Origin of the sequence: Pseudolactococcus piscium, from assembly GCF_002441695.1 — a bacterium.
Taxonomy (GTDB): Bacteria; Bacillota; Bacilli; order Lactobacillales; family Streptococcaceae; genus Pseudolactococcus; species Pseudolactococcus piscium.
This window is the reverse complement of record NZ_JXJW01000017.1, coordinates 1-57671: the sequence shown is the minus strand read 5'-3', so window position 1 is coordinate 57671 and position 57671 is coordinate 1. Positions and strand designations below refer to the sequence as shown.

Genomic DNA, 57671 nt, shown 5'->3' with positions numbered 1-57671 from the left:
GTACGAATATTTAAATGGCACGTTAAGCAAAATTACACCAACCTATGTCGTCGTTGACGTATCAGGTCTTGGTTATCTACTCCATGTGGCGAACCCCTACGCGTTTTCAAATCTGTTCAATGCAGAGATTAAAATCTATGTGCATCAAGTCATTCGTGACGACGCGCATACCTTGTATGGCTTTACAGATGAAACCGAGAAACGCTTGTTTTTACAATTGATTTCAGTTTCTGGTATCGGCCCAAAATCAGCACTCGCGATTATCGCGGCAGATGATAATGTCGGCCTTGTGACTGCTATTGATAGTGGAGATATCAAGTATCTGACAAAATTCCCTGGTGTTGGTAAGAAAACTGCCAGCCAAATGGTGTTAGATTTAGAAGGTAAGTTTGACAATGTCGCAGCACCTACACAGGCTGCTAAGGCACCTACTAACGCATCACTCGATGATGCCTTGGCAGCACTGAGCGCTTTAGGGTATAAAGCATCGGAACTTAAGAAGGTTGAGACCTATCTAGACGGTACCACAGACACGACCGAAGGCTTTATTAAAAAAGCATTGAAATTGATGATGAAATAGTTGCGATCTGATAACTTGTAAAGTAGGTGAGATACCTAGGCAAGTTAGCAGCGCAACTTTTTTTATAGGCAACTTACTCGTGTGATAGTCTTAGAATTAGACGAGATCAGCATGAGTAAAGTCAAAGGAGTTGAAGCAAATCATAGTCAGATAATATGACAGAGATAACCCTATATAATAAAATAGTTTGATGATATAATAGAGATATGGAAAATGACAAAATGACATCAGGCGAGTTGCAAGACTTTGACCTTGAAATAGAAGGAAATCTAGCCGAGAGGACGCTCAGACCCCAATATCTAGCCCAATATATCGGTCAGGATAAAATCAAGGAACAACTAGATATTTTTATCAAGGCAGCCAAATTACGTGAGGAGTCACTGGATCATGTGCTGCTGTTTGGTCCTCCAGGACTAGGTAAGACAACCATGGCCTTTGTGATTGCAAATGAACTCGGTGTTAATATCAAACAGACATCTGGTCCAGCAATCGAAAAGGCTGGCGATTTAGTCGCGATTCTGAATGAATTAGAGGCTGGCGACGTCCTGTTTATAGATGAAATTCATCGATTACCGATGGCAGTTGAGGAGGTGCTATATAGCGCCATGGAAGACTTCTATATTGATATTATGATTGGTGGTGGAGATGCTAGTCGCAGTGTTCATCTGGAACTACCGCCATTTACCTTAATCGGGGCAACCACCCGAGCTGGTATGCTATCCAATCCACTACGCGCGCGTTTTGGTATCAATGCGCACATGGCTTACTATGATATTAACGACCTGACAGAAATTGTCACACGAACAGCCGATATTTTTGATGTTGAGATTACGGGAGATGGGGCACATGAAATTGCGCGCAGGAGTCGTGGGACACCGCGTATTGCCAACAGATTACTCAAGCGAGTCCGAGATTTTGCACAGATTAAAGGGACAGGTCTCGTCGATGATGAGGTAACACGAAAAGCGTTATTGATGCTAGATGTGGATGCTTCTGGTCTAGATTATGTCGACCAAAAGATTATCAAAACAATGATAGAGATGTACCGTGGTGGGCCTGTTGGCTTAGGGACACTCGCGGTTAATATCTCGGAAGAACGTGAAACTTTAGAGGATATGTATGAACCGTACTTAATTCAATCAGGTTTCTTGATTCGCACACGTCAAGGACGTTGTGCAACGGCCAAAGCCTATGCACATTTTGGATATGAGTACACCGGAGATTAACTAGAGGACGCTACTTAAGTAGATGTTATTTTATCTAACATTAGCCGTTGACTTTTCTTAAAAGGCACTATATAATGAGAAGAGAGATGATGTGACATCTAGGAGGAGTATTCTAGTGAAAGAACGTGAACTAAGGCGCTCGATGGCTGTCTTTCCCATTGGTGCTGTTATGAAATTAACCGATTTGACAGCACGCCAAATTCGTTATTATGAGGATCAAGATCTGATTTTTCCAGCAAGAAATGATGGGAATCGCCGGATGTATTCGCTTAACGATATGGATGTTTTGTTAGAAATTCGAGATTATCTGAATGATGGCTTAAACATCGCAGGGATCAAGAAAGTTTATGAAAAAAGTAAAGCTGAACTTGCAGAAGTTCAAAATAAATCGATAACTGATGCAGAGGTACGCAAGATACTAGAGCAAGAAATCTTGCAGCAGTCTAGATTTAATAAACCCAGATCGACCTTAAGGTAAGTTTTGGCAGATGAGAGAAACTAAAAGAGATGTTTGTCATGATAGACACTCTTTTTATATGCAGCTAATAAGCTGTAAATGGAATAAAGGAGATACCAGATGGTAACGACTACGACAGATATTTTAAGAGAAGTTAAAGAAAAGAATGTCACATTCTTACGCTTGATGTTCACGGATATTTTAGGGACATTAAAAAATGTTGAAGTGCCTGCAACACAAGAGCAGTTAGCAAAAATCTTAAATAATAAAATGATGTTTGATGGGTCCTCTATCGAAGGGTTTGTACGAATTAATGAGTCGGACATGTACCTCTATCCAGATCTAGACACTTGGATTATTTTTCCATGGGGAGATGAAAATGGGAAAGTAGCGGGCTTGATCTGTGATGTTTATAATCCCGATGGGACCCCTTTTGCTGGAGATCCACGAGGTAACTTGAAACGTGCGCTTAGGCATATGGAAGAGACAGGATTTAAATCTTTTAATCTTGGACCAGAACCCGAGTTCTTCTTATTCAAATTAGATACACAAGGGAATCCAACACTTGAAGTGAATGATCAAGGTGGTTACTTTGATTTGGCACCAACAGACTCAGCTGATAATACGCGCCGTGAGATTGTTAACGTCTTGACAGATTTAGGGTTTGAAGTAGAGGCTAGCCACCATGAGGTTGCGGTGGGGCAACATGAGATTGATTTTAAGTATACAAATGTTTTAGCAGCATGTGATAATATCCAGATTTTTAAACTCGTTGTTAAGACAGTTGCACGTGCGCATGGGCTACACGCGACCTTCATGGCAAAACCTAAGTTTGGGATAAATGGTAGCGGCATGCACTGTAACATGTCCTTGTTTAATCAAGCAGGTGATAATGTCTTTTATGATCCTAAAGGAGAACTAGAACTATCTGAGACGGCTTATCATTTCCTTGGTGGTGTTTTAGATCATGCCTATAACTTCACAGCGATTACAAATCCGACAGTGAATTCTTACAAGCGATTAGTCCCTGGTTATGAAGCACCTGTTTATATTGCTTGGGCAGGACGTAATCGTTCGCCACTTGTTCGTGTCCCAGCATCACGTGGTATGGGCACACGCTTGGAACTCCGTTCAGTTGATCCGACAGCTAATCCTTATTTAGCGATGGCTGTCTTACTTGAATGTGGATTAGATGGTATTGACCGCAAGCTTGAAGCACCTGCACCAGTCGAAAATAATATTTACATGATGACAGGTGATGAGCGCAAAGCAGTTGGTATTAGTGATCTACCATCAACCCTACATAATGCCGTCAAAGCATTGCGTGAGGATGAGGTTGTCAAGTCAGCCCTCGGTGAGCATATCTATACGAACTTTGTCGAAACGAAAAAAGTAGAATGGGCATCCTATGCACAGTTCGTTTCCCAGTGGGAAGTGGATAACTACCTCGATTTATATTAAAACTAAGCAATTCGATCAAATACAAGACAGCGCATTTAGATGCGCATCTTGTATTTTTTTATAGAAAAAATAGCATAAAAAAAGAAAATTCTAAAAATTACAACTATTGTTGCATTCGCATCGAAAAAAATGTATAATGATTAGTGTTAGAACTTATCACATATAGAATGTCAGGAGAATTTAATGATGGACAAAGTCAATATTCCAGAAATCTTTGCTGAGGATGTTTTCACGGATGCAGTCATGCAAGAGCGTTTACCTAAAAGTGTTTACAAACAATTTAAAAAATCAATTGATGAAGGACGAGACCTTGATCTTGCAACAGCCGATGTGATTGCAAATGAAATCCGTACTTGGGCGATTGCTAAAGGTGCAACACATTTCGCGCATCTCTTTCAACCACTTACTGGTGTTACAGCTGAAAAGCAAGACTCATTTATCACAGCACCAAAAGCTGATGGCAGTGTCGTAACTGCTTTTTCAGGTAAAGAGTTGATCAAAGGCGAACCTGATGGCTCTTCATTTCCTTCTGGTGGTTTACGTGTGACTTTTGAAGCACGTGGCTATACTGTATGGGATACAACCTCTTCAGTATTTGTTCGTCATGATGCCGCAGGAACAACACTCTTAATTCCAACTGCTTTCTATTCATATAATGGCGAAGCATTGGACCAAAAAGCACCGTTGTTACGTTCTATGCAAGTTATTTCTGATTCATCTATTAAATTACTCCGTCTTTTCGGTAATACAAGTGCTAAAAAAGTGGCGCCTTCTGTCGGTGCTGAACAAGAATATTTCTTAGTAGATGCTGCCAAATTTGAACAACGTAAAGACTTGATCTACACTGGTCGTACCTTATTTGGTGCACCAGCACCTAAAGGTCAAGAGCTAGATGATCACTACTTCGGTACGATTCGTCAACGTGTAGCCGGCTTCATGAAAAATATCAATGAAGAGCTTTGGAAAGTTGGCGTAACCTCTAAGACACAGCATAATGAAGTTGCGCCAGCGCAACATGAAATTGCACCGATCTATGCCAATGCAAACGTTGCTGTCGATCAAAACCAAGTTGTTATGCAAACTTTAAAACGGATTGCTTGCCAACATGATATGAAATGTTTACTCCATGAAAAACCATTTGCTGGGGTAAATGGCTCTGGTAAGCATAATAACTGGTCACTTGTGACAGATACTGGTGAAAACTTGCTTGAACCAGGTGACACACCACATGAAAATAAACAGTTCATACTTGTACTTGCAGCGATCATTAAGGCAGTGGATAAATATGCTGGCTTGCTACGTGAATCTGCAGCAGATCCAGGTAATGACCACCGTTTAGGTGCAAACGAAGCCCCACCAGCAATCATCTCAGTCTTTTTGGGATCACAGTTAGAAGATATTATTAACCAATATATTGAAACTGGTTCAGCTTCAACATCTATTGAGGGTGGCTTCTTAACAACTGGTTCTTCTGCTTTGAAAGATATCACTAAAGATGCAACTGACCGTAACAGAACATCTCCATTTGCCTTTACAGGTAATAAATTTGAATTCCGTATGGTTGGGTCACGTGATTCGATCGCCTCACCAAATATTGTCTTGAACACGATTGTGGCAGAAGCCTTTGATGATGCATCAGAACGTCTGGCAAAAGCGACTGATTTCGATGCAGAAGTAGATGCATTAATTTCTGAATATGCGAAAGCACATAGCCGAATCATCTTTAATGGCGATGGCTACTCTGACGAGTGGGTTGTCGAAGCTGAAAAACGTGGTCTGCCAAATCTTAAATCGATTGTTGATGCGACAGAAGTTTTGGAATCTGAAGACGTGATCAACTTGTTTGACAATTATGGCGTCTTGACACCAACTGAGTTAAAAGCGCGTGAAGAAGTTAAGTATGAAAATTATGCTAAAGTTATCAATATCGAAGCCTTAACCATGATCGATATGGCAACTAAACAAATTATTCCTGCTGTCATCAAATATACTAAGTCATTAGCTGATACTGTGATTGCAGTCAAGGCAGCTGGTAGCGATGCTAGTGTTCAGGCTGATATTTTAGGAGAAGTATCTGACTTACTTAAAGTAACTAAGTCAGCACTTACTGAGCTTAAGGCAGTGACAGATCAAGCAACTCAAAAAGAAGAAGGCAAAGTACAAGCTCGCTTCTATAACGAAGTTGTCTTCAAGGCAATGGATGCCCTTCGTGCACCTGTTGATAAGCTTGAAATGATCGTCGACAAAGAAGCATGGCCAATGCCATCATATGGCGATTTGATGTTTGAAGTTTAAGCAACAAGTTATGATTATAAAAGACCTACTATACTAAGTTTAGTTAATATAGTAGGTCTTTTTGTATGACTAGATAATATGCTTGCCATGCAAAAACCAGCCCACATTAGTGATCTGGTTTCTGGATTTGTCGTATTTTCTGTGTTGTATAGATGGAGTGATTAAAATTTAAGGCATAACTGACTGAGATTGTGATAAACAAATAGGGCAGGAGTGAAAAACCAAAGACTTCACATCCGATCAGGAGTGGTGCAAAAAATGTGTTAGTGGCTGCAGCAAAAACTGCAGCATAGCCCAATGCGGCTACAAATATCAAGGGCAGGCCCATTAGAGTACCTAATACCATACCAAGTGTGGCCCCGATGGCAAAGAGTGGGGTGACTTCACCACCTTGAAAGCCGATAGACAAGGTCAGTATCGTAAGCAATAGTTTGATGATAAAGTCCCAAGCAAAAATCGGCCCCCCACTAAAAGTAGTGGAGATTAAATTCGTCCCCAAACCAGAATAGCGCCCGTGATCAAAAACGACAAATAAGACGGATAGTATCACACTACCTACAGCGATTTTAAGATAAGGATTAGGCAGTAAAGTGCTTAATCTAGCTTTCGTCTTGCCTAATAGCCAAGAAAAGATAAATCCTGTTAGCCCAAAAGCAATCCCAATCACAACTAGTTTTATGATAATGAGCAAATTGAGTGTTGGCAGTTTGCTGACAGCAATCGAAAATTTTTCTAGGCCAAGAAAATGCGAAGTTTGGGCTGCAACAAGACTTGCAATCAGTGCGGGTAAAATAGCCTGATAGTAAATACTACCTGCAACGATGACTTCAGCTGCAAATAAAGTGGCTGCTAAAGGTGTTTGAAATAAGCCAGAGAAACCCGCCGCCATGCCTACCATGACCATGATATGCCGATTTTTAACCTTGGCTAAGTCACCTAAATAGTTAGCAACACTTGCCCCAATCTGAATCGCGACACCCTCACGACCAGCAGACCCACCAAACAGGTGGGTCAACCAGGTTGTCAGCATGGCAATCGGAATCAAGCGTCTAGGGATAGTCTCATCTGACTGGTTAGCAATACTGAAGACAAGTCCCATGCCTTTGTTAGCTCGCTTACCGAATCGTTGATAGATATAGACAGTGGCAAGACCGGCAAGGGCTAAAAATGGGATGAGATAGTAGAAGTGATCGCTACGAAAGCTAGATACGGCTAATAATATACGCCCAAATACTGCATCAAGAACACCTGTAATCAGACCAATAAGCACAGCCAGTAATGCCCAAATCGCAGTATCGCGATAATCAAGTCTCATGATGTGCATCCGTTCTAATCTTTTAAAGCAGTTTCCTGATAATACCGTGAATTCTTAAGGATATCTTTAAAGGTATTGACGATAGTTTCTGTAAAGATAGGGTCTTGAACATGATTGGCGACTTTTTCTAAAATAATGAGCTCTCGTGTGTTATCAAGGACACGACCACCGGTCATTTTCTTGAAAGTGGCAACTTGTGAGACGAGGTGCATCCGTTTTTCTAAAAGGTCAATCAGTTGATTATCTAATGCATCTATATCGACGCGAATTTCATCAAGGTTCATTTTTATCTCCAAAATTTGATATAATAATAGACGAGAGACTTTAATCTACCAGGTATGGGAACATGTACTGGTTTAGCGTGGTCTATAACAACTATTATATCAGAAAAGTCAGGTGAAAAAGATGTCGAGACAAGAAAAATATGAGCTAGCCCTGTTGCAACTTGATGCACTGCTTGATGAAACGGGAAATGCCCTATCCAATTTAGCAAATGCATGTGCCCTCTTATCACAAGTCCTGACTGATCAAGTATTTGTAGGCTTCTACTTATTTGATGGTGAAAAACTTGTTTTAGGGCCTTTTCAAGGCGGTATCTCGTGTGTCAATATTACCCTTGGTAAAGGTGTTTGTGGTCAAGCTGCCAGTGAAAATAAGACAATCATCGTGGATGATGTCAGCTTGCATCAAAACTATATCGCTTGTGATGCAGCAGCCCGTTCTGAGATTGTCGTTCCCATGGTTAAACATGGGAAGTTACTCGGTGTCCTTGATCTAGATGCCACTATCATCAAGGGGTATGACCAAATCGATCGTGAGTTTCTTGAGCAATTTTGCCAGCTATTAATTGATAAAACGACTTGGCATTTTAATCAATTTTCAATTGAAGCAAAGGATGAAAAATGAGCTATCAAGCCCTATATCGTAAGTACCGAAGCCAGCGCTTTGATGACATGGTCGGCCAAGAAGTCGTGTCGAAAACATTAAAGAATGCCATCGTCACAAATCAAATCTCGCATGCCTATCTCTTCTCTGGTCCTAGGGGAACAGGTAAAACATCAGCTGCAAAAATTTTTGCAAAAGCGATTAACTGTCCAAATCAAGTAGCCGGTGAGCCTTGCAATCACTGTGAAATCTGTCAAGGTGTTACCAATGGCTCCCTTGAGGATGTGATTGAGCTGGATGCTGCGTCGAATAATGGTGTAGATGAAATCCGTGAAATCCGAGACAAATCGACCTATGCACCATCTCGTGCTACCTATAAAGTTTATATTATAGATGAGGTGCACATGCTGACGACAGGGGCCTTTAATGCCCTACTCAAAACGCTTGAAGAACCAACTGAAAATGTCGTTTTTGTATTGGCAACAACTGAAATTCAGAAAATACCAGCTACCATTCTATCACGCGTCCAACGGTTCGCCTTTAGAGCAATCACATCAGTCGATATTAGTCAGCATTTAGCCGATATATTGACACAAGAAGCAGTCACATTTGAAACAGATGCCATAGACTTGATTGCGACTGCAGCTGATGGCGGCATGCGTGATGCCCTATCAACACTTGACCAAGCCTTAAGCTTTAGCGAAAATGGTTTGACCCTGGATGTTGCTTTATTAGTGACAGGTGCCATTTCAAAGCAGGCTTTAGCGGCCTACATTATGGCGATCTCAGAAGAGAAAGTCGAGGAGGCCCTTGCTCAGTTAGATCAAATTTTTGGTGACGGAAAAAATATGATCCGCTTTACCGAGGATTTGATGGGGCATTTTCGGGATATGCTTTTAGCAGATCAAGCGACACTCCCTGTAGCCAAAGCACAAGTTTTTAACTGGATTGATATCGCGACACAAACCTTGCAAACCTTGAAGCAAACAACACAAGAAAAAATTGCTGCTGACGTCATGACCATGAGGTTGTCTGAGTCTCTAAAAACAGCTGATTATACGACTGCTATTACTGACTTGCAAGCACAAGTTGCTGATTTAAGTCGTAAGCTTGCTTCGGGCGAGTTCACGACGATGCCTAGGACTGAACAAGCTGTGACTGAAAAGAAAGTCACAGCAAAGTCTAGTGCTAGCTACTTCAGTAAAGACTTCGTCTTTAAGGCACTATCCCAAGCAACAAACGAAGCTAGAACAGCGATTCAAGGTGCATGGGAAGAGGTCATTAACTCCTTTGATAGTGGATTTGGCAAGTCAATGTTGCAAAGTACCTCAGCAGTTGCCGCCTCAAGAGAATTTGTTGTTGTGACCTTTGAAAGTGAGTTTATTGCCCAAAAAGCAGTTCAAAATGAAGAACTAAAAGTGCAATTTGGCAATTATATGTCAAATATCGTCGGCTTTGCCCCTGAAATCATCGCCTTAACGAGTGATGATTGGCTAGCAATCCGAACTGAGTATGCGGCCTTGCAAAAGACGAAAAAAACTGATTCGGATGCACCTTCGGCTACAGATCAGGAACAAGATGTGACAAAAAAAGAATCAGATAACCCAATCATTGACCAAGCACAAGCTTTATTTGGAGATGTTGTTGAAATTATAGCGGATTAGCAACTGGTGATGGACAAGTGTGGTTTTAACTCGTGAGTGGCTAAGTGATTTGATAAGCATAGGATAGGGTATATAAAAGGACCAATGATGAAAGATTCGACAGAAATTTTAAGGACATATAAAGCTGGTCAGAAAGTCAACTATGATAAGGTATTACAAGAAGTGATGGCAGACTGGCAGTTACAGCAGGTTCGGCCAAGCATCTTACTGCATAGTTGTTGTGCCCCTTGTAGTACGTATAGTCTAGAGTACTTATCCAGCTATGCGGATGTGACGATTCTATTTGCCAACTCTAATATCCATCCAGCAAGTGAGTATAGCCGAAGAGAGCAAGTCCAAAAAGACTTTGTCGAGACCTTTAATCAAAGAACGGGCGCAAAGGTCGGCTTTATGTCGAGTCCCTATGAACCAGCTGTTTTTAACCAGATGGTCATGGCTAAGGGACTTGAATCTGAACTTGAGGGTGGCAAACGCTGTACAGCTTGTTTTCAAATGCGTCTGGACATCGTTGCTGAAAAAGCGCAAGCACTCGGTTTTGACTACTTTGGCAGTGCCCTGACTGTTTCGCCTCATAAAAATAGCCAAGTGATTAATGAAGTTGGCTTGGATATGCAAAAAATTTATGCTGTGAATTATCTACCGAGTGACTTCAAGAAAAATAATGGCTACCGTCGTTCAGTAGACATGTGTGGGGAATATGATATTTATCGTCAGTGTTACTGCGGCTGTGTATTTGCCGCCAAGCAGCAAGGAGTTGATCTGAAAGCAGTGAATGCAGCAGCCAAAGCTTACCTGACAGAATAAGATAAGAATCTATGAATAGATTTAGTTAAAAGACATGAGCGATAAGCCGATTTAGTATAAAAAGATAAGATACTTCATTACTTGTATCTTATCTTTTTTTCGTTATTTAAACAAAACGGATGACAGTCTTTTCTTTTTCACATAAACGAAGTCTAATATTAAAAAATAAAAATAATCTCATTTAAGTATTGACAATTAGATGGCAGCCTTATATAATGATATTATACTACAACTTAATAGAATAAAGGAGATAGAAAATTTCATGGAATTAAGAATGTTATTAAAAAGAACGCTTATTTTAACAAGTATTGTGACTGGGGGTGTCCTCATGAATGCAACAGTTATTAATGCGGATGACACATATCCCGATGCGTTGCATGCCAAAACAAAATCTGATCTTACATTTATAAAATCAGATACCCCGACACCACCAACACCACCAGGACCAAAACCTGATCCAGATAAAATACCAACTCCAACTCTAAATCCAGAGGGTGCGGAATTAATGATTTCTTATGCACCTAATTTAAAATTTGGTACTCAGTTGAAGTCAGATGCAGCTTTTTTTGCTAAAGCGGATATAGATAGTAAAGGCATTGAATTTTTACCTTTTATCTCAGTATCAGATAATAGAGGGTCTGAACGAAAAGGCTGGAAATTAACAGTTAAGCAAGATACACCTTTTCAGTCAACACGAGATAACAAAAAAGAATTGGCTGGTGCTACGATTACATTCTCTAATCTATTTTATGATGCTGAAGCCGGTGCCCCTAAAGCTGCTTCTGGTGATATTACCTTATCATCCGGAGCACAAGACCTTGCGACTGCAGAGTTGACAACAGGTATTGGATCATGGAGTCTTGGTTTTGGTAGCGAATTAGAAGAGGGAATCGTAGATTACAAAGTAGATACAGAGGGTAAGGCGACACCTATCAAAGGTCAAATTACCAAAGGTGTAAAATTATTTATTCCAAATACTTCTGTTAAAGAATCAGATACTTATACCACGACGATCACTTACGAATTAATCGCGGATCCAGCAGCAGCTTAGTCAAGTGCTAGCTTAATCATTAAAATGAAAAGGAGGGAGCTAGACTTGTTATACATCATGTGAATGTACAAGCTAGCGCCCTTTTTCTAAGGAGAATACAGATTGAAGAACAAATTTTATATAGTATTGGCTAGTTTCATTGTCCTATTAACTGCAGTAAGCGTATCAGCAGATACCAGTAAAAGCTTTTCAGTAACACCACTTGATCCTGAAACAAAGCAAACACAAAGTAGCTATTATGATCTAAAAGTAGCACCAAATGAACATAAAGTGCTACCAATTCGCATCTTTAATGGGGCAGACCAAGCAGTCAAACTCAAGCTCAAACTTAATAATGGTGCTACAAATGATAATGGGATAACCGACTACTCTGGTAATAGTAATAAGAACACAACTTTAAAAGTCGGTTTTTCAGATATTGCGACAGTTGAGAGTGAAGACGTGACGATTCCAGCAAAAAGTGCAATCGATGTCCCTGTAACGGTTATCATGCCTGAAAAACAATACGATGGACAGATTCTAGGAGGCATACGTGTCACATCAGCAGAAACAAAAGCAAAACCAAAAACAAGTGGGGTAGAAAGTAACATTGCCTATACTGTGGGGGTCGTATTGCGCGAAACAGAAGCTGAGATAGTACCTGATATGTCACTTCTAGATGCTAAAATAGAACAACGTAATTCACAAAATGTCATCAGTGCAACACTTCAAAATGGGGCGCCTGTGATAATTAAGAAACTGGAAGCAAAAGCATCCGTAACCAAAGCAGGGTCAAAAAAAGTCTTATATGAAGCTGAAAACTCTAATATGAGAATGGCACCTAATTCTCAATTTAATTATGGCATTAATTTAGTAAACAATAGTTTTAAATCTGGTAAGTATATCATGACTGTAACTGGTAAAGCTGATGGTAAGGCATTTTCATTTACTAAAAAGTTTACAATAAAAGCAAAAGAAGCGAAAGAGTTCAATAAAAATTCAGTCTACGTGACCGATAAATCTACAAATAATACTTATTTATTCCTGATTATCGCTGCTTTAGTCTTAATTATCTTCGCCTTTATCATCTGGTATATCAAAAAAAATAAAAAACCGATGGTTGTTAAGTAAAGAGGTAAAAAGAACGATATGAAAATGATAAAAATAAGCTTGATCACCAGCTTGATTGGGATGATATGTTTAGGGACTATCTGTAAAGTTTATGGTGATACGATGCCACAAGTCAAAACAGACGTCGGTATTACATTTATAGACGGGTCACCTACACCTGTTGCACCTTCTAGTAATCGTTTATTGCCACTCGGAGAACAGATGATACTACCTGTTCTCTGTGCCGGATTGGCACTACTGGCTTTAGGCGGATTGATCGTCTATATCAGGAAAAAAGGGATATTAAAACATGAAAAAAAATAAATTAGTCACTTTGTTTTCTCTGACACTTTTGTCAATAATGATACCAGTAACGAGTATCGCACAGGCAGGTGGCGCTAAGCAAGATACCATCACTACCTCCGACGGATCAAGTAACGATACCAAAAACGCTAAAGAACAAGGGATCGCACCAACTACTAGTGATCAGCAAAAGTCGGATAATCAAGAAACCGATCCATCAACAACTGATGAGCATAATTCGGATAGTCAAGAAACTAATTCCTCGGCTACTGATGATCAGAACATGAATGAACAAGGGACGTCTCCGTTCTCGACTACCGATGAGCAGACGATGGATAAACAAGAAACTGAGCCTTCAACCTCAACGACCGAAGAACAAAAAAGTGAGGCGACAGCCTCACCCACTAAACCAGAGCACTCAGAAATAGGGAGAGCTAGAGGGGTGGGTGCTGATGATACACTTACTTGGGGAAATGCATCATGGACATTTGATAGTGACTCAGGTATCTTGACAATCAACTCAGGAGAGCTTGATAGCTACGAGACCTCACCATGGCGTCGAGAAACTGATGGAATCGATGGGAACCAGATTAAAAAGATTATCTTTACAGGTCCTACGACAGCACCGGAATATTCAGGCTCCCTATTTGCTAACCTAACAAACTTGACAGAAATTGTTAACTTGCCTAACCTAGATACTTCAAAAACGACAAATATGGACCGGATGTTCCTTGGTTGTCAGTCTCTTAATGCATTAGATCTATCTAACTTTAATACGTCAAATGTAACAAGTACTGAATGGATGTTCCAAGACTGTGCTTCACTTACAGAACTAAATCTTGAGACCTTTGACACCTCAAAGGTTACAAAAATATGGATGATGTTTAGTGGCTGTGCAAAACTGACAAGTTTAGATTTGTCTATGTTTAACACCAAGAATGTTGGCACGATGGGCAAACTATTTTATGGCTGCTCAAGTTTAACAAGCCTCAATCTATCAGGCTTTGATACCTCAAGTGCTAAAAATATGGGACATGTGTTTGAAGGATGTACTTCTCTTAAAAATCTTGACTTGTCGAGCTTTAATACCAAGAATGTCACCACGATGATGAAGATGTTTACAAATACGCAGTTTTCTAGCTTAACACTAGGCGACAAATTTAAGAATTTGGGTAGTGATTGTGGTCTAACTGCTCCCAGTGCACTAAACGCTGGAGATCAATTAACTGGAAAATGGATTAGAAAAGACGGGAATTCTAAAGCCTACGACTCGGTCGACTTTATGAAAAAGATTGGCGAGGAATTAAAAGCAGGTACCTACGTGGCTGAACTGAAGAATGATACTGCTATCTTAGAAACCGACATCTCGTTTAGTATTGACTCAGGCAAAACAATTGCGACTAATGCTGTGATTGGTGATCAACTACAAGGGGAGATCACAGTCAAGCATACTGCTGAATCGCCGACTGGTTCGACCGCAGTCGCCGTTAAATTAACAAATATCAAACTTTTGACAGATGCATGGGTATTATCCACTAGTGTAACAATCGCAACGTTTGATCAAAATGGTAACCAAACGGCTACTGAAGTACAGACTATTTCAAATAATGAAGTTAGCCTACCCACCTTGCCTTATGGATCATATTTAAAGATTAGCTTAACTGGGACCGTCTGGGAAAAAACAGATGCATCCCCTAGTTATAACTGTCACTATACGCTCTATCATAAAAATAAGTCAGGTGTTCAAAAAGTTGATAAATCAGATAATTTTGTCAGTAATAGTGGTTTACTAAGTTTTAAATCAGTACCTAATATTTCCTTTAAGGAAAGCTTCTTACCGACCGAATTCAACCAGATTATTGATCGTAAAGACGCTGATTATGCGATCACAGTAGCAGACTATCGTAGCGCTCAGCTACCATCTGATGGCACGACGGCAAAGCCAGATCGGCTCAATTGGGATATAATAGCAACAGCTAGTCCATTTAAGGATGCTGCTGGTAAAACGATTAAGTTATCTACTTTGGCAATCAGCTTTACGAATAAATCAGGCCAAACAAAAGAACTCGGTTCCGATGCAGTGCTAATTGCGTCTCACGATGTGACAGGTGAGACTGCTAGAAACAATCATCTTACTAAGTTATCTTGGGCTAAAGACAACGGGTTTAAAGCAATCGTCCACAATAGAGCTGACTTAGATACTACAAACTATACTGCCGATGTATCATTTGATCTACGGACTGCACCTTAACCACAATTATTTATAATTAATGCTTTAGATTGATTATCATTAAAAATTTAGTGGTAATGCTTGATGTGAACCCTAAAATATAAATTTTTGAAATCAAGTATTGTGATGTGACCCCCAAAATATAAACTTTTGAAATCAAGCATTTTGATGTGACCCCCAAAATATAAACTTTTGAAATCAAGCATTTACTGCTTGATTTTTTTGTTAGTTTGATAATGCCATCCGATATTGGGTTGGCGACATCCAGTTTAATTTCTTCTTAATTCGTTTTGTGTTGCAGTATTGAATTCAATTATAATGTGAGTAAACTAAAATAATTTCCCTGACTTGTCTTGCCATTCCTAGTCTCCTCAGTCCTTTTTAAATAGTTGTTTTGATGAACACTGTTATAACAAACTAAAAAAAGTACCGAATCCCTTGCTTATGGTCTTTGGATATTTCCCACACGATTTGACAAAGAGCAAAAAAAACCGGACTAGGGGGTCCCCTCAGTCCGGTTTTTTAAAATTTGTAGCCCTTATAACTTATTACTGCTTAGCTAGTTAATTGATGTGTGATGGCTTAAGGTGCTGTTCTTAAATCAAAGTCTACATCTGCAGTATATTTTGTAGTATCTAAGTCAGTCCTGTTATGGACGACTACTTTAAAGCCGAGCTCTTTAGCCCAAGATAACTTAGTGAGATTATGCTGCTTAGCAGTCTCACCTGTCACATCGTGAGATGAAATGAGTATCGCATCAGCACCGAGTTCTGTCGTCTGCCCGATTGCCTTTGTAAAACTGATAGCCATAGTGGATAGCTTAATCGTTTTACCAGCAGCATCCTTAAATGGACTAGCTGTGGCAGTGATCTCCCAGTTAAGGCGATCAGGTTTTGCTGTTACCCCATCAGGTAAACGCGTCCCTCGATAGTCTGTTACCGAAATCGCATAGTCAGGGTCTTTTCGATCAATAATCTGGTTAGATTTTGTCGGTAAGATGTTGTCTTTAAAGGAAATATTAGGGACTGATTTGAAACCGAAAGCACCACTATTAATGATAAAGTTATCCGATGTTTCAACTTTTTGCATTCCTGATTGACTTTGATGACTCAGCGTATAGCGATAATTACCACCAGAGATGGCGTACGCTTTTTCCCAGGCAGTCCCTGTTAAGGTAATCTCGACATACGAACCGAAAGGTAATGATGGTAAACTGAGTTCATTATCTTTAATGGTTTGCGCTTTACTTGCTGTTTGCTTACCAGTTTGATCAAAGGTTGTGACTGTGACAGTAGGCGATAATGCCCATGCATCTGTCAACAGGCTGATCGTTGATAACTTAACGGTGTTAGCAGTCGCGTCTGTCGGTGATTTATCAGAATGCTTGACTGTGAGTGTCGCTTGCAGTTGGTCACCAATCACAGCAGTAGTCGCAACTGTTTTGCCTGAATCAGTACTAAAGGAGACGTTAGTTTCTAAGATAGCACCACTAGAAATCAGCTCACCAACATAAGTTCCTGCTGTTAAATCCCCTTTACCATAGTTAGCCATGAAGTTTGCTGGACTATAGGCTTTAGACTTACCATCTTTTCTAATCCAGTTTCCGGTTAGTTGCTCCCCTTCATTTATTGCGGTAGGTATAGGCAAGTCAGCATCATCGCCCATCGATGTAAACTTAACGCCTAGTGTTAAACTAGAAAGAGGCGTGTTTTTAAATAGTTTTTGCATGGTTGTGACGTTACCTGTATCAAAGCTCGATAAATCGAGACTTGTAAGGGAAGTACAATCTTGGAACATCTGTCCCATATGTGTGACTTGTGACGTGTCAAAGTTTGATAGGTTAACACTTGTTAAGCTTGAACAGTCATAAAATAGTTTACCCATGGTGACAACATGTTTTGTATCAAAATTTGACAGATCTAAACTTGTCAGGCTAGCACACCCACTAAACATCATCCACATCTTGGTCAACTTCGAGGTATCAAATGATTTGAGGTTTAGTTCTGTCAGTGATGCACAGTCTTGGAACATCCACTCAGTCTTGGTTACATTTGACGTATTAAAGTTAGATAAATCTAAGGTTTTGAGCGAGTTACATCCGATGAACATGTGAGACATGTCTGTCACTTTTGAGGTATCCAAGTTAGTCAGGTTCACAATCTCTGTCAGGTTGGAAAGACCCGAAAATAGAGAGTCTGAATTTTCAGGTGCTTGGGTGTTCCCAGTGAATATGATCTTTCTGATGCGGCTCGCATCTATTTCTTGACCATCAGTACGTTTCCAGGGAGAAGTAGTTGGTCCTGCTTCCAGTGTTCCAGAGTTTACTGTTAAGCTACCAGTCTTAGCATCAAATGTCCATAGCGCATCTCCCCACTTAGTCGGGATAACTTCAGCGATATAAGTTCCTGCTGTTAAGTCGCCTTTCCCATAGTTAGCCATGAAATCGTTAGGACTATAGGCTTTAGAGTTGCCATCTTCTCGAATCCACTTACCGGTTGATTTCTCCCAGCTGTTTAGGGCTATAGGGTTAGGTAGAAAAGGATCTGAATTGGGAGAGTTGATAAAAGGAGAGAATAAAAAATTATCCCCTAAAGTGATGCTAGACAGCGAGCTACACCCCTTAAACATATTAGTTAACGGAGGATATGAGGTCTGTAAGCGCGTCGTATCAAAGCTTGATAGATTTAGACTTTTAAGGGAACTACAACCAGAAAACATATTACTAAAGTTAGTTAAAGCTGAGACATCTAGATTCTCTAAACCGATGATTTCTGTCAGCTGACTTAGACCAGGGAATACGCCAGCATCTGGCATGTTTAACCACGTTATTTTGTTTTTACCTGTGAATACAATTTTTTTAACTTCGTTTGTAACACCTAAAGTAGACCAAGGTTGCTTACCATAAAGATCACCAGAGTTAACCGTTAGGGTACGAGAATTCGAATCATAGGAGCAACGTGCATCTCCCCATTTAATAGGTTTAGTCTCGAACATATAGGTCCCGGATTTTATTGGGTTCCACCGACTGCTAGCAATGAAGTCCTTTACGGTGGAGAAAGGGGCAGATTTACCATTTTTTTCGACCACAAGACCAGTAGAGTAGAGTCCTTCTTCCAGTAGTTTGTTTCTAGGAGGAGGTGATAAGGAAAAATTAGTGACATTTGGCGAAGTCATTGTTGATGGAAATTGGAAGTCATTACCAAATGTTACGCTATAAGGTGATGCACCGGCAAACATATCTATCATGGTTGTCTGCTTATATGAATCATAAACTCTCGTATTAAAACCTGAGATATCTAAGGTCTCAAGTGATTTACAATTAGCAAACATCTTGTTCATATTTGTCACTTTTGATGTTCTAAAACTTGACAGATCTAGGTTTAGAAGTGACTGACAGCCTGAAAACATATCTTCCATATTGGTTAGTTTAGTGGTATCAAATTTTGATAGATCCAAACTTTTTAATGACGAACATTTATAAAATATGTTATCCATATTTGTGACATTAGGGGTATTGAAACTTAATAGATCTAAGTTTATAAGTGACCCACATTGATAGAACATGTAGGTCATGTTTGTCACCTTAGCTGTATCAAAATTTGAAACATTTAGACTTTTTAGTTTTCTACACTGGGCAAACATATTATCCATTCGTGTCACATTAGCTGTACTAAAACTTGATAAATCTAGAGCTTCTAGTGCGTTACAGTCCCTAAACATACTATCCATTCGTGTCACATTAGCTGTATTGAAACTTGATAGATTTAGATTTTTAAGCGACTTACATTGGGAGAACATGATTTGGAGCGTTGTTACGTTAGAAGTATCAAAATTTGATAGATCTAAACTTGTGAGTGCTGTACAGTTTCTAAACATACCGTTCATATTATTCGCCGTTGAGGTGCTAAATTTTGACATATCCAAGTTTGTTAGTGACGTACAGTTCCTAAACATGCCAGCCATATTATTCACCTCGGAGGTATCGAAATTAGTTAATCCGACGATTTCCTTTAGAGAAGTTAGGTTAGCAAATAAGTCTAAACAACTTTTAGGTGCTTTAGTTTTACCAGTAAAGATAATCTTTTTGATTTGATCAACATTAATTTTGAAGTTATCAGAACGGTTCCAAGGTGCGTTTTCACGATTGTCTAGGGTTCCTGAGTTGATCGTTAAGATACCTGTATTTGGGTCAAAGGCCCAGGGTGCATCTCCCCAGGTAAGTCCGTCATTTTTTAAGTTTCCAGAATTTCCTGCTCTCGGTTTTTTGTCGGATGGCGTGCTCGTTTCATTTTTGGGTTCTTCAGTAGCTTCTGGCTCAGTTTCTTGTTTCTCTGAGTTCTCCTGATCAGCAATCACTGAATCAGCTTCATCTTGACCAGTCTTATCTTCGTCAGTAGGCACTGGCTCAGTTTCTTGATTGGGTGTGTTTTCAGTTTTGTCGTTTACTGCAGTGGTGATAGCAGTAGTATCTTGGCTGATGACAACTGCCTGTGCAATACTTGTGAGTGGTGTTCCCAACGACAAAAGTGTCAGAGAAAACAAAGTGAATAATTTATTTTTTTTCATACTTTAATGTCTCTTTTTTCTGATGTATAGAATCAGTGCTACTAAAACCAGTAGGATCAGTCCGGCACAGATAAGACTCGGTATCGTCTCTTCTCCAAGGGGCAATAGATGATTACTAGCAGGTGAATTAGGTGTAGCTGTCCCGTCAATAAATGCAATGCTGGCATCTGTTTTGACTTGGTCTTTAGTGTCCCCATAGACTTTAGAGATAGGTCCTAAAAGTATCATCCCTATCAATATGGGGGGCAAAGTTAATTTTATCGTTTTCATATCGTCCTTTTGACCTCTTTACTTAATGATCATTTTTAAATGTTTTGTGATAGACCAGATTTAAAAGCACGCTCAACTAAATTAATACCGTAATTTAATCGAGCACTAGGTATCACCTTGTTTTTTTATCTCGGTCAGTATGACATCCAGAGTGTATATACTGTTATGTTTAAATCAGAATAGCTAGCTTATACTTATTTTGCTTCATGATCAAGTCGTGTTGTTAAAAAGCTTTTACTGGTATCTGCAAATTTCGTAGTCAACAAAGCAATATAAAAAGAGACTTAGCCTCTATATACAACAACTGTATACCAAGTCTAACTCCCTACTTTTGATTTTAATGTTTAACCTAGTTTGATTAAGCAGTTGGATCTGCGATTAATTCATAGGTGATCGTCGTGGTATACGTATCAGACTCTTTAACAGAAGTATTTGGTATAGAGAGTTTTACACCCTTAGTAACTAGTCCCTTTACAGGTGTCATCTTGCCATCTTTATCTGCTGTGTAGCTTACGATTCCCTCTTCTAATTTACCTAACCCAAGGCTCCATCTGCCAATACCAGTTGTCGTATCAGCAGTCGCAAGATCTTTTGCATCAGAGGTTAGGACAACATCACCAGCAGCTGCTTTAGGGGCACCTGCTTCATCGTTGTAAAATAGATTAGAGAATGTGATAGTAGCACCATCCAACTGTTTTTTGTTATCTTTTGTAGAGTTGAAAGGCGTATCTTGCTTAGCAGTTAGTTTCCAACCTTTTCGTTCAGACCCTCTATTATCTTCTATTCCGATAAATGGTAAGAATTCAGTGCCATTACTTCCTTTGTCTGCTTTAGCAAAAAAGTTCGTATCTGATTTTAGCTGAGTACCAAAGTTTAGGTTAGAGGCATAAGATAGCATTAATTCGCCACCTTGTGGATTTGGTTGTGGGTTTGGATCAGGTTTTGGATCTTGACCTGGTTCTGGTTTTGGTTTTGGTCCTGGAGGTGTCGGAGGTGTTGGTGTATCTGATTTAATAAAAGTAAGATCAGATGTTGTTTTGGCTTTCTTGGCACCATCATATGTGGTATCAGCATTGGCAATAGCTGTATTTGCGAATATCGCCCCAGTCGTTACAATACTTGTCAAAACAAGCGTGCTTTTTAAAAAGGTTTTAAGTTCCATGAAATTTTCTGTCTCCTTTAATATATTAAGTTGTGTTACAATATCATTATAACAAGGGGCTATATAAATGTCAATGAAAAAATGGAAATATTTATATTTTTTCATTTTTGGGCTTCGCTTATTTTATAGCGAAATATCTTTTGGTTGATTTAAAGGAAAAAAAGATAAGATACAGGTGGTTAAGTATCTTATCTTTTTTAAAATTAATTTAGCATGCGTATGTTAATCTTTTAAGAAACGCGTCAAGAATGCTTTAGTTCTAGCTTCTTTTGGATGAACAAAAATTTGATCGGGTGTACCAGATTCGGCAACAACGCCTTGGTCCATAAAGATAACACGATCGGATACTTCACGAGCAAAGTCCATCTCATGTGTTACGATAACCATCGTGAGCCCACTATCAGCAAGTTCTTTCATCGTTTTAAGCACTTCGCCGACCATCTCGGGGTCGAGCGCACTTGTCGGTTCATCAAACAATAAAAGATCAGGGTTCATCGATAAAGCACGCGCGATGGCAACACGTTGTTTTTGACCACCAGATAATTGACTAGGTTTTGCATTGATAAAACTATCCATGCCAACAGCCTTTAGGTTATCTAAGGCTGTCGTAGTCGCTAAATCCCGACTACGTTTTAAGACAGTCGTTTGGGCGACGATAACATTTTCTAATACATTTAAGTTATTAAACAGATTGAATGACTGGAATACCATCCCTAGATGGGTGCGGTACTTGTTCAGGTCATAGCCTTTTGTGAGGACGTTTTCGCCTTTATAGAGAATTTCGCCAGATGTTGGCGTCTCTAGTAAGTTGATAGAACGTAGCAGTGTTGATTTACCGCTACCAGAGCTGCCGATGATCGAAATGACTTCACCAGATGTAACGGTCATATGGATATCTTTAAGGACTTCATTTTGGCCAAAAGATTTTTTTAGATTTTTAATCTCTAGAATTACTTCGCTCATTTTTCACCCCCTATTTCTACAACTTTTTTCTCTAAAGGCAATTGCATTTGGTTAGCACCTGTAGTGTAATTTTCAGAATCTAATTTTTTCTCTACTAATCTCAGGATACGTGTCACAGTAAATGTTAAGACGAAGTAAATCGCTGCAATGATTGTAAAGGTTTGGAAATATTGATAGTTTTGTTGGGCAACAGTATTCCCTTGGAAGAAAAGCTCCGTAATCGAGATAACATTTAAGACTGATGTATCCTTGATGTTGATCACGAATTCGTTACCAGTTGCAGGGAGGATATTTCGGATAACCTGAGGTAAGACGATCTTGCGCATGGTTTGACCATGGCTCATACCAAGTGCACTGGCCGCTTCAAACTGTCCTTTATCAACAGCGAAGATACCACCACGAACAATCTCACTCATGTAGGCACCTGTATTGATCGAGACGATAAGCAGGGCAGCAAGTGTTTTGTCTAAAGAAATATCTAGAAACTGTGCAGACCCATAGTAGATGACCATGGCCTGAACGATCATCGGTGTGCCACGGAATATCTCAACATAGATGTTAATCAACCAGCCTACCACAGTTTGTAGCAGTGACATAGCAAGATTAGCAGATTTCTTTGATGTTCGGAAGACACCGATCATGAGGCCGATAAATGTCCCGATGAATGTCCCGATAATCGAGATGAAGAGAGTCATCCCAGCAGCTTGTACAAAGTCACCACCATTATTTTTGAGGATTTCTTTTACTTGCCCCCAAAAGCCGACCTTTTGAGTTGTTTGCGTTTGGAGTGCGACCATCTGATCCATCGTTTTTGTTTGTTCAGCTTGGCTCATACCAGCTAAAACTGTATTGATGTCCTCAAGGTTTTTATCGCCTTTTTTGAGGCCAACAGCAGTTTGTGTATCATCTGGATTTGTCTTGAAGCCCTTGCCATCAGCAAACGTAATCATCTTGAACTTAGGATTCTTAGATACTGCTGTGATCCCTTCAGGACGTTCCCCGACATAGCCATCTATCGTGCCAGACTCGAGTGCGACACGCATAGCTGAGAAATCTCCCATGGCTGGTTCTTTTGTCGCACCAGTCATTTGTGGAATTAGGTCATAGTGGAAGACACCTTGTTGACCCGTAATTTTAGCCCCTTTAAAGTCATTAATCGACTTGGCATTGGCATATTTACCATCTTTTTTGACCATGACGACCAGTTGACTGGTGTAATAGTTTTGTGAGAAATCAATGGCTTGTTTACGTTCAGCAGTTGGGCTCATACCAGCGATGATCGCATCGATTTTGCCAGAGGTTAGGGCTGGTAGCAAGCCATCCCATTTTGTCTTGATGATGACTAATTTTTTATCCAGTTTAGCTGCAATTTTTTTGGAGATTTGGACATCATAGCCATTGGCATACTGATTGGTGCCGTCGATTTTAACCGCACCATCAGCATTTGTTTTTTGCGTCCAGTTAAATGGCGGGTAACCTGCTTCCATACCGACACGGAACTCGTTATCGTCACTAGCTGCCTTTACAGGAGTAGTTGGCGCTAGGCTTAGGACGAGCAGTGTCGCAAAGATAAGCGAAAATATTTTTTTCATAAGTCTCTTTCTAAGTGTATATATTATCTTCCCTATTGTACTAAAAATAGACTGAATTTTCAATATCTATCTGCGTGTCATTTGGCTAGGCGAGTACATCTGAAGGAATTGATAAATTATGCGCATAACTTGCACCTGTTTTGATATAATGTATACAGAAGCTAGAAAAATTAAAATAGGAAAGCAGATATCATGGAATTTATTAAAGCGATTATTTTAGGGATTATAGAAGGTATAACGGAATGGCTACCGATCAGTTCGACAGCTCACTTGATTCTGGCCGATGAGTTTATCAAACTCAAGCAACCAACTGAGTTTATGAACATGTTTAATGTCGTGATTCAACTGGGTGCGATTTTAGCAGTTGTTGTCATTTACTTTAAAAAATTGAACCCATTTGACAAAAACAAGACAGCACGTGAGACACAACTAACCTGGCAACTATGGTTGAAAGTGATCATTGCTTGTATCCCGGCTGCAGTCATTGGCCTGCCACTGGATAAATGGTTGGATGCGCATTTTCATAAGTTTGTACCGATTGCCTTCATGCTGATTATCTATGGCGTTGCCTTCATCTATATCGAGAAGTGGGCGAAAACACGACCAGATAAGCTAGTTAAACTCGATAGTATGCCTTATCAGTTCGCCTTTTATATCGGCCTGATTCAAGTTTTATCGCTTATGCCTGGTACATCACGATCTGGTGTGACGATCTTAGGTGCGATTATACTAGGTGCATCTCGTTTCGTTGCTGCGGAATTCACTTTCTTTCTTGGTATTCCCGTCATGTTTGGTGCGAGTTTGATGAAAATTGTTAAGTTTATGTTTTCGGGATCAGGCTTTAGTTTTTATCAGTTTAGCATCTTGTTCATCGCTAGTCTGACTGCCTTTCTAGTCTCCATCGTTGTGATTAAATTCTTGATGGATTATATCAAAAAACACGATTTTACTTTCTTTGGTAAATATAGGATCGTACTAGGTGTCATCATACTTGTTTATGCAGGTATTTCAGCAGTATTTGGTTAAGACAAAAAAACTGGCTCGTCCAGTTTTTTTATCTGCGCTTATAAGCACTATCCTAGTGAACGGTAATCTCAGTGTGTTTAACTTGTATTGCTTACTGATTCACCTCTGTAAGAGTAGGGACGCACAAGACATAAAGGATGAACTAATCTAATGTTCCTACTATAAGTAAGCAATTATTCAGAGCATTAAGATAACTTTACATCATACAAAAAAACTGATTAGCTATCTGGCTAATCAGTTTTTTAAGAATAAATCATAAGCAGACGAGCTGCTTAACTTATCGAAATAGATCTAAAGCTTTATTTAATGGCGGCAGGCGCATTATTGCCTTTGCGACGTGAAATCATATAAAGTACAAGACATACGATCGGTAGCACAGCTGCAATCAAGTAAACTTCTTGGAAAGAGAATAAACTTCTTAATTCACCTAGGACGAATGGGCCAACACCCAAACCGAGGTCTAACCCGATGAAGTAAGTTGAAAGGGCAACACCAATACGGTGATTAGAGACAACTTGTTTCAAGGCAACGGCTTGACCATTTGACATGAAGGTACCGTAACCAAGACCGATTAACCCACCTGAAAGTAATAACATCCAGCTGCTATCAGTGATACTTAATAGGATTAACCCAGCTGTTAAGAACAAGTAACTAGGATACATGACAAATTTTTCGCCAAATGAGTCGAATATTTTACCAGAAAGTGGTCGTGTTACCGTTATCACTAGGGCATAAACGACGAAGAATAGGGAACTAATCTCAACCAAATGAATCACCTTAACATAAGAAGACAGGAAGGCAAGAACACTTGAATATGAGAGACCCATTAAGAAAGCGACGAAAGCGATGAAGATAACTTTTTTCTCGATGAAGCTATCGAACGTCCATTTGTTAATTGCTGCTCTATTTTCTTTTGTAAGTACGATATTTTTCACTGGGAAAGCAAAACAAGCGATCGTTGTGAGTAAGACAAGCACGATAGAGAAAATGACGATAAATCTAAAGTTAGTCAGGTTTAAAAGTAATAAACCAATTAATGGTCCGATAGCTGCAGCAAGACTTGTACTTAGACCATAATAGTTAATCCCTTCACCATAACGTGATTTAGGAATATAGGCGGTTACAATGGCATTAGTGGCCGTTGATAAGGCCCCATATGCAAATCCATTTAATAGACGAACCAGATAAAGCATTGGGATGATGGGCATATAGAGGTAGGCGATTGTCGTAGCTAAGTAGAATAAGGCACCGTATCTTAGTACGGCTTTTCTACCCATCACTTCTAATTTTTTACCAATGAACAGACGGGCCAATAGAGTACCAATAATATAAATGCCGGAAGCTAAGCCTGCCTGTCCTAGTGTTGCGTGTAATTCACTTTGTGCAATAACCGCAATGATGACGATTAATAAGTAATAAACGAGATAGACAACAAAGTTGATGAGTGTGATTGAAATAAACCCTTTATTAAATAGTTTTTCCTGTTCCAATGTCTTGTAAACTCCTTTTATTTTATGAGACGATCCGTGTTAGCTGTGCTTGCTTATTTGCTGATACTTAGCACTTGATCATTCATTTGATGTAACACAGCGATTTTAGCTTCGATATTGTGATAGTTTGATGGATAACGATCCACTAATTCACCGATAAATAAATCTCTTACTTCCATGAAGTAGGCAATGAACTGGTTAAGTTGTTCATTGTCATCTAATTGGGCTTTGAGCTCGAGTATTAATAGATTTTGATAGGCATCATTTAAGAAAATCAATGATTCATCTTTATCAAAACGTACGCGGTAAGCTGCATCTAATCTATCAACGATTGCATTTGTCCAAGTTTTCATTTTTACTACACTTTCTATTGTTTCCCTAATTATTGTATATTCAGTTATCTAACATTGATTCCTCGCATCAGGATGTCAATGTTGACCCTTTATTAAACAATTTATGTGTACGCATTTGTACATCCTCCAATTAAAATTATGCTGCATAACTGCTCTACGGTATATAGTGTAACCCTTGTAAAAGATTATAGTCAACTCCGCTAGATATGATAAATTTTACTTATAACAAATAGAGAATAATATGATAAAATAATAAAAAAGGAGCATTTTATCATGAATTTACGGGATTTTGAATATTTTAATGCTTTAGGCGAGTTATTATCATTCACCCAAGTAGCAACCCAGTTCAATGTCAGTCAGCCGACGATTAGCTATGCCATGAAACGTCTCGAACAACGTTATGGATGCGACCTGATCCAAAAAGACCCCTCACATCGGTTTGTCGTCTTAACGCGGGAGGGTGAGATACTAAAAGCCCATGTTACCAGTATACTGGACGAATTGTTGGTTGTTGATAGAGCGATCGAACATGCCAAGCAAAATAAAATACATATCGGCTTTCCACCCCTTATCCGCGCCAGGATTTTTTCTAAATTACTGAGGGAGGAGGGCACTGTTAATCTCATTTCAAATTTTAACTTGATTTCGGCAAGATCAAAGGATTTATTAGAAAATTTATTATCTGGTCAGCTAGATTTTAGTTTAATGGGGAGTGTCACGCCTCTGACACACCCTAGTCTAACTGTGGAGCTACTTTATAAGCGCGAATTCTTTATTTTTGTGTCAAAAGATAATCCGCTTTCTCAAAAATCGGAAGTGTCATTTGCTGATACCTTAGACTATCCTTTTATCCTGCTGGAAAGAGGCTTGGCACATACAGGTGCCTTTCAAAGTCTGAACGATAAATATAAAAATAAGGCCAAAGTGCTCCTCCATTTTTCTGATGTCCATACGATCGGTCAACTTGTCAAATCAAATATCGGTATTACCCTAATGACAGACTTCCTCCCCTTTCAAGACATGGATGGGTTGGTAAAAATTCCCTTAGTTGCTGAGGATAAAGTCCCATTTTATGTGCAATATGCCTATTTGAGAAATGCCGTATTGGATGAAAAGTTACAAGAACTGATTGCCATGCTAGATAGACTCTCTAAAGAAGATGAATTAGTCTGATACCAGTCATTTCGGCCAGTCATGAACAGCTATGTTATCCGTTGCTTTCACCTAGCCTAAGTGCTATAATGAAAAAAAATAAGGGCAGGATGATTGCATCAGTGTTTTTAACTGACAAGCAGCTTATCGCAGAAGTCCTTTAGTTTATTAGAGAGCAGGAGTTGTTTATATGTTTACCAGTCGTAAGAAGATGACCTTAATTGAGGATGGTCTGCTGGATCAAGTTTTTGATTATTGTCTAAACCCAAATTTAACTGAGCGCGAGCGTAAAATCGGCCTGATGGCCAAACAAGATTTGGAAAAGAAACGCTATGCTGTCGCTGTCGTTAACAAATTTATGTCTAGTCTACAATTAGAGGCCATCAATACAGGATTAACAAAAGATGCATCTGACTTCTATAAACACTTAAGTCAAGTGATAAATCAAATCATGCCAATCGGTACAAATAGAGGATCTGCCTTTTTGAACAGCTCTTATTTAGATTAAGCCGTAGTATCATAAAAGTAGCATCCAAGTGGCGCACATCAACCGATGTGATTTAGGTCCTATTAGAATGAGAGAAGTAAAGATATGATTTTGTTTGCGCTATGTATGCTGATGTTAGGCACATATTTACAAGAAAATATTTTCCCTAAACTACCAAGTGCTATTTCAAGATATAGTGGATTTGTCATATCAGCTATCATCGTCCTTCTCCTCTACATTCTGAAAATCCCACTCTTGAGCCGATACCCTATTTTTAGTTTAGTATTAATTGCATTTGGTGTGTTCGTTTTTTTAACAGATAAATAGGAAACAATGAGTAGCTTGCCATAATCGTAAAAAAGATATTGCTGGAATATAGGGTTATGCAGTAAATAAGTTGTCGTGCTCATTAATCGGTAAACATCAAAGAGATCTGTATCTCTTCGGTGTTTTTTATATGCCTGTAAACTCCCTCAGGATAACGTCTAAAGCGTGTGGGGTTTAGTTTTTTTTCGAAAAGCTTATTTTGACTGTTCAAGAGAAACAATGTTGCATGTTCAAGACCTTGTAAACGATGTTTACACAAAGTAGATATGCTGCGACTGTCTCTGATACCTCTGTCAAAACCTTTTGACAGAGGCTGTGATCAAAGGAAAAACAAAGATTTTGACAGTCTTTGATAACGTTTCTTGTTATACTTGATTTATATAAAGGAGACAGTTATGGAGATAGGCAAGCGAATAAAAGCATACCGCAGTTTACTAAATTTTTCCCAAGATGATTTAGCCAAAAAAATCTTTGTATCAAGACAAACCATTTCTAACTGGGAAACGGATAAGACATATCCAGATATCCAAAGCATGATTGCTTTATCGATTTTATTTGATATATCATTAGATGAGTTGATCAAAGCAGACCTGGAGGAAATCAAAATGAAGATAAGTAGAAATAAAGTCAACCAACAATCCGACTTACATACGAAAATTATGTTAACATCCACAGTGTTGTCAGCCTTATCTATTGGGTTAGTCGTCGCATTCCCAGAATCTAATACAATACTGCTCGTACCACTTGTTTTATTTTTACCTGGCTTTTGGAGTTCATTAAAACTAGAGACCTTTAAAAAAGAAAATGACTTAAAAACGTACAAGGAAATTCTAGCCTTTTCACAAAATGGTGATGTCAATGCGTTAAGAGAAAAGAGAACCGGTCAAAAAATGTGGCTAGTAGACTGCTTAATTGTTTTAGCCTATGGTGTTGCTACACTCATTATTTATATCATAGCCATGGCTATTGTTAATTTTTGTAAACAATTATAGAATTGGCAGATTTAGCCTTCACATCACCTGATACACCAAATAGACACAAAATTATGGAATTATGATAAGATTAATTTTAGATAGCTTTGCTCATTTTGCGCGTAACCGTGCATTAAGGACGCCTATCGAAAAATGTTATGCTGAAAGCAGCATGAGAGGGTGTCATATCGGACTTGCAGAATGGATTTGGGTTTTAGTAGCCATTAACTGTGGTGTGATTTTATCAATTCAAAACAATAAACAATAATTAACCTATAGTAGAAAAGAGATGATACGATAAGATGTTTAATGTGAATGTTCCTTTAGGACCGAAGGATGCCGTTTTAGGGACTTGTTTCTTGATTATTTTGGGTCTAACGATTTTCGGTAGATGGTCATGGTGGGAATTTGTTATCACGTCACTTGTTGTTGGCTTAGCCTATTTTGCTGGCACCATGAAACAAGTTAAACGCCTGGAATGAGCATGTTATGCTGATCTAATGCTTGCTTTTAAGCAAGCAATCCTAAGTTATATGAAAGATAAGGTGTATGAAGATGGTCACTAAAACAAGAATAATGCTGTATATTGAGGATATTGATATCGTCAGTCGCTTTTGGCTTGAGAACTTTAACGCAAAGATTAAGGAGGAAATCCCGCTACCAGAAGAGTTCAAGGGGATCATACTAGAGTTAACACCGACAGTTGAATTGGCGCTTTTTGAGAAAGCCTTCATCAAAAAATATTCGCCAGAAGTGCTAGGGTCCTTTCCTTCTCTTATGATTTTTATCGAGGACTTTGAGACGGTTCACGCAAAAATTAGCACTGCAAGTGAGATTGTGGCTTATAATGGCCTCATGACTTTTAGTTGCTCAGACCCAGAAGGTAATTATATTGCGGTTGCCAAAGCCAACTAAGTCGGACTTATCATGCCGTAGATGCTTGCATGTACGGCTTTTTTTGTTGTCAGAAAAACGAGGGTGATCTTTCTGCTTTTGCTTTGGCGTTCAGACGTCACAACATGCTGTCAAAGCAAAAAAAATCCGATACGTGCTATCAAAATTGGCTGGATTGCAGTAGAAAAGTTGTCTTTCCTTAATGCTAATCTAATCATGAATACAATCCCCCGCTTCTATGTTAAAATGATTTAATAACTACTATATGAAAAGGGGTGAATCAAATGGGACAATTTTTTAAGTTATCACTAACTACTGCTGGCTATTTCTTGGTATTTGACATGTTATGGCTACTCCTTATCTCACGAAAGTTTTACCAACACCATCTAGGTCATATCATGGGGCAAACCCAGTTATTGCCAGCAGTGCTTTTCTACGGACTGTATGTACTAGGCTTGGTTTTCTTTGTTATCAATCCTGCAGTATCAAAAGAAAGTCTACTATATGCTTGTCTTGCAGGGGCATTTCTAGGCTTACTCTGTTATGCAACTTATGACTTGACTAACTTGGCTACGTTAAAAGACTGGCCGGTAGTTGTGACAGTCGTCGATTTAGTTTGGGGGACAAGCGTTACAGCAGCAGTTTCAGTATTGACGATGCTAACAGCGACTTATTTTAAATGGAGATAGATATAATGGCAGAACATACCGATATTCAGGAATATCAGCGGTTTAAACTTGCCTTTCAAGCTGGCGCTGAGCAAGTGATTATCCATAAAAAAGAGCTAAATGATATTAATGTATTTCCTGTATCTGATGGGGACACAGGCAATAATTTAGCAGCTTTGATGCAGACAATCAAGGAAGCAATTGATGGGCATTTCCCTTCTACTTTATCCCTATTTGAGCGACTTGCGGATGCCTCATTAGTTGGTGCTAGAGGGAATTCAGGCAATATATTGGCCCAGTATTTTAATGGTCTATATGATAATTTGTGTCAAACATCTGAACAGACTTTTCTTGATCAGTTTGTGGCAAGTACCAAACTAGCGGTGGACGATGCCTATCATGCCGTTGGTCAGCCAGTGGAAGGCACGATTTTAACAGTGATTCGGTCTTGGGGTGATGCACTTGCAGCACAATCAGCAACACTGCAGATTGAAGAGCGCTTAACTAAGGCCCTAGTGATCGCTAAAAATGCCTTAGAAAATACAACGGGCCAGTTAAAAATTCTACAAAAGAATCAGGTTGTAGATTCAGGTGCAAAAGGATTTTATCTCTTTATAGAGGGCTTTACACTGGGCTTTACCAATCAAGCCATCCCTGTGGTCATAGCAGAAGAACATCCGGAGATTGATCGGGCTATCCATCGTAATCGATTGATTACAGAAGTACCAACACAACGCTACTGTATAGAAGTGTTATTGGAAAATGTAGCGGGGACTAGTGAAGGAATTCAAGCTTCTCTAAAAGGATTGGGAGAGTCTACGATTGTCTCAGTGAACCGAGGTAAAGCGCGTATTCATGTTCATGCTAATGATCCTTCAGAAATTGTTGACAAGTTACGGACATTTGGCCAACCAATTCAACAAAAGATTGATGATATGCTACTACAGTACCATGTTAGCCAAACACCAAAGGCAAAAATTGCTTTAGTTACGGATTCTATTGCTGATATTCCGGCGGATTATGTCCTATCAGAACAGATACATGTCTTACCCATGACGATTTTGATGGGCCAAGCAAGTTATCTTGATCGGTTGACGATTAAGAATCAACAGTTCTTTGAGTTGCAACAAAGTTTAGGGGAGCGCGGGTCATCTGCACAGCCCGGACTGAGTCAAATCGATAGCTTGTTCCGCTTTTTAGAAAGTCATTATGAGGCTGTCATCGTCGTTACGGTCTCTCAAAAAATGAGTGGGACTTTTGATAGTATCAAGCGAATTGCTGAGAAAATCTTGCCAGCCGAGCGGTTAGCGGTAATTGATTCTAAACAAAATTCTGCTGCTCAAGGCTTACTTATCATGCGTGTCAATCAATGGATTCAGGCTGGTCTTGGCTTAAAAGAGATAGCAGATAAAGCAAAACAGTGGACGCAACATGTTGCCATCCTAGTGAGTGTGGATGATATAGAACCGATGATTAACTCTGGTCGTGTCCCTGAAAAAGCAGGGAGATTAGCACAGAAGTTGCATCTGAAACCACTCGTCACCATAGCTGATGGTGCCGGTAAGTTAGTCAATTTTTCTTTTGGCTTAACTGGTAATGAAAAGAAGATGCTGAAGAAAATCATGACGTTACATCAGAAAAAGCAACTCTTAAGTTATGGGATTGTCTACGCTAGTCAGCCAGATCGAGCAGAAAAATGGCAGCATGATTTAAGACAAAAATTAGGCATGGCACCGACATTTGTTCTCCCCATCTCAACAGCTGTTGCCTTGAGTGCAGGTGACGGGTCAGTCGCTATTGCCTATGAATTTGATAAAGGAGATGAAGGAAAATGAGCATTGTCATTTTAGTTGTATGTATTTATTTTATAGCCCTGTTCTTATTGGCACAAGTTTTAGCAGATAATTCGATTGTTGATATTGCTTGGGGTCTGGGATTTATCGTTGTCGCGCTTACTGGATTTTTAGTGCATCAAAATGCTACGCCTGCAAGCGTGATAACGCTTATTTTAGTTGTTATTTGGGGACTACGTCTAGCCATTCATCTAGGAAAACGTAATATTGGCAAAGGCGAAGACTACCGATATGTCAATATGCGTAAACGCTGGGGAAGCAAGTATGCAAGACTAAAAGCATTTCTAAATGTCTTTGTTTTACAAGGTGTGCTATTGATGATTGTATCGCTACCTATTTTGCTGGTTAATACCGGGACGTCGACCGTTGTCGGCTGGTGGACGATTTTAGGCATCATCATATGGGTGATTGGCTTTGGGTATGAGGTGATTGGTGACTATCAATTAACCCAATTCAAGAAAAATCCAGACAATAAAGGCAAATTGCTGACAACTGGCCTTTGGTCGACAACACGTCATCCTAATTATTTTGGTGAAGCATTAGCTTGGTGGGGTGTCTTCCTGGTAACGCTAAACGAAAGTCGTAACATGTGGGGGATTATTGGCCCCATAGTTATTACCTTGTTATTGTTATTTGTATCAGGTGTACCGTTATTAGAAAAAAAATATAAAGAGCGTCCAGACTTCAAGGCATATGCCAAAAAGACAGCGAAATTTGTCCCTTTTATTGGGAAAAAGGGGGTCTAGCAAGTATGCTGATTAAAGTCAAAAATACCTTACCAACTGGTAAGGTGTTTTTTTATATAAAAGAGGTGCTTATGTGTCGGTATTCGGCTTATTCATCATTAAGTGAGTTGGTGTGAGTGAGCCTATGATAAGGCCAACCATAAAGCTTACAGTATGGGCATAGAGCCCAGAAAAAGTAGTGAAATGTTCTTGAACCGAGGTAATGATGTTACCAAGGAAGAAAACAAAGATTGCCCAAACTAAAAGATTGTTATAGATGGGCTGGTGGGACAAGTCGGAGATGAAAGCTGACCAGCCGCTTCTCAGATAATAAATAAGCATGAGACCAAAAAAAGCGTAGAAGCCTACTGAAGCACCGACGAAAGTAAACGGAGCTTTAGTATAGTGTACTAAAAGCATGATACCAGTTGTTATCGTGCTAATACAAAAAGTGGCTAGAAAAAGGTTAGGAGATAATTTTCGATCAAGAAAAGGGTAGATGATATTATTGATGACGAGTAGATTGCCAACCAAATGAAGCAAACTACCATGCAAAAAGGCAAAGGTTAATAATCGAAAATACTGGTTTTCATTAATAATTTTGTCTGAATTTAAGGATAATGTCGAATTGATTTGCCCATTTGATAGTAGATTTAATAGGTACAGGGTAATCATGGTAAGTAGTACACAGGTCATAAAGTGTCGAATCGTAGAACTAGTCATAAAGTACTTTCTAATTTTTTAGGATAATTATACCATTAAATAGTTTAAAATGGTAGCAATATTTTAGAGTAGTAGCGATTAGCAAGCAAGTTATTTGATGTGCAAAAGAGGACATGAATTGGCAAGATAAGTTAGCCAATGCTTATCACCAATTACTTAGAAAAATAAAACTTGTATCATCTCATCTATTATGGTATAATTAATACTTGTGAGAAACCCTCACTTACTCGAGGAATTCCTCGAGTCATTAGACCAAAAGGAGGATATACATCAATGGCTACTACTAAGTACGAAATTCTTTACATTATTCGTCCAAACATTGACGAAGATGCAAAAACAGCGCTTGTTGAGCGTTTTGACACAATCTTAACAGAAAATGGTGCAACTATTTCTGAATCAAAAGATTGGGAAAAACGTCGTCTTGCGTACGAAATCAATAATTTCCGCGAAGGTTTATACCGTATTGTCACTATTGAAGCTGATTCTGAATCAGCTGCGACAAGCGAATTTGACCGTCTATCGAAAATTAACGATGACATCTTACGTCACATGATCACTAAGGTTGAAGCTTAATTTTAAGCCCGCTTTAGGTATCAGGAAGGACTAAACATGATTAATAATGTTGTTTTAGTAGGTCGGTTGACCAAAGACGTTGAACTTCGTTACACACCAGCTAACCAAGCAGTGGCGACATTTACGCTTGCCGTAAATCGTACCTTTAAAAATGCAAATGGTGAGCGTGAAGCGGATTTCATTAATATCGTCATTTGGCGTCAAGCTGCGGAAAATCTAGCAAATTGGGCTAAAAAAGGTGCACTCTTGGGTGTTACTGGCCGTATCCAAACGAGAAATTATGAGAACCCACAAGGTCAACGTGTTTACGTAACCGAAGTCGTGGCTGATAATTTCCAAATGCTAGAAAGCCGTTCAGCTCGCGAAAATGGTCAAGGTGGCGGTGGATATACACCATCATCACAACCAAACACTGCAAACTTCGGTGGCAATCAATCATCACAACCACAAGCATCAGCTGCAACACCTGACTTTGGACGCGATAGCGATCCGTTTTCAGGTGGGACACCGATGAACTTGAGTGATGATGATCTACCATTTTAATCACAGGTAGGTAGGTTTATTTTAAATCTATCTAGAATAATATAAGGAGAAAACACATGGCAATCCAACGTCGTGGTGGCTTCAAACGCCGCAAAAAAGTTGACTTTATCGCTGCAAATAAAATCGAAAATGTTGACTACAAAGACACTGAGCTCTTGAAACGTTTCATCTCTGAACGTGGTAAAATTTTACCACGTCGTGTGACTGGTACGTCTGCTAAAAACCAACGTAAAGTTGTAACAGCAATCAAACGTGCACGTATCATGGCTTTGCTTCCATTCGTAGCAAACGAAACTGAATAGTAAATAAATAAGCAAATCTTTCGGGATTTGTTTTTTGATGGCTAAAAGTTGTCAGATTAAGCCAAAAAAAGACTGACAGGTGTTGTCAGTCTCATTAAGTATTATAGATAAGGTATTAGAGTTCCATGGGCGTCATAATTGTTTCGCGACCCATGTTATCTACCGCATGAAAAAGTCTAGGCCAGTTTGACTCGAACTTATAGTTAAAGTCGATGACGACAGCAGTCTCAGGGTCATCATCCTGTGAAAAACGAACGGAGAGGGCCCCGTGATTATTTAATAATTCAAAGTTAATCGTCGCTTCCAAAACGAAGACGCCTTTTAGATTATTATCTATTATATACCAGAAACAATCGATAACCTCACCTGGTATGGTTTGGATCGTGCCAAAACTAGCATATCGTGAGAGTGTATTTGTAAAAGCCATAGGTTTACCTCGCTTTTTTTTCAAAAATAATTATATAATTAAATTATATTTTAAAAGTCAGAAAAGGTCAAGAAATAGGAATTAAAAATGCGAATTGATGATGTATTAGTCAGCTATACGACGACGAAAAAGTCAGAAGTCAAAAAAATAATCAAACAAAACCGTGTGTTAGTAGATGGCATACCTATCAAATTGATCAACCACCAAGTTGACAGTAACCTCAATGAGGTCAAGTTAGATGATAAGCTAGTTCAATTTCCGGCCCATCGCTATTTTATGCTAAATAAGGCCATCAGGACCTTGTCTGCTAATCAGGATGCCAGTTTACCAGTGGTATTTGATGCGCTATCACCAGATATCAATCGTGAGGGGCTTTACATTATTGGACGATTAGATTTTTTATCTGAGGGTCTAATTTTGATAACAGATAATGGTAAGTTGGGCCGCAAGCTATTGGCGCCTGAGGCACATGTTGAGAAGGTCTATGACGTTGTGACAAAGGAGCCTTTATCAGAAACAGCTGTGGCTAAATTTGCCTCTGGTCTAGTCATCGATGGTACTATTAAACTTGCACCTGCAAAATTAATCGTGACGTCAGAACAGACAGCTTGTATCACGATCAGTGAAGGTAAAAATCGTCAGATTCGCAAGATGTTTTTAAGTATAGGGGTTTTAGTCACCAAACTGCTCAGAAGGCAAATCGGACCGATCAAGTTGGATGACAAGCTAGCATCTGGCGACTATCGTCCGCTAACTCATGATGAAATTAAGGCGCTATCGCGCTATTTTAACTAGAAGTCTATCTCTCGGAGTTCGCGGTTAATCACGTCGAAATCAAATCCTTTACGGGCGAGGGCGTTACTAACACGCTGTTTAAGATCATAGCCATCGTAGGTTCTGCTATATTTTCTCAGGACTTTTTCCAGTTCTTTTTGAAGGAGGTCAGCCTCATTTTCTTGGTCAGATTCTAACTCAAGATTATCAAGTGCGATCTTACTGATGTCATAGGATAAGCCCTTGCTCGTTAAGTGGGTCGAGATCTTCATTTTTAATGCCTTTAATGGCAGGCGACTATACTTAGTCATGACCAGTTTTTCAGCTAGATGGGTGGCAACCTCAACCTGGGTATCAAAATCAAACAGATCGTCTAGTTTGTCTAGCACCAATGCTTTATCGATGCCCTTTTCAGTCAGCTTCTGTCTGATTTGGTAAGGTCCTGAAGTCTTGCCTAGCACTTTTCCCCGGATGAAGGATGCGGCATAGGCGTCGTCATCTATAAAACGTGATTCGGTTAATTCATCGATGATTTTAGCAATCTGAAAGTTAGGGATATCATGATCAAGGAGGTAGGTAACAACCTCTTTTTTTGTGCGCTGCTTAAATGAAATATAGTAAAGTCCTAGATTTTTTCCCCTAGAAAAATCAGCAAATGCAACGATTTTATCGATTTCAGGTGGATCAAAGCTAGCCCCTTTGGATAGGAAAAAACGGACGATGGTATCTTCGGTGACATAGATGGTCTGGTCGTTGTCAAACACAACCTTATATAAGCGTTTCTTTTTTTCGAGTGAGATAATTTTAGGCATACTTTATTATACGTAAAAAACCAGGATTTTGCTCGTCCTTTTAACCTTGTGCGTTAGATAGGTTGGACAGCCCTTTATTTTAAGAGTAGTCGCAGTTCTAAGTGGGGATTGACGACATGGTAAGGTGATTCATAGGTTTCTAAAATCAAACATTTACAGCTGATGTTTGCGAGTTCAGTTAGTTCAAGCGCGACTTCATCTGGCCGGATATGTTTGATGATTGCGGTTTTATTATTAACGTGTAAGACTTCTAGACAGCCAGTATCAGGCGTATGTGCCTGTATTTTTAAGGCAAGATACTGTTTTGTTTGGTTGGGTTGAATATCATAATAACAGCCGACCTTATTAAAGTAGGTCGTTTTATGTCTATCGATAATGGCTAAGGCCTTGTGAAATTCGGCATAGTAGTGGTAGGAAAAGATATCTCCTTCAAAAGGAATCAGTAAGAAATCTTCATGCTTAGTTTCGATGAGCGCATCAATCTTAGTATGCAAATTTTGTGATAAAGCCAGTTCAGAACTCAGCTCAGATAGAAAGTTTTCATCTCGGAGTAGCTGTTGTTTCTTTTCGTCGATATGCAGTTTAGCTTGTTCAATGATGGCATTCAGATCAATTTTATCATCACCATCCCAGTAACTATTAAATGACTTTAATGAAATATCGTAGGTGACACATAGCTTGATTAACTGCAAATAAATGACATGTGCATTTGAATAGTAACGATACCCGTTATCAGGATCAACATAACTGGCTGGAAAAATACCGATTTTCTCGTAGTATCGGATTGCTTTGATGTGGGTATCTGATAGTTTACTGAGTTGACCGATGGTTAATAAATTATTTTTGTTCATATGCTTGACCTTCCCTTTAAGGTATAGTTTATCCTATTAATATACCATAAACCAGTCAGATCATAAAGGAGTATGTCATGGCACACACACACCATCATAAAAAAACAGCATTTTGGGCAACTACCCAATGTCACTACTTTTTAGGGCTCATTTTATTTAGTTTAACTTTCTTCCTACCTGTTTCTCAACAGGTGTCGCAAATCCTTGATATCATTGCCCTCTTATTATCAGGTTATCATGTGATGATTGAGGGGATCGTCGATACGATCGAAAATACCAAAGCTAACAGAAAATTTACCCCGAATACGCATATCCTGATGACGCTTGCAGCACTAGGTGCCATTATACTAGGCGAATCTAAAGAAGCAGCTTTATTGATTTTTATCTTTGCTGGTGCGCATTTTCTAGAAGAATATGTGGCAGGTAAAAGCAAGAGAGAAATTACCAAGCTATTAGAGTTGAATCCGACTGAGGCACGCAGACTCAAACCTGATGGGACTGTTGAAGTCGTCTCCGTCGACCAATTACAGGTTGGCGATCGTGTACAAGTCCAAAATGGTGCACAAGTACCGACGGATGGGACGATTACTGAGGGTGCAGTCAGCATAGATGAGTCAACGATTAATGGCGAAAGCATACCGCGAGAAAAAACGGTAGGCGATCCTGTTTTTGGCGCAACGATGAATGGCAACAGTACCTTCACGATGACAGTGACTAAAAACAGTGAGGATACTGTCTTTTCAAAAATTTTAAAAATGGTCGCCCAATCACAAAATAATTTGTCGCCGACAGCCGCTGGCATTCAAAAATATGAGCCAGTTTATGTGACAGCTGTCTTAGCAATCTTTATCCTATTACTTGTTAGCTTCCCCATTCTATTTGGCTGGTCATGGTCTGATACATTTTCAAGAAGCTTAGTCTTTTTAGTCTCAGCCTCACCATGTGCTATCGCGGTTTCAGCTATTCCAGCAACGCTTGCAGGCATTTCTAATCTAGCACGGCAAGGTATCTTGTTTAAAGGTGGCTCATTTTTAGCAAACTTTGTTAATTTGAAAGCCATCGCTTTTGATAAGACAGGCACGTTGACACAAGGGAAACCTAAAGTTGTTGCCTATGACCTTGATCCTGAATTTACCGCTATTTTACCAGTTGTTGTTGCTATGGAAAAACAGAGTAACCACCCACTTGCTACGGCTATCGTTGCTGAGTTTGACCAGATTGATCAGCCCATCGCGCTAGCAGTAACAAATCGTGTGGGAGAAGGCCTATCGACTAGGTATGATAACAAGCTGATTCAAATTGCTAAACCGAGTGTATTTGATCAGGTTGCTGCCAAGTGGACGATACAGAGAGAAAGTCATGAAAGTCAGGGTAAGACAGTTGTCTATATCGCTGTGGACCAGCAAGTTGTTGGTTTAATTGCCATACAAGATGTACCACAAGAGCAGGCCGTATCAGTGATTAACTACCTCAAAAAAGAGGATATCCAGTCCATCATGATTACAGGAGATGCGCAATTAACTGGTCAAGCGATTGGTCAAGCAATTGGGGTTGATACAATCCTGACAAACGTGCTACCTGACCAAAAAGCAGCAAATATCACAGCGAATAAAGCTAAATTTGGCATGATTGCCATGGTAGGAGATGGGGTTAATGATGCACCAGCATTGGCAACTGCCGATATCGGTATTGCCATGGGAGATGGGACGGATGTCGCGATTGAAACAGCTGATGTTGTCTTGATGAAGAATAAGTTAACCAATATCGTCAAAGCGCATCAGGTATCTAAACGGTTGAAACAGATCGTCTTCCAAAATATTGTCTTCTCCTTAGTTGTCGTTTTCTTTCTTGTGACTATGAGCTTGATTGGCAATCTATCGGTTGTGGCTGGTGTGATGGCACATGAGGGAAGTACAGTCATTGTGCTACTCAATTCACTCAGACTTTTAGTACCAACCAAGCCCGTTTAAAATAAGGGATAAGATAAAATCATTGCTTAAGGATAGTGAGTCAAAATGAGCAAAAAATGGTAAAATGAGTATATGACTCTCAAAATTAAGCAAAAAATTCCACTTAAAATAAAAAAAATCGGTATCAATGGCGAAGGTGTCGGGAACTTTAAAGGGATGACAGTTTTTGTCGCTGGCGCACTTAAAGGTGAAGAGGTTTACGCCGAAATTATCAAAAGTGAGCCAAATTATGCGACAGCAAAAGTCCTTAAATTAAATAAAAAGTCCCCACATCGTGTTGTCCCTGTATGTGATATTTATAAGCAATGTGGCGGCTGTCAAATTATGCATTTGGCTTATCCGCAACAGTTATTGTTCAAGCAAGATTTGTTAAGGCAGGCCTTGCAGAAGTTTAAGCCAGCAGGCTATGAAACCTATGAGGTTCGCAAGACCATAGGAATGAAAAATCCGCAACATTATCGGGCAAAAATGCAATTCCAGACACGCTTTCTAGGTGAGAAAGTCAGAGCTGGTCTTTTTGCTGAAAGCTCTCATCGACTTGTTGAAATTAAAAATTGTTTCGTACAGGATGAGACGACACAAGCAATCATTAATGAGATAACTGAACTCTTGACCTTTCATCGGATTCCGATTTATAATGAGCGCCAATTTGATGGTGTCCGGACAGTCATGGTGCGACGAGCGCATAAGACCGGTCAGGTTCAAATCATTTTCATTTCCTCTGCACCTGTTGAGCTGACACGCACGATTACGAGTTTAACTGAGAAATTTCCAGAGATTAGAACGATCGCCCTAAATATAAACGCCAAGAAAACATCAGAGATTTATGGTGGTGAAACGGAGATTTTATGGGGAGAGCGTGCGATTTTAGAAGGGGTACTTGACTATAGTTTTGAGCTGAGTCCGCGTGCCTTTTATCAGCTTAATCCAGAACAGACAAATGTCCTTTATCGTGAAGCGGTCAGAGCCATGGATGCAGGGCCGGATGATGATTTGATTGATGCCTATTCTGGTACAGGCACGATTGGTCGTGCTTTCTTAGGCAAGGTACGCAGTATTCGTGGCATGGATGTGATTGCAGAATCGATAGACGATGCAAGAATTAATGTGCCTGATGGGATCTATGAGGTGGGGACAGCTGAGACAGTTATCCCTAAATGGGTAGCTGATGGCTTTGAAGCAACAGCACTGATTGTCGATCCACCACGGACTGGATTAGACGATAAGTTATTGGATACGATCGTTGCGACTAGACCTGAAAAAATGGTCTATGTCTCTTGTAATGTGTCAACTTTGGCGCGTGACTTGGTTAAGCTGGCATCTGTCTATGACATTAAGTACATCCAGTCAGTGGATATGTTCCCGCATACAGCTAGAACAGAAGCAGTTGTTAAGTTGGTGCGCAAATGATAGAAAAAGCCAAGCAAGCAGAGTTATCGGAGATCATCGAGGTGATTGAAAGTGCGCGTGCGTTCTTAAAAGCACAAGGCCTTGACCAATGGCAAACGAGTGCCTATCCGTCATCCAGTGATGTCCTATCTGATATCGAAAAAGGCGTGGGGTATGTTTTAAAACATGATGGTATTCTTGTAGGCTATGCAGCAGTTATCACAGGTTTTGAACCAGCCTATGACCAGCTCAAGGGTTCCTGGTTAACTCATAACCGAGATTATGTGACGGTACATCGGCTAGCTATTTCAAGCCAGGTTCGAGGTCAGTCATTCGGACAAAAGCTGTTTACTGATGTTTTTGAAACATTTGATACCTATACCGATTTTCGCGTTGATACACATCCAGATAATCAGATTATGCAACATATTTTGACCAAACTAGGGTTTGAAGTCTGTGGTACCGTCATGTATGAAGGGGAACGTGTTGCCTATCAAAAGTTAATAACCAAGGTATCTGATAACAGATAAGACATAAGACATAAGACATGCAGTTAAGGGATTGATTAACCTTGCTGAATAAATAAAAATCGCCTTAAGGAGCGTAAGTGATGACAAATGAACAAAAATTTATAACAGAGTTTGAAGCGTGGGTGACTAGTCAAGTTGCCATTAATGAGTTAGCGATGACAGCAAGTCAAAAAGTTGTCGATGAGGATGGGGATGACCGTGCTAGAGAAGCGGTCATTCGCTATGAGAGCCGCTTAGACGCCTATGGTTTTCTGCTAGGGAAATTTGATAACTTCAAGGCTGGTAAATCATTCCACGATTTACCAGATGGCCTATTTGATCAAATCAAGTATTAACCGATCAAAAAGTCGTAAACCGCTTGACGAGACACTAGTACTTTGATATACTTATAAAGTACTGTTTCGCGGAGATGGCGGAATTGGCAGACGCGCAGGATTAAGGATCCTGTGACCTACTTTGGTCGTGAGGGTTCAAGTCCCTTTCTCCGCATATTAGTTGAGCGATGATGCTCAGCTTTTTTTTATGGATAACTAGTCATTTTTTAGTTAAGGGTTGCCATTTTCTGAGTCATACATGTTATCATGAGGGTAGCAACGTTTTTTAGCTAGTCAAAGGAGACCAAATATGTGTGTATTTTTTTATGGCTGTATATCATTGGACGGTTATTTGGCAGACAAAAATCATCAGTTAGATTGGCTGTATCAGACAGGATCAGTCGAAGTCACTGACTATGACGTTTTTTATAACCAAATGGACATTGTCATCATGGGCAAGAAAACGTTTAATGCCATTAAGGATTTAGATAATCTAGATGAAATTTACCCGACAACGACAAACTATGTGTTCACACATGAGCCAAATTTGCATATAGCAGGGTTTAACTTTGTCTCGGGATCAGTAGTCGACTTTATTAAGCAGCAAGATACTGCTAAAAATATCTGGATTGTTGGTGGGAATACACTTTTGGCCCCACTTTTAGAGAAGGATTTAGTAGACGTGCTGAAGATTCAAGTTGCCCCAGTCTTACTGGGAGATGGCATTCCACTTTTCACAAAGAGCGACAGCTTACAAAGATTTGAACTAGAGGACGTGACTAAATATGGGCCGTTTGCTGCATTGAGCTATCATAAGTCAGTCTGAATAAATTAAATAATAAAAAAGTTAAGTCTTCCGTGCGTAATCGCTATCAGGATAAGACTTAACTTTTTTAGTTAGTTGATTTTAAACATGATAATCAATAGAATAGCAGCTAATGTTTGGACTGTACCGACTGAGAGTCCGTAAATCAGAAATCTTGGGCCTTCTTTGATGAATTTCTTCAAATCAAGTCGTAAGCCAATCGCAGCAAGTGCGATTGTTTCAAACCACGTACTGATGAAGTGTGCGCTATCGCTGAAAGGTTTAGGTAAGCTGACAGAGCTGTTCAGGATACAAATGAGTAAGAAAGCCAAGACGTACCAAGGGATAGGAAATGACCGTTTTTTACTGACCGTGCTGTCTGTCCGCTTTTTATGACGTTTCTGAAAGATAAAGACGACCACGACTAAAAATAAAATCCGAGTTATTTTGAAGAGCATGGCATATCGGACTGTTTCCTGATTAAGCAAGCTAGCACCGGCTACGACCTGTCCGACAGATTGGAGTGTGCCACCTAATAGGGCGCTATGAGCTAATAAACTATGACCAAATAAGATGGTACTTATTATTGGTAACGTGAGCATCATGACTGTCCCTAATAAGTTTACCAGTGTGATGACTTGACCTTTTTCGTCATCATCAGCGCCGATAGTCGGTGCGACAGCCCCGATAGCAGATGAGCCACAAACAGCATTGCCGCTGGCCATCAAAATACCGACATTTTCTGAAAATCCGAGTTTTTTGCCGATAAACATGGCTGAAATAATGACGACTGTCATCATAACGATGATAAAACCTAACCCATTTAACCCTAGTCGACTGATGGTTTGAAAGGTGACAGTAAAGCCTAGTAAGACGACTGAACACTCCAGTAACTTACTTTCGGAAAACTTAGTCCCATCTGCTAAATAGGCTTGCTTGAAAAGTGTATTACCCAAAACAATCCCCAGTAAAATAGCAAGTGTCGCACCACCTAAGCTGGGTAAAGCAAGTGCACATAATTTTCCGATAATGGCAACAATGATGGATAAGCCAAGTCCTGGCAAAATTGCCTTGTTTTTTTGAATGAGTTGATTAATCATAAGTCTGCCTCTTTTCCTTTAACTCTATTATAATAAAAATTAGCCATTACTATAATCAATTGATATAATAGGTTTAATCAAAAAAACTGATGGGAGTGTCGCCATGTTTAAGTATCTGGAAACTTTTAAAGTCGTTTATGAAACCAAGCATTTTTCTAAAGCAGCTGAGTTGCTCTTTATTGCCCAACCAACGGTCTCTGCCCAGATCAAGCAGCTTGAAGCTGATTTAGGGGTTGCCTTATTTATCAGAAATGGTCGTCAGGAAATTGAGACGACGCCACAAGGGGACTTGCTTTATCAAAAGTCTGTCAATCTATTAGATGAGTGGCGGGAGCTGAAGTTGGATTTACAGCATGAAAAAAACCAGATGACACATTGTGTCATTGGCGCTTCCCATACTTATTCTATTTATGTGTTGCCAGATTTGATCATCCAACTTAAGCGTGTCTTCCCTAAACTATCTATTACGATAAAACTGATGAACTCCTTAGCCGTCGTTGAAGCACTCAACCGGCATGAGATTGATTTTGGCTTTATTGAAAAACCCTTGTCGATGAAACATATGCACCGTTTCCCACTGGTCAAAGATCAACTCGTCATCGTTGGCAACCCTGAAATCGGCCCCTGGCTGGTCAGAGAAGAGACATCAGGTGTCTATTATTATACCCAACGCTATATAGAAGAACATGACATCAAGCAAGAACAGGTATCGATTCATAATAACGAAATTATCGTCGCCTTGTTGAAAAAAGGATACGGCTGTTCGATTATTTCAGAAAGAGCTGCCCAAGGCCTTGATTATAAGCCGTTATCGGAGAAATATCAACGCCATTTTTATCTCATCACACGAGATCAGGAATCAAGAGATGAGTTGTCTAAACTTGTGACATGGATTAGGCAGCAAGCAAGGGATGCTAGGTCAAATTAGGTCATGTTGACCAAGTTAGTCGTATAAGGATGGTGGATGACGCTATTATCCCTTGAGTGACTGCGTTAATAAGGCAATGTCACTGTCAGAAGAACAGCAACAGCCACCGATTAATGTCGCCCCTTTTTGGTGCCAGATTTTTGCATCCACAGAAAATATCTCTTTTGTGCTCAAGTCTTCTGACCAAGTTTTACTGATGGGATCAAAAATTGCCCCTGAATTTGGGTAGGCTAGCAAGGGTTTTGTTGCATGGGCTGCTAGGTGTTCGATGGTAGCTGCAACCGACTGTGGTGCGACGCAGTTGATGCCATAGGCGATGACATGTTTATCCTGTTCGACAAGGGTTTGGAAAGCATCAAGACTGTCCCCGCTTGGCATATGTCCTGTATCTTTCAAGGAAATACTGACCATGACTGGAAAATCAAAAGTAGCGATGATCGATAAGATGACCTGTAGTTCGTCTAATCTTGGTATCGTCTCAATCGCTAAGATATCAGCACCTGCCTCGATTAAGGCCTTGATTCTACCTGCATGAAAGGTGTATAGCTCAGTATCAGCTATCTGATAATTACCGGTATATTCAGAGCTATCTGATAGATAGGCACCATATGGTCCGACTGATCCCGCAATCCATTTGGTTTGTGGGCTTTTTGATGCTGCTCTAGCCTCTTTGGCTAGGGTCACACTACTTTTGATGAATGAGATGGCATCTGCTTCAGAGTAGCCCAGGTCAGAAAAACTTTTCACAGTTGCTTGATAGCTTGCGGTGATGGCGATATTAGCACCTGCATCAAAATAGCGTTTGTGGACGTTAAAGATGGCTTCTGGGGCCTCGATTAATGCCAGTGCTGTCCATAATTTATGGTTAATCTCAAGCGCTTGTTCTTCAAGTAATCTTGCCATTGAGCCATCGATGATAACCACCTCTTGCTCAGTCAGCCAGTGTTGAAATGTCATGTGTTCTCCTGCTATAAAATATTTGATAGACGATGATTGAAACTAGGGTAAAGGGGATACCGAAGTAGAGGGCGATTCGCTGGTTGGGGTCGAAATAGATACCGATCATGGAAACCACGCATAAAATGATCACTAGCCAAGGAACGACTGGGTAACCTGGTGTGCGATAGGTTAAGTCAGACAAGGGATGAGACGCTAGAAAGACTTTCCTAAATCTTAGTTGACTGATACCGATAGACAACCAAACTGCGACAACAGCAAAACCTGAGATAGAGACGAGCGCTAAGTAGACGGTGCTTTCAGCGTAGATGCTAGAAAATAAAGAGAGCAGACCACCAGCTAAGGTTAAGAGCAAGCCATAGATTGGTAAGCCGTTTTTCGATAATTTAGAAAAGACTTTAGGTAAGGTACCATCTTCTGAAAGTGACCAGAGCATCCGACTGGCTGCATACAAACCAGAGTTAGCACCAGAAAGGATGGCAATGAAAATGATGAAATTCATGATATCACTGGCATAGGGAATACCGATATTTTGTAAAATAGAAACAAATGGACTCTCTGTTAAGATCTTTGATGAGCCTGGAATTAAAGCACCGATGACAACGATCGTCCCAATAAATAGTGTGATTAATAAAAATAGCGTACTTTTGATGGCTTTAGGGATATTTTTTTCAGGGTGGTTCGTTTCACCAGCAGCAACACCAATCAACTCGGTACCACTAAAGGCAAAGTTTGCTGAAAGTAGGACGATAAAGACAGCACCAACTCCGTGTGGGAAGACCCCATTTGAAACCAAGTTGGTAAATAAGGGTGCACTGCTTGCATGACTAGGTAGCAATCCTGTGATGGCCATAGCCCCTAAAATAATAAAAATACCGAGTGCCACGATTTTAGTCAGAGACATCCAAAATTCACTCACTGAAAAAATTTTAATATCTAGCATATTGAGCAATAAGATTAGCACTGAGAAGACGGCGCACCACACCCAAATTGGTGTCTGTGGGAACCACTTTTGGAGACAAACCCCCATGGTGATAAACTGTGAGCCGAGCGCCACAGTCCAGGTTAGCCAGTATAGCCAAGCGACGGTGAAGCCTAGGCTAGGATGAATATACTTTGAGGCATAGAGATGGAGCGAGGCAGTATTTGGGTGATAAACTGATAATTCCCCCAAACACATCATCACCAGTGTCGCAAGAAAGCCGCCTACCACATAGGCGATGATCGTCCCGATAGCGCCAGCTTCTTGTATCAGATAGCCTGAGCTTAAAAAGATACCTGTGCCGATAACGCCTCCTAAGGAAAGCGTTACCAAGTGTTTACTGCTCATTTTTCGCATAAATTGATTGTCATTGTCTGCCATAGTTCCTCCTTTTTGATACCTGCATAACACAATATTTATTTAGTATAACACCGAATGACCTAATTTTGTCTTAGAAAAAAACTATGTCCAGTTCTGGATAAGAAAATAAAGTTCGTATTTATAGCTTATTGAGGCATATTCTGCAAGTTATTTTCTCATTTTAAGACAATTTTCTAGTTTTAAAATCACTCCAATCTAATGAGTGTCTGAAAAAATGAAATTGGTATAGACATTTAAATGTAAATATATTATAATAAAAAGCGAGGGTTATTAATAAAGATGTAGTTATATCCTTATTATTTATCGTGTTTTTAAAAGGAAAATGAAATTATTGATTGATGCAGACGGAAATTGAAAGAGAGAAACAGTGTGAAAAAAGTAAGTCAAAGATTATATGGATTGATATTGATCGGGGTGTTGAGTCTATCACAAGTAATAGGACCACTATTGGCTGTTGCTGAAACAAGGGATAGTCATCAGGGGGAAATGACGACTGCTGTAAAGAATGACGTGCATGCGGAATCGGGGGTTAAGCAAAGTAGTGATTTACCAGATGAGATACCAGCCGAAAAATCGCCCGTGAATCAGTCAAAAGCATCAATAACAGATGAGACAGACAAAGAAACGGCTACCGAACCTGTAAAAACGGACAGTGGCATAACGCAAGAGACTAATATTACAGATCAGTTGTTAAAAAAAGCGACACTTACCTCTATGGATGACGTGGCGTATAGTATGACTACTGAAACACGTCTATTAAATAATACACCAGTAAAGTTGAAGCTGGACTTTGAAGTTGCAAATAAGGCTTATCCAGCGGGTTCAACGTTTGTAATGACATTACCAGATAATCTTGGCTTTTCAGATAGTTCTGGTATGATAGCAGGAATCGATGCGAGTTGGCAAGTACTTGGTAGCACGAAGCAGTTAACAGTTACCTTTTCACAAGCAGTTACAGATGTATCATTTTCGATTGAGTTAAAGAGTTTTTTATATACGGAAAAAGAACCACAAGTCAAAATTATGATAGGTGATTTAGCACAAACAACTTATTCATTTGATTTATATGAAACAGTTGATACACTTAAGTATGTTGAAAACAAAAGTATTATTGGTTTAGATGGCGTGGTTTACTATAACTTAGATCGAAACCTTTCAGGGGAGACTACACTTTCGTTAACGCTTGCAAGCTCACCGGATGCTGTCTATAAGAAACAAGATATGAGAGCACTAGCTGTTTCTTGCTTTGATGTAGATATTAAAGGGAACGTGAACCCGGATAGTCAGACTGAATTAACAGAAGGTACGGATTACACGATTTTAAGCAATACAGTACAGGACACCTCGGTTCAAATAGCACGGCTAAATAGGCAAAAAGCATACGCCGTTTCTTATAAGTTTACAATTAGTTTATCAGCGATCAGTGATTATGCATATTACTATAGTAAGGGATATCCAACAACTGGATTGGGATCTATTTCATTAAAAAATGTTGCAGGAAAAAGATCTGGCATCTCTTTAAGTGCTAAAACGAGTAGAGATGAAAAAGAAATTTACTCAAGAACTAACGATGCAATCCTTGGTGGGAGTTTATTTGGTAGCAAAGGAAAGTATGCTTTATATATTCATAGTATGCCGACTGAAATGAAAGCTGGAGAGAAGGTCGTAATTACTAGCCAGAATGGACAACCCATTACGTTAGATAAACTCTTAGCTAATGATGCATTATATCAGTCTGTCCAAGTATCAGATTACTTTGATGTTCAGACAAAAGATAATGAAACAATTATTACTGCTAAAATAGATAGCAATCTTCGGCTTGGGTCAACCTTTCTTACAGTGCCCTTTAATAAAAAAGATATCATCATTAACGTATCTTCTCCTTTGATTCCTGGTAAAGCATTTAAAATTGTTGGCGATGATTATGTTGAGCCGATTTCGATCATTAACCCAAGTAATGCTGAAACTGCATGGGGCAATTATTATCAAAATGGTGCTTATAGCAGTGATACTGTCCTTAATATTGAAGCCAGCAACGCTTTGCCAATGAATCACCTAGAAATTTTTGTTAAACACCCAGATTACTTAAGTTTAAGAGAAGTCAGAGATGTTAATTACTATTACAAACTTAATGTAGATTACACAATCAGCAAAGTTGCTGGAGGTACCCTGGTAAAATTTACTTCACCGATTGTCCGTTCTGTACAATTTGCTATTGGCTTCAATTATGTACCAGACGGATTACCTACAACTAAAGTGATTCCTGTTGATAAAATTCCGATAACAATTAAGGCAGATGGTATGGATAGTATTGAAAGCTATGTATCTACAGGCAGGAAATTGTATTCTGAAAAAACCTTACAAGGAAGCAAAAATCAGTTCTTGGTAAATGCACGTCAAGATACGATAGAAAACCTATCTGTTAGGACTATAATTCCTAAAAATACAGATGTTGTCTTTGATATCTATGATGTATCAAATGATCAGGTTGATGCAATTTATCCACAATATTGGGATCGAGGAGGTTATACTAGTAATCTGATGAAGAAAACTGATGTTGGGTATCCAGAGATTAGCTTCGATACTGCAACTAATCAGTATCTCTTCAACTTTGGAACGACTAATAAGCGTTACATGATAGCTTACAGCTATGCGAATGGATGGCAGGCTAATCAAACAACTAGTATTTCTGGCTATGCGAAGGAACCTCAAAACAATAATGAGGAAAGTGTTTCTACAATACAGGTGACGAATACTGTTACGGATATTGTTACCATAGCACAAAGTGCAGTTGTAGGAACCAAAAATTTGACGACCGTCAAGGGGTCTACTCAAAATATTAATCAGACAACGAAAAAAGTTGTTAATCCCATTTTTGAGATGAAATCTTTAGGGAATACGGGCGGAGAAATAGATATCAATTCAATTGAAATTAGTCGAGTTCCTAGAAATAGTTACAAAGTCCAGAAGACTTCTGAAGGTGTCAATATTATTTTTAGTGATTATACATTGACAGAAAATATTGATATTAGCTATAGTGTCATCTCACAGAATGCTGGACAGATTTCTGCAATGATGACAGTTTCTTCTAGTAGTATTGAAAGCTTATCGGAAAAAGAACGAACAGCGACATCTTCAGTTACCAACTTACAATTTTCTGCAGGTGACTCTGAGGGGATTATTTATAAAGCACAGGCACTGTTTGAGGTTTATAATCGTGAACAGCCAACGACTAAAATTCCGGGTGTTACCTTAGTATTAGTTAATCAATTAACTGATCTAATGCAAACAATCGAAACAGATAAAAATGGTAACTATACATTAAACGATATACAAACTGGAAAGTATACACTATTTGTAACGCAGGCACCAGCTGGTTATATCATTCCAGATGCCTATCTATCAGGGACAGAAATTCAATTAACGAGAAATGACAATCAATTTTCTATTGGGTTAATTCAAGAAAATGATTTGAGTTCTGTAGGTGTTAAAAACTCCAGCTTATATGTTGGTGAGAGTTGGCAAGCTGAGGATAACTTCGTATCAGCCACTGATAGAACTGGCGTGCCACTTGCTCTATCAGATTTAAGTGTTACTGGTACAGTAGACAGTAGTCGACCAGGCAGATACGAGGTCGATTATCAAAATGGGAATGTTCATGCAGTAGCTATTGTGACTGTTGTATCAGATAAAACAACGATTATGACAAAAGATACAACGATTTATGCAGGAGACACTTGGCAAGCTGAGGACAATTTTGTATCAGCCACAGATAAAACGGGTTCGCCACTCATCCTATCAGACCTAACAGTCACGGGCACGGTAGACAGTAATCAGGTTGGCAGTTACGACGTCACTTATCAGAATGGTAATGTGAGTGCTGTGGCAACAATTAAAGTGATTTCAAAAGTCTTAGAAACAGATAAACAGGCTGATCAAGGTGACAAAGGAAAGTCGTCGATGTCCACTGCTACAGAATCTAAAGTGAAAAAACTACCGCAAACAGGTGACAAGGACAGTCGTTTAATCGTTATGATTGGTTTGTTGGCCATGACATATATCACCTGGTTTATCAGTAAAAAGCGAGAGTGATCTATTTAGCTCGTAGTAGCGATTTGTCAAATACTTTTGGCCAGTACTGAAGTACTGGCTTTTTGATAAATCGAATCATTTAAACTAAGTTGCTAAACAAGTATCGGCTGACAGAAAGGTATAAAGATGTTAAAATAGAAGATGTCCAAAACCATAGCACAAAGGATGATAGAGGCTGTCTTCTTATCCCCTGCAGAGCAAAAAGAAGTGGCTAACACTTTTGATGATTTAAAAAAATGGTTAGTTGTGGTCAGTAGAAAAAGTAAAAATGGCTATGAAGCCTATAGAATAAAGGAAATGGTACATAACTATGATGAACATGCAAAAAATGATGAAACAAGCCCAGGATTTACAAAAGAATATGAAGGTTGCACAAGCTGATATTGAAGCAACGACTTTTTATGGGACATCTGCACAAGACTTGGTCAAAGTTGCGTTTACAGGCGATCGTAAGCTTGTAAATATCGATATCGCGACAGACTTGATCGATCCAGAAGATCCAGAAACTTTGTCAGACATGATCGCCCAAGCTGTCAACAGTGCCTTGGTTGACATCGATAAAACGACTGAACAAAAACTTGGCAAATTTACCAAAGGCTTACCATTTTGATCACACCATCTGACTTTAACCGGATTCGGCATCTCACCTTTGAGTTAATTAATGCCTATCATTCAGTGAATTCAGTCGAGACACAAGAGGCACTCTACGCACAAATTTCGGATGAGATGTATCAATTATCAGAGACGCTTGCGCCGTTTATCCGTGATATCAAGTCACCAACTTTGACAAAAGAGGGTGCAGAAAAATTATTGGCATCAGTTAAGGCTGAGGTCGTCCCATTTGAGTTTCCGACTAAGGCAGTGATCCAAAAACTGTTTAAGAAAGTCAAGAAACTAAAAGTACCTGAGGTTAAACACCTTGAGTTAAGGGATTACACTTATTTTGCTTGGAACGATTTAGCCAGTCATCGCAAGTATATGCTGGTCAACCATGCTGGTCAGACGATGGGGATTTACGGTACCATCGGTGCAGACACGAAAAAGAATACCTGTGCCATCTGCTCACAGACGTCACAGGTAGTGCAGTTCATGGCCTTGACCAAGTCAAACGTGGATGGCACCTATACTAAAAATGGCAATTATATCTGTTTAGATAGTGATGCCTGTAACCATCAGATGCAACATGAGCGAGGCCTTGCAAACTTTGTATCGACAGTCTTGCCCAAATAAGCTTGGCAGTCGTCAAGGAAGTTGACGGCGCGTGCATATTTTGCTAAAATGAAGGTCAAACAAGAAGAGGTTTGTAAAGTCGGTATCGTAGCAGAGAACGTCAGATTGCTGAAAATGACGTCGATACCTTTACAATAGTTACTTTTTGATCAACTGAATAAAAAAATCGAGTGCTCAAACACCGTTTGGGAATTTAGGTGGTACCACGTGAAAGCGTCCTATTCATTATAATAGGGGGCTTTTTGTTTGATTTCAAACGGATTTCCGATTAACTGAAAAGCAAGTAGATGAGTCAGAAAATAAGATAAGTAAGATAGAGGAGAAAAGCATGACAAAAGAACTGTCAACAAAATTCGATCCAACAGAAGTAGAAGCAGGACGCTATGACAAATGGCTTGCTGCAGGCGTGTTTAAGCCATCAGGCGATTTAACTGCGGAGCCCTATAGTATCGTCATTCCACCACCAAATGTGACAGGTAAGCTCCATCTTGGTCACGCTTGGGACACGACTTTACAAGATATCATCATTCGTGCCAAGCGGATGCAAGGCTACGATACACTATGGTTGCCTGGTATGGACCACGCAGGGATTGCAACGCAAGCCAAGGTTGAAGAACGCTTACGTGAGGACGGGATTACTCGTTATGATTTAGGCCGTGAAAAATTCCTAGACAAGGTTTGGGAGTGGAAAGACGAGTACGCGGGGACGATCAAGTCTCAGTGGAACAAGATGGGCTTGTCACTCGACTATTCACGTGAACGCTTTACCCTAGATGATGGTTTATCAAAAGCTGTCAAAAAAGTATTCGTTAAGCTATATGAAAAAGGCTTTATCTACCGTGGTGAGTTTATCATTAACTGGGATCCAGCTGCACGTACGGCCCTCAGTGATATCGAAGTGATCCATAAAGATGTCGAAGGTGCCTTTTACCATATTACGTATCCGCTCACAGATGGGTCAGGCATGGTCGAGATTGCGACGACACGTCCGGAAACACTCCTAGGTGATGTGGCCGTGATTGTCAATGCTAAAGATGAACGCTATGCTGATATTATCGGTAAAACAGTGATGGTTCCTTTTGTTAATCGTGAGATCCCTGTCTTAACTGATGATCATGCGGATATGACCAAAGGAACAGGTGTCGTAAAAATCACACCTGCTCATGATCCAAACGACTTTGATGTCGTAGAACGTCTGAATGCACAAGGTCATGCTTTACCGATGATTAATGTCATGAATGATGACGGCACGATGAATGAGTTAGCAGCTGACTTTGCTGACATGGATCGTTTTGAAGCCCGTAAAGCAATCATCTCTCAGCTGGATAGCATGGGACAGCTTGTTAAAATCGAGAAAATGACGCATAGCGTTGGTCATTCTGAGCGTTCAGGCGCTGTAGTAGAACCTCGCTTGTCTACCCAATGGTTTGTTAAAATGGATGAGCTGGCAAAAAATGCTATCGCTAACCAACAAACAGAAAATGCTGTTGAATTCTTCCCACCAAGGTTTAATGATACCTTTACACAATGGATGGAAAACGTCCACGACTGGGTTATCTCACGTCAACTATGGTGGGGACATCAAATCCCTGCTTGGTATAACGTAGATGGTCAAATGTATGTCGGTGAGACGGCACCAGAAGGTGATGGCTGGACACAGGATAATGATGTCTTAGATACGTGGTTCTCCTCAGCCTTATGGCCGTTTTCAACCATGGGGTGGCCAGATGAAGATGCTGCTGACTTTAAGCGCTATTTCCCAACGTCAACCTTGGTGACAGGTTATGACATCATCTTTTTCTGGGTCAGCCGTATGATCTTCCAAAGTTTGGAATTTACAGAAGAGAGACCTTTTAAAAATGTCTTGATTCATGGCTTGATTCGAGATGAAGAGGGCCGTAAGATGTCTAAGTCTCTCGGTAACGGGATTGACCCGATGGATGTCATCGAAAAATATGGTGCGGATGCCTTACGTTGGTTCCTATCAAACGGTTCTGCACCAGGTCAAGATGTCCGTTTCTCTTATGAGAAGATGGATGCGGCTTGGAATTTCATCAATAAAATCTGGAATATCTCACGCTATATCATCATGAATAAGGAGACGGTTACTGCAACTGATATCTTAGCTAATGTTGATAAAGTAGCAGCTAAAACAGCAGGTAACGTCACTGACCGCTGGATCTTAACTAAGCTAAATGAGACGATCGAAAATGTGACGAAAAACTTTGAAAAATTTGAGTTCGGTGAAGCAGGTCGTGCCCTCTATAATTTTATCTGGGAAGAGTTTGCCAACTGGTATGTTGAATTAACCAAAGAAGTCCTTTATGGCCAAGATGAAGCAGAAAAAGATGTCACACGTAGTGTACTAGTCTATGTCCTAGATCAAATTCTGCGTTTACTGCACCCAATCATGCCATTTGTAACAGAAGAAATTTCTGAAAATCTTGGTCTGATTACAGGTAGCTTGGTAACTGCTGCCTATCCAGTAGTGCGCCCTGAGTTTACAGATGATGCTGCAGTCAGTGGTGTTGAGACACTCAAAGATATCATCAAATCTGTCCGTAATAGTCGTGCAGAGGTAAATACTGCACCAAGTAAAGCAATTCCAATCTTGATCAAGACTGAGAATCCTGAAATCGAAGCCTTTTTAAAGGCAAATGACGCCTACCTAACGCGCTTTACAAATCCTGAAACACTAGCTATTGCAACTGATATTGACGTACCATCTCAAGCGATGACAGCCATTCTCTCAGATGTTGAAATCTATTTACCACTCGCTGGCTTGATTAATATCTCAGATGAGATTGCCCGTCTTACAAAAGAACTAGCTAAGTGGCAAAAAGAGTTGGATATGGTAACACGTAAGCTATCTAATGAGAAATTTGTGGCTAATGCCAAAGTTGAAGTGGTCGATAAAGAAAAAGCCAAGCAAGCAGACTATCAAGCAAAATATGAAACAACCCAAGCTAGAATTACTGAGCTGGAAACCTTATCTTAAAAGATCAGCTCAGATATCGGTCAAGTTCTTGTCAAGTAAAAATACTTGACAAAAATGCTTGATTTCTCAAGTGAACTTTGTTAGAATAGATAAGTATTGAGAAATCAAGGCAACAAATTTAAAAAATAAAAGGAGATTTAAGAAAATGGCAGTTCCAGCACGTCACACCTCGAAATCTAAGAAAAACAAGCGTCGTACGCATTATAAAATGACAGCACCAACAGTTATATTTGATGAAACGACTGGCGATTACAGCCGCGGCCACCGTGTATCCCTTAAAGGATATTACAAAGGCAAAAAAGTTACAAAATAATAGAAAGGACAAACTAAGATGCGCGTAAATATTACTCTTGAACACAAAGAATCTGGCGAACGTTTGTACCTGACTCAAAAAAGCAAACGTAACACACCTGACCGTCTTGAACTTAGAAAATACTCTCCAAAATTACGTAAACACGTAACTTTTAAAGAAGTCAAGTAAGGGTTCAGTACACGTCAGTAGACGTGTAAAAGCTTGATTTAGAGCGATTCTTGAAATTTTGAATTTCACTATATTGCAGTATAAATCAACCCAATGACTACCTTTTTGACTACCTTTTCTAGAAATAAAAAAATGTTTAACGTTTCGAATAAGAACAGCGCCTTACACTTAAGTGCGTTGTTTTTTTGTCTATTCTAGTTATTTCAAGATAGAAAAATAAAAGAGCAGAATTGTTTTAAATGTATTATATAGAATACTATAATTGAAATAGTGAAGGAAATATTAATGGTCATTCACAACGCTTTCCTCTTCGTTCTTTGAATTGATTTGTAAGGTGTTTCTACAGAATTAACACTGAAAAATAGAGGACGGGTCTTCAAATACTAAGTGATTATCAAATAATGAGATTGCAACCGTATAAGTTATACCAAATTGTAGTACAGGTCTAATCGACAAATGTATCAATTAGACTTTAAATTACTCTGCTACTTTTTTGAAATTAATATCAATACATCTTTTATAAAGTCAGTGTTCATTAGTTTACTTGATTATTACGATTTTAATTTCATAGATCAATATCTTTCATTTACAAATTTGACTAAACAAATTAATATATTAATCTTAAGGGCACCTCTAAAAACGTATGAAAA

Annotated in this window: 54 protein-coding genes and 1 tRNA gene (1 of these 55 running past the window's edge); 39 read left to right on the top strand and 16 right to left on the bottom strand. The window is 39.5% G+C overall.

Features of this window, described 5'->3' with window-relative positions; genetic code table 11:
* The 5 genes from ruvA to RU86_RS08945 form a co-directional block, all read left to right on the top strand.
* Positions 1-580, top strand: the 3' portion of a protein-coding gene (gene ruvA, locus RU86_RS08965) for a Holliday junction branch migration protein RuvA (protein ID WP_096815004.1). Its footprint begins 2 nt before the window's first position; the window shows 580 of its 582 coding nt (coding positions 3-582); the start codon is cut by the window's left edge — 1 of its three bases falls inside, at position 1; its stop codon occupies positions 578-580.
* A 221-nt stretch (positions 581-801) separates the two neighbouring features.
* Positions 802-1806: a Holliday junction branch migration DNA helicase RuvB gene (ruvB, locus tag RU86_RS08960; RefSeq protein ID WP_096815010.1), complete on the top strand. Its 1005-nt coding sequence runs from the start codon at positions 802-804 to the stop codon at positions 1804-1806.
* Between the two features lie 115 nt (positions 1807-1921).
* The gene (locus RU86_RS08955; RefSeq protein ID WP_047914823.1) at positions 1922-2284 is read left to right on the top strand and encodes a MerR family transcriptional regulator; all 363 of its coding nucleotides are present in this window, start codon (positions 1922-1924) and stop codon (positions 2282-2284) included.
* A gap of 99 nt (positions 2285-2383) precedes the next feature.
* Entirely contained in the window at positions 2384-3724 is a 1341-nt protein-coding gene (gene glnA, locus RU86_RS08950) for a type I glutamate--ammonia ligase (RefSeq protein WP_096815003.1), read from the top strand.
* A 183-nt stretch (positions 3725-3907) separates the two neighbouring features.
* Positions 3908-6019: a glutamine synthetase III family protein gene (locus RU86_RS08945; protein ID WP_096815002.1), complete on the top strand. Its 2112-nt coding sequence runs from the start codon at positions 3908-3910 to the stop codon at positions 6017-6019.
* A 106-nt stretch (positions 6020-6125) separates the two neighbouring features.
* On the opposite strand, the gene RU86_RS08940 is transcribed toward RU86_RS08945, so the two are convergent.
* Together RU86_RS08940 and RU86_RS08935 are read right to left on the bottom strand one after the other, a co-directional pair.
* Positions 6126-7334, bottom strand: coding sequence for a chloride channel protein (locus RU86_RS08940; protein WP_096815009.1), 1209 nt, complete (start codon positions 7332-7334; stop codon positions 6126-6128).
* A gap of 14 nt (positions 7335-7348) precedes the next feature.
* Positions 7349-7618 carry a chorismate mutase gene (locus tag RU86_RS08935; RefSeq protein ID WP_096815001.1) on the bottom strand — a complete coding sequence of 90 codons (270 nt, stop codon included), beginning with the start codon at positions 7616-7618 and terminating at the stop codon, positions 7349-7351.
* Positions 7619-7730: 112 nt separating this feature from the next.
* On the opposite strand from RU86_RS08935, the gene RU86_RS08930 reads away from it, so the two are divergent.
* The 7 genes from RU86_RS08930 (at position 7731) to RU86_RS08900 (ending at position 15381) form a co-directional block, all read left to right on the top strand.
* Entirely contained in the window at positions 7731-8240 is a 510-nt protein-coding gene (locus RU86_RS08930) for a GAF domain-containing protein (protein ID WP_179296260.1), read from the top strand.
* Complete coding sequence (gene dnaX, locus RU86_RS08925; protein ID WP_096814999.1) at positions 8237-9883, top strand: DNA polymerase III subunit gamma/tau; 1647 nt, start codon at positions 8237-8239, stop codon at positions 9881-9883. Before RU86_RS08930 ends, dnaX begins: the two co-directional genes overlap by 4 nt.
* Before the next feature lie 87 nt (positions 9884-9970).
* Positions 9971-10687, top strand: coding sequence for an epoxyqueuosine reductase QueH (locus RU86_RS08920; RefSeq protein WP_096814998.1), 717 nt, complete (start codon positions 9971-9973; stop codon positions 10685-10687).
* A 262-nt stretch (positions 10688-10949) separates the two neighbouring features.
* Positions 10950-11738, top strand: a complete 789-nt coding sequence (locus RU86_RS08915; protein ID WP_179296259.1) for a WxL domain-containing protein — start codon at positions 10950-10952, stop codon at positions 11736-11738.
* Positions 11739-11840: 102 nt separating this feature from the next.
* Positions 11841-12848 carry a WxLIP family cell surface protein gene (locus RU86_RS08910; protein ID WP_096814996.1) on the top strand — a complete coding sequence of 336 codons (1008 nt, stop codon included), beginning with the start codon at positions 11841-11843 and terminating at the stop codon, positions 12846-12848.
* An 18-nt stretch (positions 12849-12866) separates the two neighbouring features.
* Entirely contained in the window at positions 12867-13151 is a 285-nt protein-coding gene (locus RU86_RS08905) for a hypothetical protein (RefSeq protein ID WP_096814995.1), read from the top strand.
* Positions 13138-15381 carry a BspA family leucine-rich repeat surface protein gene (locus tag RU86_RS08900; protein ID WP_096814994.1) on the top strand — a complete coding sequence of 748 codons (2244 nt, stop codon included), beginning with the start codon at positions 13138-13140 and terminating at the stop codon, positions 15379-15381. The genes RU86_RS08905 and RU86_RS08900 overlap by 14 nt, the downstream gene beginning before the upstream one ends.
* Positions 15382-15942: 561 nt before the next feature.
* On the opposite strand, the gene RU86_RS08895 is transcribed toward RU86_RS08900, so the two are convergent.
* The 5 genes from RU86_RS08895 to RU86_RS08875 all read right to left on the bottom strand — a co-directional run bounded on the left by RU86_RS08895 (position 15943) and on the right by RU86_RS08875 (position 23913).
* Complete coding sequence (locus tag RU86_RS08895; protein ID WP_096814993.1) at positions 15943-19926, bottom strand: BspA family leucine-rich repeat surface protein; 3984 nt, start codon at positions 19924-19926, stop codon at positions 15943-15945.
* A 3-nt stretch (positions 19927-19929) separates the two neighbouring features.
* Positions 19930-20196: a hypothetical protein gene (locus tag RU86_RS08890; protein ID WP_096814992.1), complete on the bottom strand. Its 267-nt coding sequence runs from the start codon at positions 20194-20196 to the stop codon at positions 19930-19932.
* 358 nt (positions 20197-20554) lie between these two features.
* On the bottom strand, positions 20555-21358 hold the full coding sequence (locus RU86_RS08885; protein ID WP_179296258.1) for a WxL domain-containing protein: 804 nt from the start codon (positions 21356-21358) through the stop codon (positions 20555-20557).
* Between the two features lie 222 nt (positions 21359-21580).
* Complete coding sequence (locus RU86_RS08880; protein ID WP_096814990.1) at positions 21581-22321, bottom strand: amino acid ABC transporter ATP-binding protein; 741 nt, start codon at positions 22319-22321, stop codon at positions 21581-21583.
* Complete coding sequence (locus RU86_RS08875) at positions 22318-23913, bottom strand: ABC transporter substrate-binding protein/permease (protein WP_096814989.1); 1596 nt, start codon at positions 23911-23913, stop codon at positions 22318-22320. Before RU86_RS08875 ends, RU86_RS08880 begins: the two co-directional genes overlap by 4 nt.
* Before the next feature lie 192 nt (positions 23914-24105).
* Here RU86_RS08875 and RU86_RS08870 point away from each other — a divergent pair, with 192 nt between their 5' ends.
* On the top strand, positions 24106-24939 hold the full coding sequence (locus tag RU86_RS08870) for an undecaprenyl-diphosphate phosphatase (RefSeq protein ID WP_096814988.1): 834 nt from the start codon (positions 24106-24108) through the stop codon (positions 24937-24939).
* Between the two features lie 299 nt (positions 24940-25238).
* Here the strand turns inward: RU86_RS08870 and RU86_RS08865 are convergent, their stop codons facing one another.
* Positions 25239-26429: an MFS transporter gene (locus RU86_RS08865; protein ID WP_096814987.1), complete on the bottom strand. Its 1191-nt coding sequence runs from the start codon at positions 26427-26429 to the stop codon at positions 25239-25241.
* 53 nt (positions 26430-26482) lie between these two features.
* A complete protein-coding gene (locus RU86_RS08860; protein ID WP_047914845.1) occupies positions 26483-26782 on the bottom strand; it encodes a hypothetical protein in 300 nt (99 codons plus the stop codon).
* Positions 26783-27055: 273 nt separating this feature from the next.
* Here RU86_RS08860 and RU86_RS08855 point away from each other — a divergent pair, with 273 nt between their 5' ends.
* The 9 genes from RU86_RS08855 (at position 27056) to RU86_RS08810 (ending at position 33880) form a co-directional block, all read left to right on the top strand.
* The gene (locus RU86_RS08855; protein WP_079504909.1) at positions 27056-27955 is read left to right on the top strand and encodes a LysR family transcriptional regulator; all 900 of its coding nucleotides are present in this window, start codon (positions 27056-27058) and stop codon (positions 27953-27955) included.
* A 169-nt stretch (positions 27956-28124) separates the two neighbouring features.
* On the top strand, positions 28125-28442 hold the full coding sequence (locus RU86_RS08850; protein WP_096814986.1) for a Gar-IM: 318 nt from the start codon (positions 28125-28127) through the stop codon (positions 28440-28442).
* Positions 28443-29143: 701 nt separating this feature from the next.
* Entirely contained in the window at positions 29144-29740 is a 597-nt protein-coding gene (locus RU86_RS08840; protein ID WP_096814984.1) for a helix-turn-helix domain-containing protein, read from the top strand.
* Between the two features lie 61 nt (positions 29741-29801).
* Positions 29802-29987 carry a hypothetical protein gene (locus RU86_RS08835; protein WP_096814983.1) on the top strand — a complete coding sequence of 62 codons (186 nt, stop codon included), beginning with the start codon at positions 29802-29804 and terminating at the stop codon, positions 29985-29987.
* A gap of 34 nt (positions 29988-30021) precedes the next feature.
* Entirely contained in the window at positions 30022-30201 is a 180-nt protein-coding gene (locus RU86_RS08830; protein ID WP_096814982.1) for a hypothetical protein, read from the top strand.
* Between the two features lie 73 nt (positions 30202-30274).
* Complete coding sequence (locus RU86_RS08825) at positions 30275-30634, top strand: VOC family protein (protein ID WP_096814981.1); 360 nt, start codon at positions 30275-30277, stop codon at positions 30632-30634.
* A gap of 263 nt (positions 30635-30897) precedes the next feature.
* A complete protein-coding gene (locus RU86_RS08820) occupies positions 30898-31302 on the top strand; it encodes a DUF2177 family protein (protein WP_096814980.1) in 405 nt (134 codons plus the stop codon).
* Between the two features lie 5 nt (positions 31303-31307).
* Positions 31308-33116, top strand: a complete 1809-nt coding sequence (locus RU86_RS08815) for a DegV family protein (RefSeq protein ID WP_096814979.1) — start codon at positions 31308-31310, stop codon at positions 33114-33116.
* Entirely contained in the window at positions 33113-33880 is a 768-nt protein-coding gene (locus RU86_RS08810) for a DUF1295 domain-containing protein (RefSeq protein WP_096814978.1), read from the top strand. Before RU86_RS08815 ends, RU86_RS08810 begins: the two co-directional genes overlap by 4 nt.
* Positions 33881-33949: 69 nt before the next feature.
* Here RU86_RS08810 and RU86_RS08805 read toward each other — a convergent pair whose 3' ends face one another.
* Positions 33950-34582 carry a rhomboid family intramembrane serine protease gene (locus RU86_RS08805; RefSeq protein WP_096814977.1) on the bottom strand — a complete coding sequence of 211 codons (633 nt, stop codon included), beginning with the start codon at positions 34580-34582 and terminating at the stop codon, positions 33950-33952.
* Between the two features lie 273 nt (positions 34583-34855).
* Here RU86_RS08805 and rpsF point away from each other — a divergent pair, with 273 nt between their 5' ends.
* Genes rpsF through rpsR form a run of 3 tightly spaced genes read left to right on the top strand, consistent with a single transcriptional unit; the run spans position 34856 to position 36000 of the window.
* Positions 34856-35155 (top strand): 30S ribosomal protein S6, encoded by a 300-nt coding sequence (gene rpsF, locus RU86_RS08800; RefSeq protein WP_079504927.1) that lies wholly within the window; start codon positions 34856-34858, stop codon positions 35153-35155.
* Positions 35156-35191: 36 nt separating this feature from the next.
* Entirely contained in the window at positions 35192-35698 is a 507-nt protein-coding gene (locus RU86_RS08795; protein ID WP_079504929.1) for a single-stranded DNA-binding protein, read from the top strand.
* A 56-nt stretch (positions 35699-35754) separates the two neighbouring features.
* Positions 35755-36000 (top strand): 30S ribosomal protein S18, encoded by a 246-nt coding sequence (gene rpsR, locus RU86_RS08790; protein ID WP_047914856.1) that lies wholly within the window; start codon positions 35755-35757, stop codon positions 35998-36000.
* A 115-nt stretch (positions 36001-36115) separates the two neighbouring features.
* Here the strand turns inward: rpsR and RU86_RS08785 are convergent, their stop codons facing one another.
* The gene (locus RU86_RS08785; RefSeq protein WP_047914857.1) at positions 36116-36427 is read right to left on the bottom strand and encodes a DUF960 domain-containing protein; all 312 of its coding nucleotides are present in this window, start codon (positions 36425-36427) and stop codon (positions 36116-36118) included.
* An 87-nt stretch (positions 36428-36514) separates the two neighbouring features.
* Between RU86_RS08785 and RU86_RS08780 the strand changes: the two genes are divergently transcribed.
* The gene (locus RU86_RS08780) at positions 36515-37222 is read left to right on the top strand and encodes a pseudouridine synthase (RefSeq protein ID WP_096814976.1); all 708 of its coding nucleotides are present in this window, start codon (positions 36515-36517) and stop codon (positions 37220-37222) included.
* Here RU86_RS08780 and recX read toward each other — a convergent pair.
* Both recX and RU86_RS08770 read right to left on the bottom strand, forming a co-directional pair.
* Positions 37219-38013: a recombination regulator RecX gene (gene recX, locus RU86_RS08775; protein WP_096814975.1), complete on the bottom strand. Its 795-nt coding sequence runs from the start codon at positions 38011-38013 to the stop codon at positions 37219-37221. The genes RU86_RS08780 and recX overlap by 4 nt on opposite strands.
* A 74-nt stretch (positions 38014-38087) precedes the next feature.
* Positions 38088-38864, bottom strand: coding sequence for a MerR family DNA-binding transcriptional regulator (locus RU86_RS08770; protein WP_096814974.1), 777 nt, complete (start codon positions 38862-38864; stop codon positions 38088-38090).
* Positions 38865-38941: 77 nt separating this feature from the next.
* Here RU86_RS08770 and RU86_RS08765 point away from each other — a divergent pair, with 77 nt between their 5' ends.
* From RU86_RS08765 to RU86_RS08740, 6 genes are all read left to right on the top strand, one after another.
* Positions 38942-40834: a heavy metal translocating P-type ATPase gene (locus tag RU86_RS08765; RefSeq protein ID WP_096814973.1), complete on the top strand. Its 1893-nt coding sequence runs from the start codon at positions 38942-38944 to the stop codon at positions 40832-40834.
* Positions 40835-40906: 72 nt separating this feature from the next.
* Positions 40907-42244: a 23S rRNA (uracil(1939)-C(5))-methyltransferase RlmD gene (gene rlmD, locus RU86_RS08760; RefSeq protein WP_096814972.1), complete on the top strand. Its 1338-nt coding sequence runs from the start codon at positions 40907-40909 to the stop codon at positions 42242-42244.
* Positions 42241-42753 carry a GNAT family N-acetyltransferase gene (locus RU86_RS08755; protein WP_096814971.1) on the top strand — a complete coding sequence of 171 codons (513 nt, stop codon included), beginning with the start codon at positions 42241-42243 and terminating at the stop codon, positions 42751-42753. Before rlmD ends, RU86_RS08755 begins: the two co-directional genes overlap by 4 nt.
* An 80-nt stretch (positions 42754-42833) precedes the next feature.
* A complete protein-coding gene (locus tag RU86_RS08750; protein ID WP_096814970.1) occupies positions 42834-43088 on the top strand; it encodes a DUF1912 family protein in 255 nt (84 codons plus the stop codon).
* Positions 43089-43156: 68 nt separating this feature from the next.
* Positions 43157-43242 (top strand) — tRNA-Leu (locus RU86_RS08745).
* Between the two features lie 135 nt (positions 43243-43377).
* On the top strand, positions 43378-43893 hold the full coding sequence (locus RU86_RS08740; RefSeq protein WP_096814969.1) for a dihydrofolate reductase family protein: 516 nt from the start codon (positions 43378-43380) through the stop codon (positions 43891-43893).
* Positions 43894-43964: 71 nt separating this feature from the next.
* Here RU86_RS08740 and RU86_RS08735 read toward each other — a convergent pair whose 3' ends face one another.
* Positions 43965-44972, bottom strand: a complete 1008-nt coding sequence (locus RU86_RS08735; protein WP_096814968.1) for a YeiH family protein — start codon at positions 44970-44972, stop codon at positions 43965-43967.
* Between the two features lie 103 nt (positions 44973-45075).
* Between RU86_RS08735 and RU86_RS08730 the strand changes: the two genes are divergently transcribed.
* Positions 45076-45900, top strand: coding sequence for a LysR family transcriptional regulator (locus RU86_RS08730; protein WP_096814967.1), 825 nt, complete (start codon positions 45076-45078; stop codon positions 45898-45900).
* A 45-nt stretch (positions 45901-45945) separates the two neighbouring features.
* Here the strand turns inward: RU86_RS08730 and mmuM are convergent, their stop codons facing one another.
* Both mmuM and RU86_RS08720 read right to left on the bottom strand, forming a co-directional pair.
* Entirely contained in the window at positions 45946-46857 is a 912-nt protein-coding gene (gene mmuM, locus RU86_RS08725) for a homocysteine S-methyltransferase (RefSeq protein WP_096814966.1), read from the bottom strand.
* Positions 46832-48220: an amino acid permease gene (locus RU86_RS08720; protein ID WP_096814965.1), complete on the bottom strand. Its 1389-nt coding sequence runs from the start codon at positions 48218-48220 to the stop codon at positions 46832-46834. The genes mmuM and RU86_RS08720 overlap by 26 nt, the downstream gene beginning before the upstream one ends.
* A 369-nt stretch (positions 48221-48589) precedes the next feature.
* Between RU86_RS08720 and RU86_RS08715 the strand changes: the two genes are divergently transcribed.
* The 6 genes from RU86_RS08715 to rpmG all read left to right on the top strand — a co-directional run bounded on the left by RU86_RS08715 (position 48590) and on the right by rpmG (position 57021).
* The gene (locus tag RU86_RS08715; RefSeq protein WP_096814964.1) at positions 48590-52312 is read left to right on the top strand and encodes a bacterial Ig-like domain-containing protein; all 3723 of its coding nucleotides are present in this window, start codon (positions 48590-48592) and stop codon (positions 52310-52312) included.
* Positions 52313-52622: 310 nt separating this feature from the next.
* Positions 52623-52922: a YbaB/EbfC family nucleoid-associated protein gene (locus RU86_RS08710; protein ID WP_096814963.1), complete on the top strand. Its 300-nt coding sequence runs from the start codon at positions 52623-52625 to the stop codon at positions 52920-52922.
* The gene (locus RU86_RS08705) at positions 52919-53542 is read left to right on the top strand and encodes a FusB/FusC family EF-G-binding protein (protein ID WP_096814962.1); all 624 of its coding nucleotides are present in this window, start codon (positions 52919-52921) and stop codon (positions 53540-53542) included. Before RU86_RS08710 ends, RU86_RS08705 begins: the two co-directional genes overlap by 4 nt.
* Positions 53543-53870: 328 nt before the next feature.
* A complete protein-coding gene (locus RU86_RS08700) occupies positions 53871-56540 on the top strand; it encodes a valine--tRNA ligase (RefSeq protein WP_096814961.1) in 2670 nt (889 codons plus the stop codon).
* A 145-nt stretch (positions 56541-56685) separates the two neighbouring features.
* Positions 56686-56853, top strand: a complete 168-nt coding sequence (gene rpmF, locus RU86_RS08695) for a 50S ribosomal protein L32 (RefSeq protein WP_047914875.1) — start codon at positions 56686-56688, stop codon at positions 56851-56853.
* Positions 56854-56871: 18 nt separating this feature from the next.
* A complete protein-coding gene (rpmG, locus tag RU86_RS08690; RefSeq protein ID WP_047914876.1) occupies positions 56872-57021 on the top strand; it encodes a 50S ribosomal protein L33 in 150 nt (49 codons plus the stop codon).
* Positions 57022-57671: the final 650 nt, after the last annotated feature.

What these genes read in the sequence shown, in the direction of transcription:
- RU86_RS08945 (WP_096815002.1), top strand. Translation starts at nt 3,908, where the DNA reads ATGATGGACAAAGTCAATATTCCAGAAATCTTTGCTGAGGATGTTTTC.
- RU86_RS08900 (WP_096814994.1), top strand. Translation starts at nt 13,138, where the DNA reads ATGAAAAAAAATAAATTAGTCACTTTGTTTTCTCTGACACTTTTGTCA.
- RU86_RS08935 (WP_096815001.1), bottom strand. Translation starts at nt 7,618, where the DNA reads ATGAACCTTGATGAAATTCGCGTCGATATAGATGCATTAGATAATCAA.
- RU86_RS08770 (WP_096814974.1), bottom strand. Translation starts at nt 38,864, where the DNA reads ATGAACAAAAATAATTTATTAACCATCGGTCAACTCAGTAAACTATCA.
- RU86_RS08855 (WP_079504909.1), top strand. Translation starts at nt 27,056, where the DNA reads ATGAATTTACGGGATTTTGAATATTTTAATGCTTTAGGCGAGTTATTA.
- RU86_RS08700 (WP_096814961.1), top strand. Translation starts at nt 53,871, where the DNA reads ATGACAAAAGAACTGTCAACAAAATTCGATCCAACAGAAGTAGAAGCA.
- RU86_RS08750 (WP_096814970.1), top strand. Translation starts at nt 42,834, where the DNA reads ATGACAAATGAACAAAAATTTATAACAGAGTTTGAAGCGTGGGTGACT.
- recX (WP_096814975.1), bottom strand. Translation starts at nt 38,013, where the DNA reads ATGCCTAAAATTATCTCACTCGAAAAAAAGAAACGCTTATATAAGGTT.
- RU86_RS08780 (WP_096814976.1), top strand. Translation starts at nt 36,515, where the DNA reads ATGCGAATTGATGATGTATTAGTCAGCTATACGACGACGAAAAAGTCA.
- RU86_RS08795 (WP_079504929.1), top strand. Translation starts at nt 35,192, where the DNA reads ATGATTAATAATGTTGTTTTAGTAGGTCGGTTGACCAAAGACGTTGAA.
- dnaX (WP_096814999.1), top strand. Translation starts at nt 8,237, where the DNA reads ATGAGCTATCAAGCCCTATATCGTAAGTACCGAAGCCAGCGCTTTGAT.
- RU86_RS08805 (WP_096814977.1), bottom strand. Translation starts at nt 34,582, where the DNA reads ATGACTAGTTCTACGATTCGACACTTTATGACCTGTGTACTACTTACC.
- glnA (WP_096815003.1), top strand. Translation starts at nt 2,384, where the DNA reads ATGGTAACGACTACGACAGATATTTTAAGAGAAGTTAAAGAAAAGAAT.
- RU86_RS08735 (WP_096814968.1), bottom strand. Translation starts at nt 44,972, where the DNA reads ATGATTAATCAACTCATTCAAAAAAACAAGGCAATTTTGCCAGGACTT.
- rpsR (WP_047914856.1), top strand. Translation starts at nt 35,755, where the DNA reads ATGGCAATCCAACGTCGTGGTGGCTTCAAACGCCGCAAAAAAGTTGAC.
- RU86_RS08765 (WP_096814973.1), top strand. Translation starts at nt 38,942, where the DNA reads ATGGCACACACACACCATCATAAAAAAACAGCATTTTGGGCAACTACC.
- RU86_RS08905 (WP_096814995.1), top strand. Translation starts at nt 12,867, where the DNA reads ATGAAAATGATAAAAATAAGCTTGATCACCAGCTTGATTGGGATGATA.
- RU86_RS08880 (WP_096814990.1), bottom strand. Translation starts at nt 22,321, where the DNA reads ATGAGCGAAGTAATTCTAGAGATTAAAAATCTAAAAAAATCTTTTGGC.
- ruvB (WP_096815010.1), top strand. Translation starts at nt 802, where the DNA reads ATGACATCAGGCGAGTTGCAAGACTTTGACCTTGAAATAGAAGGAAAT.
- RU86_RS08740 (WP_096814969.1), top strand. Translation starts at nt 43,378, where the DNA reads ATGTGTGTATTTTTTTATGGCTGTATATCATTGGACGGTTATTTGGCA.
- RU86_RS08825 (WP_096814981.1), top strand. Translation starts at nt 30,275, where the DNA reads ATGGTCACTAAAACAAGAATAATGCTGTATATTGAGGATATTGATATC.
- rpmF (WP_047914875.1), top strand. Translation starts at nt 56,686, where the DNA reads ATGGCAGTTCCAGCACGTCACACCTCGAAATCTAAGAAAAACAAGCGT.
- RU86_RS08875 (WP_096814989.1), bottom strand. Translation starts at nt 23,913, where the DNA reads ATGAAAAAAATATTTTCGCTTATCTTTGCGACACTGCTCGTCCTAAGC.
- RU86_RS08895 (WP_096814993.1), bottom strand. Translation starts at nt 19,926, where the DNA reads ATGAAAAAAAATAAATTATTCACTTTGTTTTCTCTGACACTTTTGTCG.
- RU86_RS08920 (WP_096814998.1), top strand. Translation starts at nt 9,971, where the DNA reads ATGAAAGATTCGACAGAAATTTTAAGGACATATAAAGCTGGTCAGAAA.
- RU86_RS08835 (WP_096814983.1), top strand. Translation starts at nt 29,802, where the DNA reads ATGATAAGATTAATTTTAGATAGCTTTGCTCATTTTGCGCGTAACCGT.
- RU86_RS08860 (WP_047914845.1), bottom strand. Translation starts at nt 26,782, where the DNA reads ATGAAAACTTGGACAAATGCAATCGTTGATAGATTAGATGCAGCTTAC.
- rpsF (WP_079504927.1), top strand. Translation starts at nt 34,856, where the DNA reads ATGGCTACTACTAAGTACGAAATTCTTTACATTATTCGTCCAAACATT.
- RU86_RS08870 (WP_096814988.1), top strand. Translation starts at nt 24,106, where the DNA reads ATGGAATTTATTAAAGCGATTATTTTAGGGATTATAGAAGGTATAACG.
- RU86_RS08890 (WP_096814992.1), bottom strand. Translation starts at nt 20,196, where the DNA reads ATGAAAACGATAAAATTAACTTTGCCCCCCATATTGATAGGGATGATA.
- RU86_RS08850 (WP_096814986.1), top strand. Translation starts at nt 28,125, where the DNA reads ATGTTTACCAGTCGTAAGAAGATGACCTTAATTGAGGATGGTCTGCTG.
- RU86_RS08840 (WP_096814984.1), top strand. Translation starts at nt 29,144, where the DNA reads ATGGAGATAGGCAAGCGAATAAAAGCATACCGCAGTTTACTAAATTTT.
- RU86_RS08820 (WP_096814980.1), top strand. Translation starts at nt 30,898, where the DNA reads ATGGGACAATTTTTTAAGTTATCACTAACTACTGCTGGCTATTTCTTG.
- rlmD (WP_096814972.1), top strand. Translation starts at nt 40,907, where the DNA reads ATGACTCTCAAAATTAAGCAAAAAATTCCACTTAAAATAAAAAAAATC.
- RU86_RS08810 (WP_096814978.1), top strand. Translation starts at nt 33,113, where the DNA reads ATGAGCATTGTCATTTTAGTTGTATGTATTTATTTTATAGCCCTGTTC.
- RU86_RS08785 (WP_047914857.1), bottom strand. Translation starts at nt 36,427, where the DNA reads ATGGCTTTTACAAATACACTCTCACGATATGCTAGTTTTGGCACGATC.
- RU86_RS08720 (WP_096814965.1), bottom strand. Translation starts at nt 48,220, where the DNA reads ATGGCAGACAATGACAATCAATTTATGCGAAAAATGAGCAGTAAACAC.
- rpmG (WP_047914876.1), top strand. Translation starts at nt 56,872, where the DNA reads ATGCGCGTAAATATTACTCTTGAACACAAAGAATCTGGCGAACGTTTG.
- RU86_RS08730 (WP_096814967.1), top strand. Translation starts at nt 45,076, where the DNA reads ATGTTTAAGTATCTGGAAACTTTTAAAGTCGTTTATGAAACCAAGCAT.
- RU86_RS08815 (WP_096814979.1), top strand. Translation starts at nt 31,308, where the DNA reads ATGGCAGAACATACCGATATTCAGGAATATCAGCGGTTTAAACTTGCC.
- RU86_RS08755 (WP_096814971.1), top strand. Translation starts at nt 42,241, where the DNA reads ATGATAGAAAAAGCCAAGCAAGCAGAGTTATCGGAGATCATCGAGGTG.
- RU86_RS08915 (WP_179296259.1), top strand. Translation starts at nt 10,950, where the DNA reads ATGGAATTAAGAATGTTATTAAAAAGAACGCTTATTTTAACAAGTATT.
- mmuM (WP_096814966.1), bottom strand. Translation starts at nt 46,857, where the DNA reads ATGACATTTCAACACTGGCTGACTGAGCAAGAGGTGGTTATCATCGAT.
- RU86_RS08940 (WP_096815009.1), bottom strand. Translation starts at nt 7,334, where the DNA reads ATGAGACTTGATTATCGCGATACTGCGATTTGGGCATTACTGGCTGTG.
- RU86_RS08830 (WP_096814982.1), top strand. Translation starts at nt 30,022, where the DNA reads ATGTTTAATGTGAATGTTCCTTTAGGACCGAAGGATGCCGTTTTAGGG.
- RU86_RS08885 (WP_179296258.1), bottom strand. Translation starts at nt 21,358, where the DNA reads ATGGAACTTAAAACCTTTTTAAAAAGCACGCTTGTTTTGACAAGTATT.
- RU86_RS08710 (WP_096814963.1), top strand. Translation starts at nt 52,623, where the DNA reads ATGATGAACATGCAAAAAATGATGAAACAAGCCCAGGATTTACAAAAG.